This is a genomic window from Rubellimicrobium rubrum (genome assembly GCF_006152115.1).
GTDB lineage: Bacteria > Pseudomonadota > Alphaproteobacteria > Rhodobacterales > Rhodobacteraceae > Rubellimicrobium > Rubellimicrobium rubrum.
The window spans coordinates 1-55,608 of the sequence record NZ_VDFU01000023.1 but is presented as its reverse complement, the minus strand read 5'-3'; the positions used below and the strand labels follow the sequence as shown (position 1 = coordinate 55,608).

The window sequence follows — 55,608 nt, the reverse complement described above, 5'->3', positions numbered from 1 at the left end:
CGCGCAGAATGACCTGGTCCGTGAGGGTGTCGATGACGTCTGTCGAGTTGAGCTTCCGGTTGACCCGGATGGCCAGGCCCTCGCGCCTGAACTCGTCGATGAGGTTGAGCATACGGAACGTCCTTCCGTCGTGGGGTCGGGCCTCGACGAAGTCGTGAGGTGAAGACGTGGTTCGGGCGCTCGAGTGGCAGACGGATGCACGACCCGTCATCGAGCCAAAGCCGGCCCGTCTTGGGTTGCGTCGCGGGACCTTCCGCTTCGTCGGGGATACGCCCCACTGGGGCCTTTCCTGATCCTCCTCAGTCCCCCCGCCAGATCCGCTCGACGCGCTTCACGTTCACCGCCCAGCCGGCCTCCCGAAGGAGCGCGGTGATGCGCCGGGTGCCGCAGCGGCCGTACTGGGAAGCGAGCGCGACAATGCCGGCGGTCAGCGCCTCCTCGTCGGCACGCCCACGCGGCGCCTTGCGGCTCGTGTCGAGCGATGCTGCCCCAGAACGCGACAGGCGAAGCGCTCCGGGATCTGGAACGTCTGCCTGACATGCTCGAGGCAGCGACGGCGGGCGGGGCTTAGATGGGGTATTCGGGGCGCGTTCCGCTGCGGCAATGGCGGCATACTGGCGGCCCGAACCCAACCTGGAGCCGTCCCATGTCCCAGCAGCACTTTGTCGGCCTCGATGTCTCCGTAAAGGAGACGTCCATCTGCATCCTCGATCCGCAGGGCCGGGTCGTTCACCGCGCCTCTGTCGAGAGCGATCCCAAGGTGATCCGCGAGCACCTGCTCGGCCTTGGGCTTGTCTTCGCTCGGATCGGCCTGGAGGCGGGTCCGCTCTCGCCGTGGCTTTACGCGGGCCTGGTCGAGGCCGAACTTCCGGCCATCTGCGTCGAGACCCGTCACATGCACGCGGCCTTGTCGGCGCGGATCAACGAGACCGACCGCAACGACGCGCAAGGCATTGCCAGATGATGCGGGTGGGACTGTTCAAGCCCGTGCATGTGAAGACGCCCGCGATCCAGCAGCGCCGCCTTCTGCTGACCTCGCGCAAGCTCCTCCAGCGCAAGGTCTACGACATCGAGAACGACCTCCGAGGCCAGCTGCGCAACTTCGGCCTGAAGGTCGGCCTTATAGGGGCCGCGGGCTTTGACGCGCGCGTGCGAGGGCTTGTTGACGACCTGCCAGGCGTGGCGGCCGTGGTGATCCCGCTCCTAGTCGCGCGTGAAGCCTTGAGGGAGCAGCTGGGCAAGCTCCACAAGATGCTCCTCGACACCGTGCGCGAAGATCCTGTCTGCCGGCGGCTCATGACGGCTCCCGGCGTGGGCCCGATCGTGGCGCTCACCTATCGCGCCTGTGTCGACAACCCCGCCCGCTTCAGCCGATCGAGTTGCGTGGGCGCGCACTATGGGCTCACGCCACGGCTCTACCAGTCGGGAGAGACCACCCGCGTGGGACGGGTCTCCCGATGCGGCGACGCCATGATGCGAGCCGCCCTTTACGAGGCCGCGCTCGTGCTTCTCACCAGCCCCCATGGTCGGTGGAGCACGCTCAAGGCCTGGGGCATGGGCGTGGCCAAGCGCCGGGGCATGCAGAAGGCCGTGGTGGCGGTCGCCCGCAAGCTGGCCATCGTGCTCCATCGCATGTGGCGGGACGGCACTGACTTCCGCTGGTCCGCAGCCCAGACGGTATGATGTCGGAAGGGCAGCAATAGACCAAGCCCTCGAGCTCCTCCGGCGTGGAGGAGGTCCCTGCGGGGACGACGGGAGCGGGTGAGACCGGGGAAACTCGAGCAACAGTGTCAGCTGATCGCGCGGCTCAGATGGCTCCGCCCACTCCCTATGATCCCATCATGGGGCAGCCCAAGCGGCTGACCCCGGAGAGAAGCGAGAGCTCCGCAGGACCAACCACGCGCCGAGCCCAAGGCTCGCTTAACGGAGTTGACCCATGAGCCCCGAATAGAGAAGTAGTTTCCCGAGGCGTTCGGCCGATGGGCCTCACCCCGGAGGATCAGCTTCTCCAGCGTGAGGTCCGACACGGCTTTCCGCAGGCGCTCGTTCTCCTTCTCGAGCTCCTTCAGCCGCTTCACCTGGTCGGTCTTCAGCCCGCCGAACTCCTTGCGCCAGCAGTAGTACGTGAACGGCGTCACGCCGATCGAGCGGATCGCCTCGGCCACCCACTGGCCCTGCGACACCAGCACGTCGACCGGCCAGAGCTTGGCCACGATCTCCTCCGGCTTGTGCTTCTTCTGGGGCATTCTCTCGTCCTCCATCCGGCTCGAAAGCCTACTTCAGGAAGGACCACTCTTCAGGGGGTAGGCCAAAGAAAACCGGCACCCAGCGCGAAGGCCGGTCGGAGATCGACCTGCTCGTGCAGTCCCTCCGTTCCGGCGACAGCCTGGTCATCACCCGCATTAACCGGTTGGCGCGCTCGCTCAAGGACCTGCAGAACCTCGTGCTTAAGCTGAAGAGCAAGGATGTGACGCTCAAGGCTACCGAGCAGCCCGTCGACACTTCCACCGCCGCCAGCAAAACCTTCCTCGACATGCTGTGCGTCTTTGCCGAGTTCGAGACCAACCTGCGTCGCGAGCGGCAGATGGAGGGGATCGCAGCCGCGAAGGCGCGCGACGTCTACAGGGGGCGAAAGCCCAAGATCGACCCGGACGAGGTTCGCCGCCTGCACAAGGAGAAGCTCAGCCCCTCGGCCATCGCAAAACGGCTCGGCAGTGCGCGCTCCTCGGTGTACCGCTTCCTTCCTACAACCGATCAGGCAAGCTCATAGGCGTTTCCAACAGCCCGCCGTCCGGACATGACAGAGCTGGTCAGGAGACGGCGCGATCCCCGAGGGCGGCGAGGCTCGCCACGAGTTCGTCCTTGCGGAAGGGCTTCTTGAGCCGCGGCAAGTCGGGCTCTAGGCCTTCGCTCTCGGCGTACCCCGAGATGGTCAGGACCGGAACACCGGGGCGCAGCTGCCGTACGGTGCAGGCCAGGTCGGAGACGGTCATTTCCGGCATGAGGTGATCGGTTATCACGAACTCAAGCGGCAAACCGTTCCGCACCACGCCCAGAGCCTCCGCCGAGGAGGCCTCCACCACCTCATACCCCAGCTCGCCCAAGCCCTTGCCCACTGCCAAGGGCGACAGAACCCTCGTCTTTCAGGCTCGGGCTTGTGGCTCAGTGCATCAGTCAGTGCAGCTTCAGACAACAACGAGGTAACTAGCCGAAGGCAGTACACGGCGACCAGAGCATCCCAAGATGTGGCGCAGAATCGTCCGCCGCCATGCATGTGAAAGGGCCATCAGTCCCAACCAAGGTCTCGCCCGAGCGCCCCTAGGATCAACTTCTCGTTGCTCTTCTTACAACCTCTGGCCTACGTTCGAGTCGGCTCTGCGGCGATTAAGCAAAAAGCTTCATGAACATCCTGATCTGCGAAGACGACCCGGTCATCGCGATGGACTTGGCTTGGACCTTGGAAGAGTTGGGGCACGTCGTCATGGGAACGGTCGCCAGCGCAGTTCAGTGCTTGACGCGATGCACCATCACCCGACCCGATCTCGTGACGGTCGACCTCACCCTCACGGATGGCCGCACCGGTCTCGGGCTGGTGGACACCCTGGCCCAGCTTGGGATCCCGTCGATCATCGTGTCCGGAGAGGCGCGCTTGGTGCCGCAGCCCACACGCGCTCGCGCTGTGGTGGAGAAACCCTTCAACGAGCGCCTGGTCGCCTGGGCTCTTGCAACGGTGGACGCAGGGCCAAAGGATACAACAAGCGCCGATCAGGGGTAAGAGGCGCCGCTCGCAGGCCGAGACGCAGTTTCCGCCGTCGCGAATAGAGGTGGAAAGCTTGCCCGATCGGCATCGATTGGAAGAAGCTTATAACGCATTCCACCAAGTGGGATGTGCTGTTCCGTGACCCCCAATTCACTCGATGGCAGCCCGATATTGAGCTTGGACTGGCACGACGAGACCGAGCCAAACGCGGAACGAAGGACGAGCACCTCAACCGGTCTGGAGGCCTTCAGCAGGAAGACCGCTCCTGCGACACACCGAGGGGCGAGGCAGATGGAGATCGTGGCTGCTCTTTGCGGCCGGGCCCGGAGGCAGTCCACAATCGTTTGCCTAACAAGAGGCGAGATCTGAGCTCCAGGTGGCGGTGGCGTGAGCAGGCGGCCATACTGGCTGCCTGCCCGGCCACACCCCACTCGTCACCGCCAACCCGCGCCAAGCGCGACTACACAGGAACGGTTACACGAGTCGCCCCAAAGAACAATGAACGACGCGCGTGCCGCCCACCCAAGGCATGGATCCCATCCTCACTACGCCTCGGTTGACCCATGGCCTGCCTCAGCCGGCCCGTACGGTTCCCACGAGCTGCCAGGCCGCTTCGCGCAGACACGCCGGGCAGGCGCAGCCCACGACCGCGTAACGCAGCGCCTCCGGAGACATGAGCGCGGAGATCGGGCCTGCTCCAAGGGGGGTTGAGGGGGCGGAACTCAGCGGGCGGGTGTCGAGGGACATGCTCGGGGGCTCTTGGGCTCGTGGCCTGTGGTGGTTCGGATGTGGCTTGGGGGCTGCCTGCTCCTGCGGCCCCCGTCATGATGGTGGCGACTAGGCGACCCAGATGAAGATCTGATGACCAGCGATCCATCTTGCGCCAAGTTGTGGCCTTGCGCCACAAGGACAGCCAATCTCGGCCACGGTTCCGCCCCAGGTCCGACCGAGCCTGCGCCAGCAATGCGGAGGCCCGTCCATGAACTCGACTTATGCCGATCTGATCGACACGCTTCACGGCACACAAGCGGCGTTCGACCAGGCGCGCACGCGGGCAGCCAGTCGCTTCCTTGACTTGGCCACGGTAGAGCGGCTTTACGAGTTGACCTCCCTGCACGCCCGCATGGCCCGCACGATCCAGCAGGCGATGGCCGATGACCGCACCCCCGAGACGCTCCGGGCCGAGATCGAGGACTTGGCCCAGTCCTTCGAAGCTCGTGACGCCGAGTTCGCGCTCCGGCTCGAGGTGCTGCGGCAAGGAACACACCCCTCTCCGCTTGGCATCGCGGCCGAGTGGGCGGTGGCATCGTCCGGCTGCCAGACCGCCCCCTGATCCCTTTCGCATCAGGTCGCTTTCCACTCCGGAGGGCAGCCTGCCGGCCCCGGGGGCGCGTTCGCCCCAATGTTCCTGCTCCCGGGGCTGTCCCATGCGGTCTAAGGGTCGGCCCAGCCGTTTAGGTGTACACAATGCTACACCTTACTCCGGGCACCTTAGCCCCTTGCGCCGAAGACACAGTCTGCGACACACATCCCGCTTGGGGGGAGACGTCAGGGTCCCTGCCCCGCCTGCCCCTGACAGGACGTCAGCCGGGCCGCCTGGCTGTCCGAGGTCCTAATTGTCCGGCGATCCTCGATGATGAAGCCGGTTGTGCCCAACACCAGGGCCAAAGCCTACACTGCAGCCGCCGCCCAGGAAGGATGGCCCAGGGTATAAGCGAGCCTGGACCACTGGCCAGCAGCAAAGGCGCCGAACCCGGAGACCTTAACCAGACGCAAACCGTCGTGCCCCAAACTAGCGAGGAGTCGTGGCATCCCTTTGTCCAACAGCACAACCGCCAACTTGCGGGGTCTGAGCCGGGAAGGCCAGGACCTGTGCCGACGGGGTCAGGCTAGGCTGCGGCAGAGCAGCATAGAACTTGGCCTGCGTGTCACGGCGCATCTCGGCCAAGCGCTCCTCCACATGAGTCCAACAGTGCGAGCCGCGCTCCGCATCCTGCGCGGCCAAGTTCCTGATCAGGCCTTCGCTCCACTGGCACAGGTTCATGATCCACCCGTCAACCCCGCGTTCACCAAAGCGAAGCACGACCAAGGTTAACCAACGCCCAACAACAGCTCTGTTCAGCGCAGCTTTCTCCAGTGCGCCACGCTGGCCGTCCAAGTTCTGCTTACTCGTTGACCCCCGTGCATCGCCCAGGATCACGGACATAGCCTCCCAAAACCTTGGCGGTTTTAGCCTAGGGTTCTGTCTCATTTGAGCCTTTGTAGCTGATGGGCTAACTCAGTCAGGACGCAAACGACTCTTGATGGCCACGGCACGCCGAAGGAGGCAGGGGCCCAGGTCATGGGAGCGGCAGACGGGGTAGACAGGACCGCCGTCGTGTCCAAGACCGACGCGAGCCCATGAGGCGGCGAGCCTCAGGCGTGAATGGAAAGTCCAGCAGCGACCCGTATCCCTGAAGGTACGTCCTTCGGACAGGATACAGGAACCTACACGGGAGTGGCTGCCCTCAGCGGCTCTTCGACACCTCAATCAGAGCCTGTGCCGTCTCGGCGTCGGCGGGGAAGAACGACTCGATGGCGAGTTCGGACAGACCCACGTCCAGCGCGGTTCCGAACACCGTCGTGGTCGAGATGAGCCGAAGCGGGCGCTTCTGCTCCGTCTGAAGCTCCAGCAGGACGGCGAACCCACCATAAAGGTCGGCCGTGGGCGTGGGTGGGCGAGCACCCGTGGGCGCCGGGTAGCTCCGCAGTTCCTCCAGGAGCGCCAGCAGGACCGGGTCCGGCATGCTCTCGACCTGCTTGGTGACGCGCGCGAGGACATGGGCACGCCAATCGCGCCAGTTGCGGATGCGAGACCCCAAGCCATCGGGGTGAAGACTGATCCGCAGGACATTCGCCGCAGGCGCCAGGAGCGAGGGGGCCACGCCGGCCAGCAAGGGCGCCACGGCCGTGTTGGTTGCAACCATTGTCCAGTGCCGGTCAACGGCGAGCGCCGGATAGGGTTCATGGCCCCTCAGGATCGCATCAACCGCGCGCCGCGCGGGCGCGAGATCCGGGTGGTCGTGACCGCGTTCCTTCAGCACAGGCGCGAAACCGGCCGCGAGCAGGAGCGCGTTGCGCTCGCGGGCCGGAACGCCAAGATGATCGGCCAAATGGAGCACCATGTCCCGGCTCGGGGAGGCCCGACCCGTTTCCACGAAGCTCAGATGGCGCTGGGAGACACCGGCCGCCGTGGCCAGATCGAGCTGGCTAAACCGCCGACGGTGCCGCCAGGACTGGAGAAGCGCGCCGAAGCTGGAATGGTGTAGGGCTGTTGTCATGAGCCTGAGACTGCACCGGCGGGCCTCGTGCCTCAACGACCTGCAAGGTAATCGTCTCGCCTTTGCGTTCGCTCCACCTTGGGGTCGTGGCGGCCCGCAAGGGGCTGCACAACCAAGGAGACCTGCCATGTCCAGCCGATCGCTCCCCACTCTTTCGACCATCCTCGTTCTCGATGCCGTCGCATGCTTGGCAATGGGCCTCGGGCTCGCCAGCGTCGCTCCGGCGATCGCCGGGTTCACGGACCTGCCGTCGGCGTTCGTCCGCGCCGCCGGTGTTGTCCTGCTACCGATCGGAGTGTTCATCCTGATGGTGGCCTCACGCTCCGAGATCCGGGCCTGGGCTGTGCCGCTCATTGTCACCGGCAACCTGGCTTGGGTCCTCCTCAGCGTGTCGCTGCCGCTGGCCGGCCTTGTTCAACCGAATGCCTTGGGATGGGCGTTCCTGCTGGGACAGGCGCTGGCTGTCGCCACGCTCACGGCTCTCGAGCACACGCAAGCGCGCCGTATAGGACGTCGTGCTCAGGCGGTGTGACCGCAGAGCAGAGCATGCAGGGCGTCCGCAGCCCTGCATCACCGCAGCAGCACGCCGCCGTCCTCTTGCCGCCCAGATGTCTCTCAGCCCTGGATGAGGCGCACGGGATCGAGGTTCGCCGCCCGTTGCAGACCAGGGGGGAACCGCAGCACCGGAAATGACCGCAAGTCCAACTGCACACCCCAGCCGCCAGGGCCGGGCTTTGGGAGCGCCGAAAGGGGATCATTCACCAAGTCCCCTGCCTTGGCCTAGCTCAGGCTCATCCCCTTCGGCCTCAGATCCGCGATGGCCGCTGCGATCCAGTCTTCGATCTCCATGACGCCTCCCCGGGCCAAGTTGGGACAGGACAGGGGAGACATGCTGAAGGATCCCCTAACGATCCAGCCCGGAGCCACGGGGTTGCCGCGATAAGCCTCGTTTTGTGGCCGGCGTTCAGCGTTCAGGACTTCTTCGGGGATTCTCGCCCAATGTGGGGCCTCTCACCGAAGTGGAGCGCCAGCATGGACGCAGCCGCCCTTCTTGTGCTTCTTTGGGGCTTGCCCGTGTCAGGCCTGATGGCTCCGTCGCTGATCGCCTGTGAGGAGGCTGCAGCCTCCGTGCGGGCCGACATGGCTGCTGCACTTCGGGTGCGTCCCGGCACGATCAAAGCCAACGACGCTCTGCAACAGATCCAAGACTGGTCGGTGGAGTGCCGTCTTCTCTCCGCCGTGCCCGCCGAGGTTTTCGATGCTCGGTTCTGAGCGGGAGACTCAAGTCAGGAGTGCATCGCTTCGCTCGCAGGGCAGGAGTGAGCTGCTCTAATCGCCAAAGTGTCTCTATAGCCGCCCGTGACTGAGACGATCACCGTACCAGCACTGGGAGACAGCGTTTCGCCTGCTTTGGTAAGGGGTAATTGACTCGGCCCAGATCATCCACTGGCCAATCCCCTAACGCACACGCTGAGCCGATTGCCCCGCCCGGTGGTGCGGGTCCGCCCGATCCGCCCCAGACCAGCGCGCAGACTGGTGTGAGCCGGCGAGTGCAGGGCGCGGCCATCGCGGGCCCTGTCTTGGCCTGTGGCCGGTCGGACTCGACTGACGCGCCGGTGCTACAGGTCCTGTTCATGACTGGGCGCTTTCTCAGCACTGCAGGGACGTCCTCTGGACAGGTCGCCCGAGAAGCGTTGCAGTATGGGAGCCCTGACCCCCTTCGGACCCCAACTACCGGGAGAGACCACCATGGCCAACCAGATGACCAAGGCGCAACTCGTCGCCGCCCTCGCCGATGCGACTGGGGGCGACAAGAAGGCTGCCGGCGCCATGCTCGATGCGCTGACCGGCATCATCACCCAGACCGTCTCCGAAGGCGGCGCGGTGACGCTGCCCGGCGTCGGCAAGATCTTCCTCCGCGAGCGGCCCGAGCGCATGGCGCGCAATCCTTCGACGGGCGAGCAGATCAAGAAGGAGGCCGATCGGGTGGTCAAGGTCACCGTCGCCAAGGCGCTCAAGGACAGCATCAACGCCTGAGGCCAGGTTCCGAAGACCAGCAGGCCGCTCTGCATCCCTCGCCCACAAAGCGACGTCCGGGCATCGGCCTGCCGCTCTATTCTTCTTCTAACCGTAATGCGCGTCGTAGGCATGAGGTCACGACGTGATGTGGGGTGGATACCGAATGCCAAACAGTCCCGTTTCAGGGCTAAGATACACACAAACACGAAGCAATCCACTGATCCGCTTTGGTTGAGAAATCTGTGGATCTTACAAGATTGCCGCACATCCGCGGCGCGCCTGTCGTTAGCCGCTGCTCCGGAGGCGGCACCCAGGCTGACGTTTAGCCTGCAATAGCTCGGCCGCTTGCTGTCGAATCCTGATCACTGACAGCGTCCAGCCTCTCAGGGCTTCGGGGCGTTCTTTCGTGCCAGCGCAGATGCCTTGAATGGGTCAGCAGTGCCTACGGTACAGGGAGGATCGTAGTCGACCCTTCAAGTGCAGCAGGTGCTGGTGTAGCTGGGTCAGGAAGCCTGATCAGAAAGGGGAGGACGCCACATTCTCGCCCTTCCTGGTCAGGTACCCTCTGAACGGCTGGACGTTCACCAAGGAGGCAAGCCCCCATGTTGCAGAGGCTCTTGCCCGTTGTGGGTGTCCTCCTGCTGGTCGCCATGGCGGCTTTCGCCCAGACCTGCCAGTTCACCGGCAACCAGATGGTCTGCGACAACGGCCTGAGGGCGCAGCAGTTCGGCAACCAGACCTTTTACAGCGACGGAAGAGTCGAGCAGCAGTTCGGCAGCATGACGTTCGGGTCTGACGGACTGAGTTCACAGCGGGTCGGCAACCAGACCTTCTATAGCGACGGAACCAGCACCCAACGGATCGGCAACCAGACCTTCCACAGCGACGGAACTATCTGCCAGCAGGTCGGCAGCCAAGTCACCTGCAACTGACCCTGTTTTGCCGTCGTCTTAAGACAGGCGCCGGCTAGGGCGGTATCTTGCCCCACGCCGGTGCCTGAAGGTTGGCCACGCAGGAGCTGGAACCCGGCCAGCCTCATCGCCGTCCACGCCCGGATCACCGCCGCGCCTGTCCAAACAAGCAGATGGTCGCATGAAACGGTACGGTCCTCACCAAGACCGCCGCAAAAACGTTGGGAACAACGATCGAAGGGGGCCATCATCCAGTTGACGGGCGAGGCTGGCTGACTCACCGCGAGAGGCAGAGGTCTGAGCCCATGGCTCCAACGACGGATCAACGTGGTCGACGCCTTCCGACCCGCCTTACTCTTCTCAGACCAGTTTCCCTCGCATTTGAGGAGCGCCCGCGACCCTGTTCTCGACCAGCCGATCTCACCGGCACAGTTGCAGGCCATGCGGCGGGCCTTCCTAGAGTTGGTGGAACATGGGCGCTTGCAGGCCCCGAAGCGCTGAAGCTTTTCAGTGAACCGCCAGAGAACGAGCCGGCACGAAAAGCGCGCCTGAGCGGACCCATGGGCGTCGGACGCTCTTTGCTCCTCGTTCTACCTGACGGTGACTGCTGTCTGTCCTACCTGCGCCGGCCTTGTCCGGCCCTCGGAAGCGCATCCGTGCTACAGATCATGCTAGTAGAAGGGCTTGGCGACGTCGTTCGCGTGCGCGAGTTCCTGGCCGGGGAAGCCCAGACGCTCTGCCCATCGACGGGGCGCTGAACGGACTGCAGACCTTAGAAGGTCGGACCGTTACCCTGGCCGACCCGCAAAAGAACGTTGTAGGCCGATAGCATCCCGGGGTTCCTTCTACCTCTCGGGAGGGCCTCTTCGATCCGCGGACATGGGCTTGGCGGACTGGTCACGTCTCACTCTTGCATGAGAACTTCCAAGATCTGGTTCTGTGTCTGACTGGTGATCGGCAGGCCGGACGCAATGGCGTCGCGAAGATAGGTCAGAGCTTCGCGCCGATCCATGCTTTGCCCGATCGCGACGGCGAAGGGCTCGACGAGGTCCTTCTGAGCCAAGGTCCGGTAGAAGTCTTCGAGTGGCAGAGTTGACATGAAGCACGCCCTGAACCCGTCTGGGTCGGCGCCGTTCTGGACGCATTCTGCATTCGCTTTGGCGATGACCGCGCGAAGGATCTGATCGGTTGCCGTGGATTCGGCCGTCTCAGCCTCACGGGCTTGGGTCACCACCTCGTAGATCCGGGTTGTGCAGTCGAGGGAGACTGGCGCAGCCTCAACGGCCGCCAGGAGCTCGTCCTTGATCGCCTCGGTTTGGCCATAGACCACCGAAGAGGTGAGGAGGCCTTCGGCCTCCAAGGCGGTCAGTTCGGCATAGTCCGGAAGATAGCTCGTGAACAGATCGGCGACAGCGCAGCCGGTTGAAGGCGCAGCGGCGGCTGCAGCCGTGGCCGCATCGGCATCGGGCGTGTAGGACTTGCTCGTCTGCTGGCCGGCTGCCTCAAGGTCGATGCGGCGCAGGGTGCCATCGGCAGGCAAGGACGAGGTGTAGGTCACGGCATACTGGCCGCTGAGTTGACTGCCGATGATGGCATAAACCTCGCCTAGCTCACTGGCATCGGCGGCCGTCAAGAAGCGCCCACCGGAGGCTGAGGCAATGCGGGTGAGCCCCTCGACGTCGAGCTCATCGCCCAGACCCACAACAAAGATCGGCACATTGACGGCCGCTGCATCGGACAGGACGCTGTCTGCGGTCGCCTCCGAAAGGGGGCTGCCTGCGCCATCATCGTCGACGCCGTCGCTGAGAAGAACGATCGCCTTGCGCCCCTGCTCCTCGTCCACGAGCTCAACCGAGCGCGCCAATGCATCGTAAAGTGCGGTGTCGCCGCGTGCGCTCAGTGCGTCGATGGACGTCGACAGGGCGGCACGGTCGGTCGACATGCCGGTGTACTCGGTGATCTCACGCGCAAAGCCGAGGAGCTGGGCGTTGTCCTGAGGCGTCAAGGTGTTCAGAAAATCCCGCGCGGCTGCCTTCGCGTCCGCGATGGCCGGAGCCATCGAGCCAGAGGTGTCGATGGCCAACACCACGGACAAAGGAGGCAGCTGCGCCTCGACCGTGAGAGGGGTTTGGTCGACCTCGTCCTCGCGAACCCGGAAGTCCGAGGCCACAAGGCCGTCGACCGGCTCGCCATCCCGCAGCACGGTCACGAAGAGCCGGACCTCGGGATAAGCGTCGGTGTTGATCTCGTTCAGGATGACCTCGGCCACGCCCGCCTCATCGACCGCGTCGACCCGGGGCGCTTCGGCCAGCGGAGCGCTGGATGCGTTCGCGTCGTCGGCTTCCTGCGACCAAGCCGCCATGGGGAGGGAAAACGCGACAGCCGCTACAACACCGACCCGACAAGACTTCATTGCTAGCTCCAACCAATGGATCGAAGAGGTCCGTATGGCTCGTGATCGCCAGGCAGGACCTCATCTGACTTCGGCAAACCTAGCGCAGCAAGCGGCAGGTCTAGGCAAGAGCCACAGGTCGGGCGAATGTCCGTCAGATAGGGTATACCCCAGCAGAGCAGCAACGTCGGACAGCTTTGCGCGTCTGAGTAGGCTTGTTCTGCCCCTGTCGAGTGCAGCGTAAGCGGGTTCAGACCCCAAGGGGACAGAATGGCCGTCTCATGACATCGACCATCCACTGGTTGGCCCAGCTTAGCCGGACAGCAGGTTCTCTGTGCCTGTGGGTCGCCTGGAAGTGTTCTCCGTCTCGTCCTTAAACCAGTCCCCAAAGGTCGGGGTGATGGAACCACGCTTCCTCGGACAGCGTGTCAAACCCGGCCCGACCTGTGACCACCCTGATGTCCTCAATGCCCCGGATTTCGATCCCCAGGTCCCCAAGGGCCTCCTGTGGATCAGGTCCGGCTAGAGCATCCCCGAGCGCCTCCACCTTGGCCGCGCTGAGTGCGAGCCAGAGCGTGTCGACACCCCTGCCCCCAACGAAGACGTCGTTGTCATGGCCCGTGGTCCCGCCGATGAGTTCGGCCTGCGTGAAGAGGAATTGGTCCGCCCCCCGTCCGCCGTAGCATCGATCGCTGCCCAGCCCTTCGATGAGGACATCATTCCCACGTCCGCCCACAAGCCGGTCCGAGCCCTCGTCCCCGTCCAGGACGTCACGGCCACTCTGACCCTCCAGGAGGTCGGTCTGAGACCCACCCGAGACGAGGTCGTTGCCCTCGCCCGCCCGGATCATGTCCTTGCCGCTTCCTCCGAAGCCGAGGTCATCACCCGCCCCAAGGCGGATCACGTCGTGCCCCCCTAGCCCCAAGACGAGATCGGTTCCGCTCCCCGTGGCCACCCTGTCCAACCCCGCGGTCAGGCCTATGGGGTCATGCTCCAAAGCAAAGGCCGTGTAGGCTCCGAGGATCCCGTGTGTGGCGGCCGAGGGGTGCAGCGGGTTCCAGAAGGCCACCTGATCTTGGTCGTACGGAGCCAACTGGTCTGGGTCGCCTCCCTTGATGGTTAGATCGTAGGGGGCAATCAACCCAAAGCCGGACGGGTCGTCGGCAAGGGCTTCCGAGATTGGCCGCAGGTCGAGGAGGCGGACATCCTGGCCCAGGGCCTGCAGCGCCTCGACCCCTTGTGTCAGGGCGGCGGTGTAGGCCTCATAGACGGCGCCGGCTTGCCCCTGCTGCTCCGGGCTCAGACGGCTCAAGTAGGGGAAGAAGAGAGGCACGGGCAATGTGGAGATCACGACCTCACCGAGCCCGGTCCCAAGGAGCTCGACTGCTCCAAACAGCGTGGCTCCCACGGCGCGGGCCACAACGACCGCCGGATTGGCGCCGCCTAGGACATTCAGATAGTCGTTGGCGCCAATCAGGATGAAGCCTGTGGCATCCCCGAGTGAGGCACCTGCAGTGTCAGTCGCAAAGCGATCGATCTGAGCGCCCAGGTCGATGTCGAAGTCGAGCCGGGTGTCGGTCTCTAGTACCAGAAGCGCGCCTCCGCCGCTGAACTCGTCGATGAAGTCCCCCAGCCGCTGGCTGCCCGCCGCCTCGGCCCCGGCGAAGGCATAGTTGCCGCCTTCAGGACGGCCGAGAAGGTCGTCCACGTACTCGGCGCAAGTCGGCCCATCACTGATCCGGCCGCCCGCGCCAACATAGGCCAGGAGAGCCTGTTCGGTGACGAGCCCTTGCGCTGCGGCGAACAGGTTGCCGCTGTCGGTCGCTGTCGCCGAAGAAGTAAACAGGCCCCGTCAGATCAGAAGTGGCTGAGACACTCATCGCTGCTGCTCCTTGAACCAGGCATGGTCACCTGAGCCAGGGCGCATCGCGGAGCGGGGTCCGCGGATGACCAAGGTGACGAGGAGGTGCCCCTCACAGACGAGAGTGCTCATCGTCGTTCCTTTGCGCCCTGACTGGTGCCCGAGAAGCTTACACCATCCCACCCATGTTGAGACATCACATCATGGCCGAGCCACTTGGACCGGAGGACCCGGCCGATCCCGCTGCAATCCACCCTTCGCTGCTCCGATCCTCGTTGGCCTACCCTATGCCAGCAGACGCCTGTCTGCTGAACGGAACTGGCGAGGGTACGTCAGGCACCACCTTTGTGCTCGATGACCCATTGGGGTTGCAGTGCTCGGCAGAGCGGACCAAAGGCACCTTTCCGCACAGCTCGGGGCACCGAGCGGACCGGCAAGATCTCCTCAAACGATCTGACCGGCTCAGTTCCGCAGCACGATGCACGCGGCCCCGCCGGCCCTGATCTGCCCGCACAGCGCTTCCGCCGCTTCCCGCGTCTCGCGGCCCACCTGCGCCACGTGCCGCCTTTGCGCCGAGCCCGGCACGCGCATCCGCACATGGTCGATACGCTCCCCCGGGATAAGCCCGGCGAGGCTCGCTACCTGCCGCTCCGCCGTCTCTCGGGACCCCTGCGCGGCCAGGATCACGCCCCAGGGCAGCAACTCCGGCTCGGGCTCGGCCGCGGGCGCGAAGGAAGGAAAGTCGCGTACGACGGCCTTCTGGAGGCAGGCCTCGCGGAAGGGAGCGCTGGGGTCGAGCGCCAGGTCGAGGGCGAGAGCGGGGCTGTCGTCGCGGACGGCCTTACGCCATTTCTCGCCCGAATGGCCCGTGATCGCCGCCACATAGGCCCGCGTCTCACGCGGAATACCCGTCTCGCCCGCCAGGAACCGCGCCGCGCGCTGCTCGCCCGCGTTGTAGGCCACCGCGGCCATGCCGAGGTTGCCGAACTCCCGCTCGAGATTCTTGAGGTAGTCGGCCGAGGCCAGGATCGCCTCTGCCGGGTTGAAGGGGTCCTGAAGGCCCCGAAGCCGCGCCGTCCCCGGCATGAACTGCGCGATCCCCTGCGCGCCTGCATGGCTCACGGCCGAGGCGTCGAACAGGCTCTCGCGCCATAGAAGCCGCGCAAAGAAGACCGCGTCGAGCTCCTCGGCCTCGGCTGCCTCCTCGATCACGCGGCACACGTCCTCGGCGTAGCTCGCCTCGCGGATACAGACCCGTCCGTCGGCCGTACAGCGCTGCTCCTCCGCCGGCCGCGTCTGGGGCGCACGGCCGGGGCGGCCGCGACCGGCTCCACCAAGGACAAACCCGACAGCGCTCCCGTCTGCGCCAGGGCGGGAGAGTCGAGCGCGAGGAGAAGAAGGAGGGGGAAGCGCATGGCGCACCAACCTAGCCTCTCCGAGCCGTGCTACCAGCAAAACCCACGACCTCCGCACTGTCTGTTGAAGCCGAACCTCCTGTGCGGCGCTTAGAAGGCCGGCCCTCTCTCTCGCAAGGAAGGCGGACGAAAGAACTAGGCACCGCCTCACGTGGCTGGAAGCGAGTCGGATACCAGCAGAACAGCTCGATGTCCTTTGGTGTCAAACATACGAACGAGGCTGTTGAAGAAGTCGGCTGCATGGCCCAAGGGCGGCTATCTCGGCCATAGATGTCTGGGTCTTCGTGGAATGACGCGCCTGCCGTGCGAGGTCTTCTGACGGGCGGTGGCCCGTCTGGGCCGGATCAGCCGCTTATCGGTTCAGCCCTCGTGAGCGCCATGGCCATGTGCTTGAGGTTGCGCGCCGTGGCGGCCAGCAGGAACTGCTCGCCGGCACCGCGCAGGCCACGCAGTCGCAGTCTGTGCAGCCCGTCATTGTGCTTGATGCAGGCGAACAGGCGCTCGATCCGGCGGCGCAGGCGCAAGGAGGCCTGGAAGGTTGGGGTTGCCTCGCGAGCCAGCACCTCCTGGCGCACGTCCTCGTATCGCGAACGGTTCACTTTCCGACGCAGGCCGGACGTGCAGCCGGCCCTGATCGGACAGGGCCGGCAGTCCTTCACGCTCGAGACATACTGAACAATCGAGCCGTCGCCCTTCGTGGCCGCGAGCCGGGCACCTTGCGGGCAGATGGTGCTGTCGAAGACCGCGTCGTAGGTGAAGGCGCTGCGAGGCAGCTGGCCCGCCGTTTGCCGGCGGCGCTCATGGCGCTCCAGGTGCTCGATCACCCGGATGTGGGCCTCAATGCCCCTGTCCCGGAGCCACGCGAGATGGGGCCCCGAGCCGTAGGCCTTGTCGGCCGTCAGAACCCGCGGCGCGAGGCCGTGCCGCTTGCGCAGCCGCTCGACCATGATCCGCGACGCCTTGGGCTCGTCGCCCAGCCGGGCGGGCGCGGCCTCCACATCCAGGATGATGCCTGAGGCGGTGTCAACCACCGCGTTGAGCCCGTAGGCGAAGCGGCCTGGGCCGTGCTTGATGCTCCAGGCCGCGGCGGGGTCGGTCATCGACACGTGCTTTGGGGCGGTGCGCTCGACGCCCTCTAGGTCAGGAGCCGTCTCGTCCAAGCCTTCCCAGTACTCCCGCACCGCCCGGGATGCAGCTTCTCGGGGCAGCTCGTCCCTACGGGCGACGCGCCGATAGGGATCGGCCGAGGCCAGCACATGAGAGCCATCCACCGCGACGTGCTCGACCGAGGCGAGCCCGGCCCGGAGGCACTGCTCAACCAGCCGCTCGAACACTTCCCGCAACAGGCCGCTGTCGCGGAAGCGCCCGTGCCGGGCCTTGGTGAAGGTGGAGTGGTCCGGCACCCGACCTTCCAGCCCGAGGCGGCAAAACCAGCGGTAGGCCAGGTTGAGATCCACCTCCTCGCAGAGGCGCCGCTCGGACCGGAGACCGTAAAGGTAGCCCACAAGCAGCATGCGAACCATCAGCTCGGGACAGACCGATGGCCGGCCTATGGTGCTGTAGTGAGGCGCCATGTGCTCGCGCACGAAGCTGAGGTCGAGGATGGCGTCGACCCGACGGAGCAGATGGCCTTCAGGCACTCGCTCCTCAAGGCGGAACTCATAGAACAATGCCGCCTGCTCGACCTGTTGTCCCATCATGGCAGTGCCCCGTCACCACACCACGTCAGGAATAGTGAATCACGGCGCACCTCGCCGACACAGAGCCTTTTTCAACAGCCTCGTTCGTATTCCTGACATCCCAGCTCACGGCTGCTGTCATTAGGGGTACTTGGTTGGGTGATTGCAGGCCTAAGACGCTCCACGCAGGCAAGCCTGTGAGAGGCAAGCGGGAGCAGTTCATCAGGTATCCCGCATCTCGGCCGCCAGAAAGTCGATGAAGTGGCGCACGGCGGGCAGGAGGCCACGCCGGGACGGAAACACGGCATGAGTAATGCCTCTCGCGGCCGACCAGTTGGGCAGCAGCACCTCCAGCCCTCCGTCGGCGATGTCGTGCGCGACGATGTAGTCCGGCAACTGCACGATGCCGACACCCTCCAGCGCGGCTTGGCGCAAGGTTTCCATGTCATCGGTGGTCAGGCGCGGCTGGTGGGGCACGTCCTGCACCGTCCCATCCGGCCCAGTCAGCCGCCAGGCGTGCTCGCCGACGGTCAGGATCATGCCAAGGCTCTCAAAGCGCGAAAGGTCAGAGGGCGACTGGGGGCGACCCAGCCGGTTGAGCAGCACAGGGCTTCCGACCAGCACTGAGACACTCTCACCCAATACTTTCATGACCAGATCCGAGTTCTCCAGGGGTGGCGGACGGACCCGGATTGCCACGTCAAAGCCCTCCTCGATGACGTCCACCCGCCGGCCCGTCACCTCATAGTGGATGCGCACACCCGGATGCTGCGCGAGGAACCGCGCTACCAGGGGGGCCACGGTGGCCAGGCTGAGTGGGATGGGGCAGCTCACCCGAATAAGCCCCCGCGGCTCGGCCTGAACGCGCTCGACCGCCTCCTGGGCCGCCTCGGCTTCGGCCACCATGGCCAGGCAGTGCTGGACGAAGTCCTGTCCGACTTCCGTGACGGTGAAGCGGCGCGTCGAGCGCTGGAGGAGCCGCACGCCTAGCCTCTCCTCCAGCAGGGACACGCGCCGGCTCAGGGTGGACTTGGGCATGCCGAGCGCCCGGCCTGCGGGCGAGAAGCCCCTGTGCTCCACCACCTTGGCAAAGAGGTAAAGGTCATTGAGGTCCTGCATAGCCGTCGCATCATCGTCCCATGAATGGAACACACATGCTCACTGAGGCCCACTAAAGGCAACATTGTTCGGCCTGTATATCCACCGGGACAGCAACGACGACCCCTTGGGTCAGCCCGGAGATCCCCAATGACCAAGACGCTTCTTCACATCGACTCCAGCGTGCTCGGTGAGGTCTCGACCTCGCGCAAGCTGACCGCCGCCATTGTCGACGCTTTGCAGCAGAACCATCCGGAGGGGCTGGTCACCTATCGCGACCTGGCCGATGCGCCGCCCGCCCACCTGACCGGGCGCGTGATGATGGCCATGCGCTCGGGCGACCTCACCGGCCTGAGCGAAGAGGAGCGGGCGCAGGTCGCACTCTCCGAGGAACTGCTGGAAGAGTTCCTGGCCGCTGACACCGTCGTGATCGGGGCGCCCATGTACAACTTCAGCCTTCCCACGCAACTGAAAGCCTGGGTCGACCGCCTCTCCCAAGCGGGCCGCACCTTCCAGTACACCGAGACAGGTCCGGTCGGTCTGGCCGGGGGCAAGCGCGTCGTGATCGCCTCCTCGCGGGGCGGGATGTATGCCGGCACGCCGCTGGAGGCCATGGTCGACCACCAGGAGTCCTACCTGCGCGGCGTGCTCGGCTTTTGGGGCATCACCAAGGTGGAGATCGTTCGCGCCGAGGGCACCAGCATGGGGCCGCAGGCGGTGGAACAGGCGATGGTTTCGGCGCAGGAGCAGATCGACCGCTTGCGGATCCAACTGCTCGCCGCGTAACGCTCACGGCCCGCTTCCATCGGGTGGACGACGAGGGTTGCGGACGCATCAGGGTCGCCAAAGGCGACCCGTCGCATGTCGTCGAAACCGGAGACCGCTCAGCGGAGCATCTCCACGGCCACTCCGGCGCGGTCAGCCACGCCCGTCCAGGCCTCGTCCGTGCTCAGAACCGTGGCGCCCCGGCTCGCGCCTAAGGCTAGGCAGGCGCGGTCGCCCAAGGACAAGCCCTGGCCCCGTGTCGCGGTCCGCAGCGCGCCCGTGGCAAAGGCCACGACCTCGTCAAAGGGCACTACGACCAGGTGGAGCGGCGCGAGAAGGGCGCGGGCGGTGGCGACATCGGCGCCGAGCTCGTTCAGCTTGGTGGCCACCTCGGCCAAGTTCACGGCCGAGATGACGGCCTGGGACAGCACGCCAGCCACGCGATCGGCGCCAGGCTCACCGTTGATGAGGCACAGGAGCGCAGAGGCGTCGAGGACGTAAGCGCCCTGCCCGCCTGGTCTGGCCACGTCACCCGTCTCAGCTCCGATCACGTCACTCACGAGCCGCCTCCGCCCGCCTGTCTGCGATCAGCTCATCGGACAGGAGCCGCCCCTCGGGGTTGAGCTCCCGCATCCGGGCCTGCACCTGCCGGATGGCAGATGACAGCGAACGCACCCGGAGCTCGCCTGCGTCCAGCTCGACCACGACGGTATCGCCCGGGGCAATGCCCATCTCTCGCCGGAACGCGGCCGGGATCACCAGCTTGCCCCCTTCCACGATCTTGACCCGCTGCGATGGCATGGCTCGACGCTCCGGCTGACCTACTTAGCACACTTTAACTGAGTCGTTGCTTAGGTATCAACCTGTGCTTCAGGCACTATGTTCATGGTAGGTCTGATCCGGCGTCAGCGTTGAACCTGCTTGGCGGTCATCATGGTCCGATGTGATCCGGATGGGCGGAATGAGACTCAGCAGCCTTGCAGGTCGGAGCGGCCTCATTTAAACCGGCAGGTCCGTGTCGTCGGTTCATCCCCGCTCAGAAAACGACCGTTTGCAGGCGCTCCGGCAACATGGCCGCGCAAGGGCTTGCCTTCCACTCGGAAACCCGTTCCGGTTACTGTGCGCGATTAAATGGTCTCAGCGCGTGTTTTCGAGCGACTCAGGTCAGGGTCAGGCAACCGGACCGCATCGCAGTGAGGGAGGGATCGGGATGACAGATTTGCTGCTGGGCTACATGCGGGTGTCCAAGGCGGACGGCAGCCAGACGCTGGACCCTCAGCGCGACGCCTTGCTCGCGGCCGGTGTGCAAGGGGACCGTGTGTACGAGGACCTCGCCTCGGGGCGGCATGACGCCCGCCCCGGGCTCCTGGCCTGCCTCAAGGCGCTCCAGCCCGGCAACACGCTCGTGGTCTGGAAGCTCGACCGGCTGGGACGCGACCTCAAGCACCTGGTGACCACCGTGGACGACCTTCGCACGCGCGGGGTGGGCTTCAAGGTCCTCATCGGGGCTGGCGCGCAGATCGACACCACCACCGCCAACGGGCGGCTGTTCTTTGGCGTCTTCGCCGCCTTTGCCGAGTTCGAGCGCGAGCTCATTGCCGAGCGCACGCGGGCGGGTCTGGCCGCCGCCCGGGCCCGGGGGCGCAAGGGCGGCCGGCCTCGTAAGATGGACAGGGCTACGCTCAAGGCCGCGCAGGCGCTCCTGGCCAACACCGACGAGACGGCACAAGCCATCGCCAAGCGGTTCGGCATCGGCACGGGCACGCTCTACACGTACCTCAACGGCGACGGCACGCTGAAGGAAGCGGGGGCCAAGGTCATGGGTGGGGCGGACGGGACAGCAGCTGTCATACCTCAGCCAGAGCGGGATCGATGACTGCCACAGCGTCCGCAAGCGTTCCCGCCCGTTCTGCTGCTCGTGCCGCTTGGCGCGCGCCCCCGGGTAGCTTCGCCGCCGTATCAGCACCATGGAGGGATCGGGGCCTCCGCCAAGTCGAGCGTCCAAGCCGCCCGTTCCGCCAGCACCGGACGGCGCCGGGCCTCGAAGCGGTCGAGCAAGCGATAAAGCAGGTTGCCAGGATTGTCGCAGGTGGGCACCAGCGGGCCTCCCTTATGGCGTGTCCCGTGCGAAAATCATCGCGGAACAGCGACAATGGGAAGGGGGCGGCGCTTCGTCACCCGCGCCCGCTCCCGACGTCCTTCAAAGCAGCACGTCCTGAGCCTCCAGGACCGACACGCCTCGCAGGAGCACCTCCATGTCGGCTTGCGTATTGCCCGTGACATCGGCCCGAAGGACCACTCCCTCCGACGTTCGCGACCACCAGACCGAGTGGGCGGCGGCCGTTGTGTTCGACCACAGGAAGGCGTCGTTGGCCGACGAGGCAATCCGGGCGTCGATAGAACGCAGGTCGATTTGGTCCGCTTCGGGCGTGAAGCCGCGGATGACATCCCGCGCTGCCCCCGGCGCGCTGTGGCTGTGATGGCTGAAGACAAAATGATCGCCCGCAGCGTCTGTGCCGCCCTGGAGATTGTCCGCGCCCGCGCCGCCATCGAGCACGTCCGCCCCCGCGCCGGCCAGGAGCCGATCCCGCCCGGCCGCGCCGCTCAGGTGGTCGTTGCCCGCGCCGCCCTCCAGGACATCATCGCCCGCGCCGCCTAGAAGGCGGTCATGCCCATCCTCGCCCCAGAGCCGGTTTGCCGCGTCGGATCCGGTCAGGCGGTCGTGGCCCGAGCCTCCGCTGGCGTTCTCGATGCTCACCAGCCGATCCCGGTCGATGCCACGCCCAGAGGCGGTCCCCTGGGCCAGGTCGGCCGTCACGCCCGCCGTCGTGCTCACATAAAGGACCGTGTCACGGCCGCGCCCGCCATCGTAGATATCGCTCCCCGCGCCGCTGCCCCCGATAACCAAATCGTCCCCGTCGCGCCCGTAGGCGGTGTCATTTCCGCCCTTGAGGTACAGGATGTCCGGGGCGCCTGTGCCCGAACGCGTCTCGTTCGCGCCCGTCCCCACGCGGATGCCTTCAAGCGCCTTGACCACCGGATCGAGGGTCAGGCGAACGACCGCCACAACGCCCGCCCAAGCGGTCTGGCCCAAAAGCGCCGTCGTGTTGGCGAAAGGGTTGAAGGTGTCGTTGATCAGGTCGGCCCATTGCGCGACACGGGATGCGGAAGGAACATCGCCGGACTCCTGGGCCAGGTGCAGGCCAACGGCACCGGCTGCGAACTTCGCGTCGTCGACGGGCGCCTTGATGCCGAGTTTGGCTACCAGGTCCAGAAGCGGATCCTTGACCGTGTTGCTCATCTCCTTTTGCAGGGACAAGCCGAAGAACTTCAGGGCGCGCTTGCCTACGAACGACTCCAGAAAGCTGATGCCGTCGGCTACGGAGGCGGCGGCGTAGGCGTCCACCCAGTCCATGATGACACGTTCCAGATCGACCTCCGCCTGGACGGGATCGATGGTCAGCAGGTTCAAGGGGCCGCTGTCGGGGAGGGGTCTGCGGGTGACCTCGATAAGGGTCGAGCCGCCAAACCCCGAGCGCTGGGCCACTTCGAGAAGGTAGGTGCTGACCCCTGTCTCGATGATCACCCATTCCTGGCTTTGGAAGGTCGCGTTGTAGGTGTAAAGAGACGTCCGCTGCCCATCGTAGATGAATACGGCGTTGTCGATGGACCAGTTGCTCAGGAATTGAAGCCGGTCGCCGACCTCCAGATCAGCCACGACATCCCGATGGTCGACCTGGATGAGGTCACGGCCGCGCCCCCCCACGACGCTGTCTCCGGCTCCCCGCTCGGCTCCGTCATCCAGGGCCATCAAGAGATCGTTCCCGCTCTGCCCGGTCAGGGTGTCCCGGCCGGCGCCGCCCCGAAGCTCGTCGTTGCCCGCCCCGCCGACGAGGAAATCGTCCCCCTGTTCCCCCCAAAGGCGATCATGGCCGGAGGCGACGTCGCCGAACAGGCCATGGGCGAACAGCCGGTCGTTGCCTTGGCCGCCCCGGAGCGCGTCGTTGCCCTGACCACCCAGCAGGATATCGGCGTTGTCGCTTCCGTAGAGTTCGTCGTTCGCGGCACCCCCCTCCAGCCGGTCCAGGCCTAGGCCGCCATGGAGCGTGTCCTGGCCGTCACCGCCGTCGATCAAGTCATCGCCAGCCTCGCCCCTGAGGATATCCTGCCCCACGTCTCCTTGAAGGTCGTCGTTGCCGCCACCACCGTTGAGCGTGTCGGCCCCGGCGCCACCTCCGAGGCGATCTCCTTGGCCATAGCCGCGCAAGGTGTCGTTGCCGCCATCGCCGTGAATGTTGTCGGCAAGTTGGCCGCCGGTGATCGTGTCGTTCCCGTCCCCGGCGCTGAACGCCCGCCCCGGGTCCCAGGTCCGAGTCACCCCTGAAATCGAGCGGGTGCCGGGCAGGACCACGGTGTCATTGCCGGCCAATGCGCCATAAAGATCCGCGCCGTCGTTGACGGCCAGCCTCTGGTCCGAGGTCAGGCTGTTGAAGTTGACACGGTCGGACCCGTCCGTGAATAGGAACGCCGGCACCCACATCTCGACCCAGTCATAGTCCGGGAAGGTCCAAGAGTAGTCGGTGTAGAGCGATCGATCAGGCGTGATGTAGCTCCGCGCCGATCGTTCAATGATCGGTTCCTCGTTGTAAGTGTCCGGCCGGGTATATGAGACGCTCTCATAGCGGGCATAGTAGGTCCATGCACGCTGCCCGTACTGCCCATCCGTGTTGATGCCCATGAACAACAAGCCATTGTTGCCGCCCAGGACGGGATACAATGAGACGCCATTGAGGGCGAAGGTGAACGGTCCCAGCGCCGATGAGGACAGGTAGACATCCCGCTCCTGCCCTAAGAAGGTCTGGGTGATCTCGTCTCTGTAGTAGCCGGTGAAGTTGGGATCCGTCTCGGAGCTCCAGTTGCTCACCTCCTCGACGATGTCGAACTTCACATACACTGTCGGCATACTCGTCCTCCACAAACCTTCCCCCAGGGAAGCCTAACAGAGCCGCTCCATGTGACAAGCGCACCAAAGGCTCGGGCCTGCCTCCCTGCTGGCGCGTGGCGGCCAGCAGGGAGGGCGATCCCCGATTAGGTGTATCGTCCCGGAGAGAGGTGTTACGGCTGATGCTTCTTGGAGGGAGGAGCTATGGGGCGCTGCTGACCAGACAGGCGACTTCTCATACACCCTCTTAGACTGGCCGGCCGCGCAGCCGGCCAGCCCGCCTGCGGCCGCGCTCGCCATTGGTCCTGTCGCCTCGACCGAACGCGCTGATGCCGTCCTCCTTACCCGCGTGGACCTGTCCTGCAACATGCGGCGGTTCTACAGCGTGGCGCTGACCGTCAGCCTGTTTGGGGAGCCCGGGGTCATCGCAACTGGGGGCGGATCGGAGCCTCAGGCCAGGTTCGAACGGACTGGTATGAAGATCCGAGCAAGGCGGCCAGCGCCCTTCAGGGTTTGCTCCGGGCCAAGCGGAGACGCGGCTACACGGCCTGACGTTCACGAGGCGGGATGTCGGCCAGGAGCAAGGTGAACGGCTTTCGCACCTGAGATACGCACCAGCCAACCGCTTGCGATGCTTGAGGTCGGCTGTCGCGCCTATTCTAGGAATGACGCACACTGTCTCACCTGCATCGCGGGCTGCGTGCGTTCCAGCCGTTCCGTAGTGGCTCGCCAAAGATCACAGGGCAGCGTGATGCTAGAAGGCACCCTGCCAGCGTTTTCCCGGCCCTAGGAAGGAGCAGCTTGCACGAGTTCGGACTCCAGCAATGCAGCCCCGCCTTGCTCCGTGTAACAGTTCTGTAAAATGCTATGGCATGTAGGAGATGTGCAGTGACAAGTGTCCTGGTCGGCTTGGATGCGGCCGTGTTGCGAGAGCTCAACAGCTTGGTCGGCGGGAGCTGGTCGCTCGATCAAGTCATCCTGGAGGTCAGAACCAACCCGATCTTCAAGGGTATTGTGCCCATGATGATGCTGTGGGGGCTTTGGTTTGGTGGAGCGGCGGAGGGAATGGCGCGCAACTGCCTCCGTGCCCAGCTTCTCGCCACGGTTCTTGTTGCCTGCGCGGCGATCGCAATCGGTCGGGCCTTGGCGCTTTGGCTGCCGTTCCGGCTCCGCCCCATCCACACCGAGGGGCTCGCCCTCAAGACGCCGCAGGGCTTTGACGCCGCCGGGACCCTTGACGGCTGGAGCTCGATGCCGAGCGACCACGCAGTTCTCTTCTTCGCCCTCGCCACTGGCATCTTTGCGGTTCATCGCACCCTGGGGAGCCTCGCCTTTCTCCATGCGGCGATGGTGGTGAGCCTGCCTCGCGTGGTCGTGGGCGTGCACTACCCAAGCGACATTCTGGTGGGTGCGCTGGCTGGGGTGACGGTGGCTGCCCTGCTGGGGCCGGTCTTTGTGGCGCTGACCTTGCGCTGGGGCCTCCTCGCACAGGAACGGGCACGGCCCGGGCTCTTCTACGCTCTGATGTTGGCCGTCACGTTCCAGGTCGCCTCGATCTTTGACAGCTTGCGCGCCCTCCTCGGCACAGTTGCCGAGATCCTTCTGGCGTAGCTCCCTGGTCTGCTGTGCCTCGCATGGTGCAAGTCGCCTGCCGACAACCAAAGGACCTTCGCAAGCAGAGCGCTTAAGCCGTTTGCCACGAAGAGCCCCGTCGGCCAGCGTCCGTGAAGCTTGATCACCGTGCGGCAATCATGAATACTGTTGAAAAACTCGGCCGAGGGCTCTTTCGGGCGCCTTTCGGCCAGCGTGGTCAAACGGGGCTCCTCATAAATTGTTGATTTTGTTACGGGCAGTTTGGCCTGAAAGTCCGTTCCGGAGCCTTCGTCGGCTCGCTACCGAGTTCTTCAACAGTATTCACGAATGACGCACACGACCCACGCTAAGCCACTTTGCGCTTTCCCTCGCCTTCTCACTAAGGCGGTCATCAGGAAGTGGCAGGAGCATGTCATCCTGCCTTGGCTGAAGGCAAAACTCACCCGCACCAAGCTCGAGGCGCTAATTGCTTCACAGGCAGATCGCGGCTAGTGCGCGAACGCGGTTGCCACCCGTTCAGTCTGACAGTCGGCTCCTCACGAACAACGAGTCATCATGAACCTCATCGTCCGCATGCCTCATTCTAACATTCAGCGGATGCGTTGGGTTCTGGTCATTGCGGCCGGTACGCTTCTTCTTTGCGTGCCGGCCCTGCTCAACGGTGCGCCATTCGTCTACTTTGACTCCGCCGACTACCTGGGCATGGTCAGCCAAATGGCAAATCTGCTGGCGCAGAAGCTCGACGGAGCCGGCGCTCTGCCAGTCGACGCTGCCCTAGTCGCCTCTGGCGACGAGGACTACCTCGTCTACACGGGCCGCTCTGTCTATTATAGCGGCTTTGTCTGGTTCGCGAGAAAGCTTTTGGGGCTCAATGGCGTGGTCATCCTGCACGCATTGGCCCTGGCCGCGCTACTCGTCCCGATCACGCGGTTGGCTCGGCCTGCGGCCGGACCGGCGTTCACGCAAATGGCGGTCTTGATCCTGTGTGCCGGCCTGGGGCTCCTGAGCTCAGCCGGGCTCTTCGTCTCTCTGGTCATGCCTGACATCTGGGCCGGACTGCTGATCCTCGCCATAGGTCTTATCGTCGCCGTAGGAGCCCGCCTTGGATGGCCTGCCCGTTTGGCTCTTGGGGCGGTCATAGCCTTGGCGGCCCTGTTCCACACCAGCCATCTACTACTCCTCGCAACCCTTACGGGTCTCCTGGCGCTGCTCATGCTTCGGCCGAGTTGGCGCCGGCACCTAGGAGCCTGGAGCGTCGGAGTGCCAGCCCTTGCTGTTATCATTGGGTTGGCCGGGTCAGCCGCCTTCTCGCTATTCGTGACGTGGACAACAGGAAGACCGCCCGTATCCCGGCCGCATGTGACTGCACACCTCGTGGACATGGGGCCAGGAACCCAGTTCATGCAAGATACTTGCCCCGAGAGCGGCTTCGTTCTCTGCGCCTATGCCGACCGGCTTCCAACCAATTGGATGGATTTCCTCTTCGCCGACGACACAGAGACGGGCGTCTTCGATACGGTGCCCAACCACATCAAAAGGGCCTTGGCTGACGAGCAAGCGCGCTTCACCCTCGCCACGCTGGCTGCGGAGCCTTGGGAAACGGTCAACGGCCTCCTCTACGACGGTGTGTCTCAGCTCTGGTCCCTTTCAGTGGACGATGTGCCGTTCACGCGAAACAATGCCGACTACTTGGCAGGAGCCTTCTGGGAAGAGATCGTCGAGGTGACGCAGGCGTCGGCGATTTGGGATCGTCCTTGGATGGCCCCAGCCTTTACCAGACTGACCCAGGTCAGCACGGCGCTGGCGGCGGCAGGTCTCCTGGTCTTGGCCCTTGCTGGGCGGCTTCCACGCACTGGGCCCTTGGCCGTGCTGATCTTGGTTTGCCTGGGCGGCCTCATTCTCAATGCGTTCATCTGCGGCATGCTCGCGTCGCCATACGGCCGGTTCCAAGCTCGGATTGTCTGGCTGCTGCCACTTCTCCTAGGCTTGGCGATCCTCTCCACGTTCGGCCCCGCAACCTCCAAGGGAGACGCTCATGAGCGTGACTGATATGACGCCACCCGGTGTTTCTGGCGGGGGGCGGCTCCGGGCCGGTCCAGCCGACTACATTCGGATTGCGCGCCTCGACCATATGACCAAGCACGTCTTCATCCTGCCCGGGATCGTACTCGCCCTCATGCTGCGCGGTTTGCACGAACCTGCCAGCGTACTCGTATGGAACGTCGTGCTAGGGTTCGCCTCGGCGGTCCTCGTCGCTTCTGCGAACTACGTAATCAACGAGTACCTCGACCGCGACTTCGACCGCTTCCACCCTGAGAAGTCACAGCGCGCCGCAGTCCAGCGCGAGATGTCTGGTCTTGTGATCCTGGCTGAATGGATCATCCTGCTGGCCATCGGGCTGGGCATCGCCGCGCTCGTCAATGGCGTGTTCCTCGCTGCGGCGGCGCTCTTGGCGGTCTCGGGGGTGACCTACAACGTTCAGCCCCTGCGGTCCAAGGACCGGATCTACCTGGACGTGCTGTCGGAGTCGCTCAACAACCCGATCCGACTTTTGATGGGTTGGGCTATGGTGGACGGCACCAGCCTACCGCCAGTGTCGCTGGTAATGGCCTTTTGGTTCGGCGGCGCTTTCCTCATGAACTCTAAGCGCTTGGCAGAGTACCGCGACATCGTCGCTTCCGATGGTGCTGAGATCCTGGGCCGCTATCGACGTTCCTTTCGGTTCTACACGGAGAACAAGCTGTCCGTTGCCAACCTCATCTACGCGCTGCTCTGCTCGTTTTTCATCGCCATCTTTCTGATCAAGTACCGCATTGAGTACGTGCTGCTGTTCCCGTGCCTTGTGGCCCTCTTCGCCGTCTACTACGCCCTGGCCCTGACCCCAGACTCCGTCGCCCGTAAGCCTGAGAAGCTTTACCGGGCCAAGCCGGTCATTGTTACGACGGTGCTCGGCTGCGTAGTTTTTGCGCTGTCAACCCTGGTCGATTTGCCTAACCTAGACGCCCTGACCAGCCAACGCTTCATCGAGATAGGGGCGCGGGACGCGGCGCCATGACATTGAGGTCCAGTTCCGGCGGCCGGCGGCCCGCTCCCGACCTCCGACGCTATGGCCTCGTAGTTTTTGACTTGGACGGCACCCTCTACCGCCAAAGTCCGGTGCGGCTCGGCATGATGGGAGAGCTCTTGGCCACGCCTCCGTCCAACGACGGAATTGGCCGGCTGGCGCGTCTGCGGATCCTGCGGCGCTTCCGGCAACTGCGCGAGGAGTTCGCCCTGACCCTGCCCACAGGCTTCGAGAGACCTTTAATCGAGCGCCTTTCGGCCGAAACCGGTATCGGCGAGGTCGCCTTGCGTACGCTCGTCGACGACTGGATGGAGCGGCGCCCACTCGGACGCCTGCGTGCGGCTCGGGTAGCCGGCGCTGCGGAGCTCTTCGCGGCCTTACGTGCGCGAGGTCAGCAGATCGCGGTTTGGTCCGACTACGCCGTGCGCGACAAGCTAGCCGTGCTGGATCTCGCGGCCGATCACGTGCTCTCCGCGAGGGATCCAGAACTGGCGACGCTCAAGCCTGATCCGGCCGGTCTGCTTATGCTGCTCCGTCGCACCGGCTTCCCAGCCGACGCCACCCTGATGATTGGTGACCGAGACAGCCATGACGGAGCGGCGGCACGAGCCGCCGGTGTTGCCTTCCTGCTGAGAGCTCGGCGAGGCCCACCAGGGCTCCCGCGCGTGCGTGACTTCCGTGACCTCGCAAAACAATTGGTGGAGCCGTCGCCCTGACACGTCCTCGTCCGGCTTGGCTGCGTAAGTTTGGAGCCTACCTCATGACAGGGGGGTTGGCTGCTGCGGTCGACCTTGGTGTCTTCTCTTTTTTGATCACGTTGGAGGAAGTGCCGCTTGCTATGGCCGCGGTGCTGTCCTTTCTGACGGCGACCGTAGTCAATTATCTTCTCAGCGCACGCTTCGCGTTCGGGGCGGCCATCTCGTTGCGCGGGTATCTACGCTTCCTTGCGGCGGCCTCTCTGGGACTCGCGATCAATGTCGGAACGACGGTGTTGGCGAATCGTCTGGGGGCTGCTTTACTGCTAGCCAAGCTCTTGGGGATCGCGGTTGCGTTCGTGATCAACTTCGCCATCAACCTGACACTTGTGTTTCCGGGCGCCGAGTTCCTCAGAAAGAGGTGAGGCGAACCGATCTATCTGGTGGTCGCCAAGCTAAAAAAGTCGTGCAGTGATTTGGAGGTGCTAGCGCTCCACTCAAGGCTTATCGCCAAGCACAGGCGGAAGAACTATGCTGCCACTTCTTCGACGGTCCAGGTCCAAACAGCATGACTATAACTGTCGCGGTGAAACAGGTTGCTCTGCTGAAACGGAGACAGAAGAGACAAGCCGAAAAGAGCCTAACCTAGGACTCGTCTCCCAGAGAAGCGTAACCTGTAGCAGCTCTCTCGGGACAGATCGACCCATGTGGCACCCTATGCTGAGCTCTGTCCCAATTGCGCCGTCCACTTGCGGCGCTGCGCCGAGAGCCAACGAAGGACAGGTTCATCAACCCAGAGCGTAAAGGCCCAAGCCATCAACAGCACGCCCACGAAGTACAGCGCGGCCAGGAGCGGGAACGGGATCGCGCCAGTGACGTAGGCCCAAGCCACGATCGTATAGAGGGGCGGCACATGCACGAGGTAGAGACTGAACGAGATGCGCCCTAGCCCGAGTGGTACCCGCGCAGCCAACAGATCGGCTAGCCTTGGGATCATGAGCGCGGCGTAAATCAGCAGAACCGCTGCGAAGATCGAGACCAAACCCCGCTCGGTCCCGATCTGCCACCGCTCGGGAACATAAGGCAATCCCCAGGTCTCATGGCTGCCGGGCCCTACTCCTCCCAGCACGAGGCCAACAAGTAGGGCCGCTAGGGGAAAAGCTGACGGCAGCCGTTCCAGCACCCCAGATCTGTGCGCCTCATACAGCCCTGCTCCCAGCACAAACGCCAAGTACGCATCAGGCAACACCAGCAGCACTGCGACCCCGGCGAGCAGCAGGGCGCCGATGCGCAGCAGCTTGGTCGAAAGCCTGTACAGGACAAAGATCCCAAGTGACCCGATCAACTCAACCTGCATCGTCCACAGTACGTTGTTGAAGAGGGAGCTGCCTTTCACGAAACTGCTGATCAAGCCGTCCGCGATAGGATGATAAATCGGTCCGATCTCACCTTGGCGCGTGTAGCCGAGCCATCGCGAGGGCTCCTCAAGAGACGCCCCCATGATTTGGGTCGCGTCCGAAAAGGTCTGGAGCCAGAGCCAGGCCACGAGGCAGCTAGCCGTGGCTGGAAGCGCGAGCCGCAGGTAGCGGGCGGCGGAGCTGACCAGCAGCCCCTGGCCTCGTCGATCGGCAGCCGCAGCCATAACAAAGCCCGACAAGGCAAAGAAGATCGCGACGGCGAACGCGCCGTTCCACAGGACATAGATCGGTGTCTGAGTCAGCGCCGCCGACGTGCTCGTCATGGTCGGCACGTAGGTGGGCCGGAGCAGGCACAGGAAGTGGAAGATGACCACAGCCAAGGCTGCGACCCCTCGCAGCCCGTCGAAGGCCAGAATACGTTTCGCGGGATGCTTGGCTGGATCTCCGACGGAGCCTGTTGTCGTTAATAAATCCATGAGCTGAGAAAGATCCGACACAGGGCCTGCCATCTATACCGGGTAATTGGGGTCCGGCAGGGCAGAGCCTAGCTGGTTGTCCGGCGGATCAGCGGCCGGAAGAGCCACCCGGGGTTTCACCGGGTCCTGATGACTTGAGGTGCTGCATCGCAGAAGGTCGGGCAGATGGCAACGGTAAGGTTTCTCAGCGCAGGCGAGCCAAGGCGGTGTCAGCAACGCGTGTTGGTGCGCTTTCGTCGCGAGACAACAATGCCAATGTTCCCGGTCCTGATCGCCGGAGGACACCGCCATGCCCACCATCCAGAGCCTGCCCGCGCTCCTCGCCGCCATCCGGGCGCTCGCGCCTGCCCAGTTCGCCGAGGTCGAGGCGGCGCTGCGCGACGCACGGCATCGCGCCGAGCTTCTGGTCGGCTGGACGAGGCCGGGAGGGAGCGGGGCTGTCCCCGGTGCGGCGGATTGGACCGGCAGCGCTGGGGGCGGACCCGGACAGACGTCCAGCGCTATCGCTGCAAAGGGTGCGGCCGCACTTGGTCGGGGCTGACCGGCACGGCCGTCGAGCGGATCCACCTTCGGGGCCAGTTCCTCGATACGCTCAAGGACATGATGGGCGACGCGCCGAGGTCGTGCCGCAAGCTCGCCAAGGCGCTCGGCGTCTCCCGCCATACGGCGTGGCGCTGGCGCATGCGGGTGTTGGCAAGCCTGCCGGGTGACTCGCGCGAGATCTTGGGCGGGCTCGTCGAGGCCGACGAGACGTTCCAGCGGGAAAGCCGCAAGGGCAGCCGGGAATGGGTCCGCCACCTGAGGGCGCCGCAGATCCACCCCGCGCCGCCTCGCCTGCGGTGGCAGGACTACGGCCGCAAGGGTCCTCCCCAGGCAGTCGTGCGTCAGTACCAGATGCCTCTGTTGGGCATCGCCGACCGGGAGGGAAGGACCGCTCTCCTGCGTATGCCTGACACGAAGCAGCCCAGCATCGAGGCGGCGCTCCTGCCGCGGATCGCGCCGGACGTGTTCCTCCTGTCGGACGGAGCGCCGCAGTATGGTGCCATCGCGAAGGCTGCAGGGCTGGGCTACTGGATGCTGGTGGCCGGACGGCGGAGCCGCATCACGCCCGCAACCTACCACCTCAACACCGTCAACGGCCTGCATGCCCGTTGGAAGACGTTCCGACGGCCGTTCTGCGGGCCGGCGACCAAGAATCTCGATGGATACGCCCGGTGGATGCTGGCCCGTGCGGAGGGTTACCTGCCAGCGTTTCGGCGACTGCTCGGCTGAGAGGGACGCGCGACTGATCGGTCGAGATCCGCACCTGACTTCAGAAAGAAGTGAGCCCACGAGCCTGTACCGAGGGCTCGAACCTTACTGGACGAGACCTGCGCAGGTACTTTTTGCAATAATGACTGAGTTGACGCCTCAGTGAGGAACTGGCCTTGTTCCGCCGATTGACGATGACACTCCCGCTTCAGCGTGGATCGGGTTGCATCGGTGTTATCGACGGTGGTCGAGACCTCAAACTGCCCGAGGGCCGCGTGGCGAGCATGACAGAACTTCCCAATATTGGTAGCCGGCAGGACCTCGCGAGGTGGCGTGCCGATCCCTACCTTTGGCGCGCGGTAGTTCAGGACTTGGCCAGAGCCGAGAATGTTCAGACCACTGTGCTCGCCTCTTACAAGACCGGGACAAACCTCGTGGTCGACCTCGACGGCCGACTCATCCTGAAGCTCTTCCCACCTCTCCACCGCAGCCAGTTCGAGTCCGAGCGAGCCACGCTCCGTCTGTTAGAGGGAGCGCTCTCGGTTCCGACCCCCCGGATCATCGCCGAAGGGGAGCGCGACGGCTGGCCTTACCTCATCATGACCCGGTTGAACGGCGTTTTGGGGTCGGAGGCTTGGCCGACCTTGAGCGAGGCCGAGAAGTGTCAGGTTCTCCTGGATGTCGGGCGGACGATTGCGGAGGTGCAATCGGTGCCACCCGGTCCGCTTCTGGCAATTGAGCCTACATGGCCGGAGTTCATCACAAGGCAGATCGCCGGCTGCAAGGCACGGCATGCCAGTCAAGGGCTAGCGCCTAAGTTGCTGGACGACCTTGATGGGCTTCTCGCGCAGACGACCACCATCATTCCCCTGGATGCGCCACCGGTGATCCTGACAGGGGAGTGGATCCCGGAGAACTTGCTCCTGGCCGAGATGGATGACCGGTGGCACCTCGCGGCCTTGATTGACTTCGGCGATGTGATGACGGGATGGCCCGAATACGATCTTCTGGGTCCCAGCGCCTTCATGTGCGCGGGACAGGTCAACCGGGTCGAGAGCCTGCTGGACGGGTATGGAATCGAACCGCGGGACGTAGACCGCGCGATGCGCCGCCGGCTGCTGACGCTCATGGTCCTTCATCGCGCAAGCGACCTGCGCAACGTCCGCATCGAGGGTTGGGAAGCGCGGATCAGCAAATTGACCGAGCTGGAGGACGTCATCTGGCCGCACGAAGGACCTGGTTGAACCAGATCCGCTTCCTGGGCCCATCGGCAGGGATCGTCGTCCCCGAAAGCACGCGCCACCGCTTCGACCTTGTGACCTCCGATCTGCCTCGGATCGCCCGGAGTCAAGCCCACTCCTGAGGCCGACGACAGTCCGTCGGTCCTTTAAGAAAGCCGGTCAACGTGAGGCTGTTCAGAATGTGTCACAGTCACCAACACAGGATGCTGACACCTCCCGAGCCAACTTGTGCGCCAATCACGAAGCATAAGAAGCATAATGAGAGTAGCGTCGCCGGCGCTAAGCTATCGGCACTGCTGAAAATCCGGTCCAGTCATCCGGCTCACTCCTTTCAAGGCATATCCGTCCGATAAGGCTCTAAGCCCGCTCGTGTCGGTATCCGGTATCGCTTGAAGTGACCCTGTTTGGACGGGCCAAGTGTCCGACAAAGCTGCTCTGCTGGGGTATATCTTATTAAGGTCACGCGCCTACGGACGCCCTCGCTTCGCCAAAAGCCCCTTTACATCTCGTTGCCCAAGTCACTCCTCTACCGCGGTTAACGGAACGAGGAGCAGTGATGACAGGCTCGAAGCAAACGGGGCACCTGCTTGCCCTGGATGGGGCCAGAGGTGTCGCAGCCCTGGCCGTGTTCGCCTACCACCTGACCAGCATGACGGTTGGCGCGCCGGTGCTCCCAGGCGCGTTCCTGGCCGTGGACCTGTTCTTTCTGATGAGCGGGTTCGTCGTGGCCTTGTCCTACGAGAGCCGCCTGCGGTCCGGAGCCCTGTCGTTCCTGAGCTTCGTCAGGGTTCGCATCATCCGCCTCTATCCCCTGTATCTCGCGGCCTGCGGCGTGGGTCTGGCCTACCATGTGAGCAAGCTCGTCCTCGGGACGCCGGACGCCCCATCGCTTGGGACACTCCTGCAGCCCCTGCCACAGGCGGTGCTGCTGCTGCCCAACCCGGCCTCAGCCGACTGGGCGTCGAGCGAGTATCCCTTTGCGCCCTCCGCATGGTCGCTGACGCTGGAGCTTTGGGGAACGATCCTTTACGCGGCCGTCGCGCCCAAGCTGCGCACATGGCACTTGGCGGCACTCGCGGTCGTCGCTGCCGCTGTCCTGGTCCAGCAGGCGCTCGCGTTCAGCACAGTCGATCTTGGCTTCAATCTGCGGACCTTCGCTGGTGGCGCGGCGCGGTTCGGGCTGTCCTTTTCGATGGGCGTTCTTCTGTTCCGGCTGCGGGATCGGATCATGCCCAAGCAGCCGGTGCCGCTCTGGGCGGCGTTGCCTGCCTTTGGCTTCGTGCTGCTGCCTCACGAGGCGATCTGGCTGTCGCTCCTCTGGGTGATGCTGGTGTTCCCGCTAGCACTGATCGCGCTCGCCTCCGCCTCCTATCCGGCGGCGGCGGCCAAGCCCCTGGATCATCTGGGCCGGCTGTCGTTCGGGGTCTACATCCTGCACGCCCCGGCGATGCTGTTCGTGGCAGCTGCCTTCAAGGTGGTCTTGGGCGAGGCTTGGGATGACAACGGGAGCCTGCTTGCGGCGGCGGCGGTGGTGGCGGTGCTCGGGCTCTCCGCAGCCACGACATACCTGTTCGACGAGCCGGTGCGCGCCCGCCTGCGCCCGCGTCGCATCGCGCCTGCAGCGCTGACCAGTGGACTCTCGAGCTCTTAACTGGCCCGGCTTGGCCAGAAAGATGCGGGCGTGGCCGGGCGAATAGTCGGGGATGCGCCCGACCTCCTCATAGCCCAGCCGGGCGTAGAAGCCGGGGGCCTGGAAGCTGTAGGTGTCGAGCCAGACCCTGAGGCAGCTGCGGGCGCGCGCTTCCTCCTCGATGGCCTGCATGAGGCGGGTCCCGACGCCTTGGCCCCGCGCCTCAGGCGCAACGCCCAGCAGGTGGAGGAACAGCCAGCGCTGGGTGATCCGGGCGGTGAGGCCGCCCTGCCAGCGGTCGCCGTCCCAGGCCTCCAACGCGATCTCCTCGGGCGTCTGCTCGGGCAGCATGGAAACGAACAGGCCGTCAGCCTCACCCCGCCGTCAGCGGCAATGGAGAGGTCGAGCGCGTTGCGGGACATGTCCAGCGGACACACGTCCGAGCAGCCTGCATAGCCCGCATAGACCAGCGTCGGCTTCCCACGGGCAGCGTCGCCGCATCTCCCGAGCAGGGGCGCGGCTACGCAGGCAGAATAGTTCGCTTGAGCCAAGACAAGGGTGGGGCAGCGCGCTAAGACTAGAACAAAAGCATAAAGCAAAGCGCATTGGGTGTCCTCTGCGCATAATGGGAGGACGACGATGACGATCAGCATGGACAGAATGTCCACCTGGAATGGCCGGGCCGTGATGCAGCGGCGTTGGGACCTCCTCAGGTCAATGCTGCATTGGCGCACCAAGCGGCGCACGCAGACGGGTACTCACATCGGTCGAACGATTTACGTGGACAGCACGCCCATGCGGGATGCGACACTGATCGGCTGCCGGTTCCAGAACTGCGAACTTGAGGTGTATGGCGAGACGGAGGATTGCCGCCAACTCCAGCACGAATGGTATCGGCCCTTTGCCGATGGTTCAGGCCGAACCTTCATTGCCCGAGGGGCGCACTACTCCCATTGATGGCGTCAGCCGGTCCCAGGCGCTGTTGGGGTCAGTCGAAGATACTGCCAGCCAGCACGCCCGGGAACCTGTGACCGACCCATGATATGAAGGAAGCATCGGCCTGCTTTTCGAGGGCGAACAGCTCATCCAGCTGCGCTTCATAGGTCCGATGCCATTAGCCCTTACGCCCGGGTGGGATGGAGTTCGCCATACCAGGTTCGCCTCCCATCGCATGCCGCAGCTTGTTGGCCCTTCGCAGGAGGCAGTCGTAAGGCTGCTCGGACCGGCTCTGATAAGACAGGCTGTAACAGTGGTAGCAGAGGAAGTAGCGTCCCGCCCCATAGAGCTTGGCCACGCGGCGATGGCAGGGTTTGCCATTTACTTGACCGGGGCAGCGGAAGTAGGGCCGGGCTCCACCCTTGGTGCACGATAACCAGGTGAGCGGAACCGTGTAGTCAGTCGACGCTTTCTCAGTCCTGCCTGGCTTGATGGATATGGATGATTTATACGAAGCTCCGTGACGCTACCCCCCGCGTTGCGGGTCTAGCTTGCTGGCCGCCGCGCGAGCAGCAGCCCCACACCTAGCAGGACCATCGCTCCGCCCGAGACCTCGCGCAGGCGGTGCACCAAATTGGGCCGGGCCGACAGGCCCGAGTGCACGCGCCCGGCGATGGCGGCCACGATCAGGTCGGCCCCGGTGTTCAACGTGACCGAGATCACGCCCAGGAGGATGAACTGAAGCGCCACATGGCCCTCGCCCACGTCCACGAACTGTGGCAGGAATGCGAGGGAGAACGCGGCCGTCTTGGGGTTCAGCGCCTCGACCACGATCCCCCCCGGAAGGCGCGCTGCGCGCCCACGGGTGGGTGGGCTCCAGGCCCCTGGCGATGGCCTGCGCGTCCCGGCGTGCGGCCATGATCGTGCGGACCCCCAACCACACGAGGTAGGCCGTGCCGATGAGCTTGAGAGCCGTGAACAGCTCCGCGCTGGCCAGCACCAGAGCCGACACGCCGACGGCTCCGGCCGTCACGTGCACAAGCCCGCCCAGGCCCGTGCCGAAGCTCGACGCGACGCCTTCGGCGCGCCCGCCCGAAAGGGTGCGGGCGACGACGTGGAAGATGCCCGGCTCCGGCGTGGCCGCGAGCAGGAGGGCGGCAGCGAAGAACAGGGCGAACTGGCCGGGGTCGATCATGGGGCACTATGAATGGAGGTTGGGAGTGAGAGCGTCGCGAGCCGGTCCAGCGCCTCGCCGAGGCGCGCCCGGACCTCCGGCCCGATTGGCAGGAGCGGACGCGGCGGCTCGAAGGCGCCTAGGCCCAAGACGTCGGCCAAGGCGTACATGACGCGGAAGCTGCCCCACTGGCGAAAGAGCGACCAGAGCGGCTGGAAAGCGTCGTCGACCCGGCGTGCGTCCTCGGCGTCCCCTGCCTGCGCGGCCCGCGCGAGCCGGAGCGCGGGCGCGGGCAGCAGCCCAGCCACCACGCTGAACCAGGCGTTGCTGCCCGCCAGGAGCGCGTTGGCCGCGCCCCAATCGCCGCTGTGGCCGATGGCAAAGCTCGCAGGCACCATGGCACGAATGCGGCCGAGCTCGCCCGCGTAGTCGCCGTCCGCAGGTAAGGGCATCTTCACCGCCGCGACGCCGGGCACCTGGGCCAGCTCGGCGATGAGGTTGGGGGAGAAGGTGAAGCGGGTCGTGGTCGGGTTGTTGTAGAGACACAAGGGCAGCCCTGTCGCCTCGGTAACGGCCAGGACGTGCTGGTAGACCTCGCCGTCCGTTAGCGGCTGGTAGGACATGGGGGCCAGGAGCAACCCGTCAGCCCCGGCCTCCTCGGCGTCTCGGGCCAGCTCCTGCGCCTCATCGGTGCGGAGCGCGCCCACGCCCACGACGACCGGGGTCTGCCCCCCGAGGCTCTCGACGGCAGCCTCGACAGTACGCCGCCGCTCGGACCGGGACAGGTAGGGGTAGGCCCCTGTGCTGCCCAAAAGGCCCACGGAGTCTGCGCCCGCCTTGCGGATGCGCTCCAGCAGGAGACAAAGGGCCTCGGTCTGCACCTGACCCGCGGCGCCGGCCGGCGTGAGAGGGAAGGCCGAGAGGCCGTGGAACAGGGTCATAGCCGGTGTCCTATGCTAATAGGCCCCTGCCTAAGCGGGACGAGGCCGCAACACCACAAGCGGGATGGACGCGCGCCAACTGTGACGCCTGTGAAGACTGCCCAACCCTGCCCCGCCAGCGAGATGGGCCGCGAGGCGCGGCGCTGGCCCTGAGTGTCTCGCTCGATGCCATCGAGGTACTCTCGCCGGGCGAGCGCTACCTCATGGCCAAACTGCTTGATTGCATCGCGTATCGCGAGCCGCCGCTGAAATAAGGCCGACCGTCATGCCAGCGCTGGCCGGTCCCTTTCGCGCAGAGCCGCCGTCGCCAGCGCAACCCCCAAGGCGAACTGCAGGACGGCCAGCGCCGCGAACGCCCCACGCAGGTCGAAGGCGGCGAGGAGCGATCCCGTGAGGAGCGGCGAAGCGAACTGGCCGCCGAACAGGGCTACCGTCATAAGAGCCGAGGCGCGTCCCCGCGACGCGGCTGGAACCGCGGCCATGAGAGTAGCCATGTGGTTGGGAATGGCGGGACCCATGCCGAGCCCCACCAGGGCCACGCCGAGCGCCATCACGGTCACACTTGGGGCCACAGCGAGGACCTCCATCCCGAGCCCCATCACACTCCAGGACAGCGCAAAGATCGTCATGGCCGAGACCTGCCGGCGCATCCGGCCATACGCCAACGCGCCAGGCAGCGCTGTCAGGGTCACGAGCGCGGAGACGACGCCGATCAGGAGCGGGTCGGTGAGCCCGACCTCGCCCAGCAGGAACGGCAGCCGCGTGGGAATGGCATAGAAGGTGGCGACGAGCAGAAAGGCCAGCGTGCCCACGAAGCTTGCCACGCGCCAGGGGAAGGGCTCGGCTCTGGAGTCCGCGACGTCCGCGTTGCCCGCGACTGCGCGGGCCGCAACGCCGCGGCTCCGGGCGTAAGGTGCGAGCGCCCAGAGCGCGAGCAGCGTCACCGGCACGACCAGCAGGTAAGTGGCAAACGCGCCGCGCCAGTGCAGAGCGGCGAGCGCGCCGCCAAGGAGGATGACCACGACGCCCCCGGCCGAGGTCGCCGCGCCTTGCCACCCCAGGAAGCGGGTGCGAGCCGCCCCTAGCCACAAGTCGGCGCTCCAGGTCGTGGCCAGCACCATGGTCCCGGCAAGGCCAACGCCTAAGACAAGGCGGCCGACCAAGAGACCCGTGAGGCCGTCGACCCAGAGCCCGGAGGTGCCGCCGATCGCGTAAAGCAGCCCCGAGGCCAGCAGAAGGCGTTGGCGGTCAGCCCGGTCGGCAAGCCAGCCCATCAGGGACGCCGTCAGCACCACCGCGAGGGAGGGCAGCGTCACGACGAGGCCCGCCAGCGTTTCTATGCCGGGCATACCTGCGTAATGGTTGCGCAGGCCCGGAAGGGACGGGGAGATGGTGGCATTGGCCATCACCGTCATGGCGGCCAGCAGGAGCACGGCCGCGGTGACGAGGGGCCCGGGGGGTGAGGCAGGCGAGCGGATAGAGTGGTCTGACATCAGAAGATCCTCGGAGGAGCGCCTTGGCGCCGTGGGGGGGCCTCGGGGACCCGCTCGGGCCCCTCGGCGTCTCATGCTGCAGCCGGGGCTAGCGCGCCGCAGGCTGCTGGGTCGGCTGAAGGCTCTCGCGGGGCAACTCCACGGCGGCTTTGGTGGCGCAGTCGGTGCCGATCAGCGGAAACGGCACGGGCCCTATGCTGCTCGACACGCCCAGGATGTGACCTTGGCCTTGCGCGTGCAGGCCGGGAAGCGCGGCTTGGATCACGCGGATCGTGCTAAACACATCGGCCTCGACGATCGCGCGCACCTCGTCGGATGGATCCTTGATGGTGCGCCGCTGCTGTGAGCTGCATGGAGGTCCAGATCTCAGCGAGGCCGTCCGGCGCAATCGCCGATAGCGCCATCCATGTTGCGGGACGTGCTAACGGTTCAACGGTGCGTCGTCCGGGCTTTCCGCCTCAGCGGCTTTCGACGCGGCCCTGCGCACTCGGATTGTCCCTCAAGGTCGACTGAAACGCGTCCCAGCTCCCGTCGTCGGCCTCGAGCGCCGTGCGAAGGTAAGCGACAGTCGCCTCGGCCACAAACAGCACGCGCTCGGGACTATCGTCAGTGGTCTCGTTGGTGTCGTAGCCGGAGATGCCGCCGAAGATGTGCTCGCCGTCGAACACGGTGAGCAGGGACTTCGGCCCGGGGCTCTTGTAGAAGGCGTCGGCGCGCCACTGGTCACGGTCCGAGAAGTTCGGGTTCTTGTCCTTATCGCCGTTCACCACCAGGGCATCCCGCGTCATCGTCGAGAAGTCAGTCCCCTTGAACACGGGGTAGTGCTGGGCGGCGAAGTCGGCGAGGTCGCCTTGCCCAGGGGCGCCGAACAGGACGAAGGCCTTGATGCGGGGCTCCTCCATCCTGACCACCGTGCCGTCGTCGGGGTCCGTCACGCTCATCCCCGCGAGCATGGCCGCCGTGTGCCCGCCCATCGAGTGGCCTACGACCGCGATGCGGTCTTTGGCGAGGCGCCCGGCCAAGCCCGGCACCGCTGCCTCGATCTCGTCGAGGTGGTCGATAATGAAGTGCATGTCGGCGGCGCGCGACCTCCAGAAGAGCTGCCGGTCGGAGCCGGTCACCTCGACGGCCAAGGCCTTCGAGTTCTGGTGCGTAGGCTGGATCACCACGAAGCCTTGGGCGGCGTAGTAGTCGACGAGCGGCCCGTAGCCCCGCATCGAGGACAAGAAGTTGGACCGTCCGTGGCCATGGGACAACAGGATGATGGGCAGGTGGTCGCCCTTGGCAGGGGCCGACACTCTCATCTGCAAGTCGACCTCGCGGCCAGGCACTGGGAGCGTCACCGGACCGTACGACGTGACCGGGTTGGACTGGAAGGCGAGCGTCGCCGCGGCGGTTTGCGTGTGCATTGGTCTCTCCTCGAAGCGGTTGGATCGTGGCATGCGTCGTCACTGGCCGCTCGCGGGCCGGTCTCGTCCTTCTGGGCGGGAACGATCCTTGAGCAGGCATCGGACGGGCCGCCTCTCAGGCGGCGTAGAGGAGAGATATCATCGCGCCCCTTCGGCGCCCTGGCGGAACGCGCCAATCAAGTGGCAGGTCGCGCCAAGCATATGCCACGTGGCGCGCTAATGCAGCAGCGCCGGGAACGTGTGACCCTGCGCCCCGACCCCGTTGATGGCCCGCCAGTGGCTCGGGGTCGTGCCCTCCCACTCCCGGAAGCCGCGGTGAAAGGAGCTGGTGTCCTGGTACCCCAGGAGGCACGCCACCTCGTCCAAGCCCATCGACGGGTCCGACAGAAGCTGGCGGCCCAGTTCTCCCCGGGCCTCCGCGAGGAGCGTCCGGAACGTCGTTCCCTCATCGGTGATGCGACGCTGGAGCGTGCGCTCGCTCAGACCCAGCTCGCGCGCGACCGCAGCCACCTCAGGGCGGCCGCTGGCCAGGGCCCGCTTGAGGACAACCTTAACCTGCTCAGCCAAAGTGCTACCGGCGCGCAGCTCGCCCAAGGCGGCTGCCAGCGCCGGCGTCAGGAGGTCAAGGAACTCCCGGTTGTGCCCCGGGAAAGGGCGGTCGAGGTCCGAGGAGCGCAGCACCAGCGTGTTGCGCGGCGCGTTCCAGCGGATCGGGCAGCCAAAATGGGTACGATGCGCGTGCCCCCCTGGGTCGGGCCGCTCGTAATCGATGCGCAGAGGCACGATAGGATGCCCAGTGCCGCGGCGGCCAAGCTCTAGAAGGTACGCAAAGCTCATGTCGATCAGGAGCGCGGGCTCAGGCTCGCTGGCGTGCGGCCAGTCTTTGGACACCGCGAACTCGCCGTGCCGCTCGTCGAACCGGAACAGCTCGCAGGCGCCCAGACCCTTGAAGCGGGCCACGCGTGAGACCGCGTCGCGGTAGTCCGCGGCGTAGCAGGCCGCCAGGAAGGCGGGCTGGTGGCCCGCCTCGTCGGAGGCCTCGAGCAACCGGAAGGCGAAGCCCAGGTCGCCTGAGAGCGCCTCCACAGCTTGCCAGATGGCAAACATCTGGGCCGTGGTGAGGAGGCCCGTGCCGCCGAGGTGCAGCGTCGCGGGCAGGCGCGCCTGACGCAGCACTGCCGCGGGCCGCAGGCCGAGGTGGTCGAGCGAGCGCCAGAACGCCTGAGGAACCTTGAGGCGGTCCACAGGGAGGCCAGCTGGCGCGGCCGTCTTTGCTGATCGTTCCGACATGGCATCCTCCCGTGTTGTGGAGGTGCCTTTAGCATCAGCGGTGGGACATTGCATTCGCACATGGCGCCAGTCGGCTCGCCAACGGCGCCAAACCTGATCCGCCCGGATTGAAGTGATCCGCCCTATATCGAAGCTCTTCGAGCTGAGGAGGACGGATCAGATGGCGAAGAGGCACAAGCCCGAGGAGATCGTCGCGAAGCTACGGCAGGTGGACGGGATGACCTCGCAAAGCATCATCGTAGGCGATGTTGTGAGATCCATGGAGTTACGGAAGTCACCTACTACCGCTGACAGCAGGAATACGGCGGACTGAAGTCCGACCAGGTGCGCCGATGAAAGCGCTGGAGCTCGGGAACCAGCGGCTGCGCAAGGCCCTGCCTGGTTGAGCGCCCGGCTCAGTGATGAACTTCTGAACAGGGAGATCTTCTACAGCCTGGGCCAACCCGGCCTTCGCGTCGCCCCCTTGCTCACCGCCGTTCTGCATCGTCTCCCGTGGACGGAGGGATGAGCGGGCAGTAAAACCAGTATCGACCACTGACCCTTAGCTAAGCCAGAAGCGCCTCGAGTTCTTTGACGAACGGCGCCAGCTCTTCACCAGAAGACACCAATGGCAGCGATGCAGGTTTAGATGATCGTTTGGCGCCCCAGATGCGGCTTCGATCCCTTCCCTGGTGCGTTCCGAGATCCGCTCTCGCTCGAACTGTGCGATGGAAGCGAAGACGTGGAACACGAGCCGGCCTGCAGGCGTGGTGGTGTCAATGTCTTCAGCCAGTGAGCGGAAGCCTGCGCCCTTGGTCTGGATGGCGTCTACGATCTCCAGGAGGTCCTTGAGCGAGCGTGCCAGGCGGTCGTACTTGGTGACCACCACCACGTCGCCTTCGCGGAGCTGGTCGAGGAGGCGGTCAAGCTCGGGGCGGTGCCGGTGACCGTGTCGGCGGAGGTGCGCTCGCAGCCGGCCACGGCCAGGGCGTCGCGCTACGCGTCGAGGTTCTGGTCGCACGTCGAGACACGCGCGTAGCCCAGGATCATGGGCAGAACCCTCCCACAACTCTTGAAGTTCTGGGCTAGAGTTAAGTCCTTGATCCGGCCTGGCACGCCAGCATGGGACGAAAACGACCGATACCGGTGAAAAAGGCCGCCCGTCACACCTGGTGAGCCCGTCGTTGATGACGGCCTCCTCCTGTGATTCACTTCCTCTAAGCAGATCGGAGGGCGGGCGATGATGGGTCGGCTGGCAGCTCAGGAGCAGCTCTTCTACTAGTTCCGCCTCGAGAACCACGTTCCGGCCGACCACCTGCTCAGGCGAATAGACGGGCTTCTCGACTTCGACCTCCTCCGGCCCCGATTTGCCGCGCTCTACAGCCCGATCGGTCGCCCCTCCATCGACCCCGAGCTGATGATCCGCATGCTTCTGGTGGGCTATCTGTACAGCATCCGCTCGGAGACGCGGCTCTGCGAGGAGGTCCACCTCAACCTGGCCTACCGCTGGTTTTGCCGACTGGGGCTGGAGGGCCGTGTGCCCGACCGGTCGAGCTTCTCGAAGAACCGGCATGGACGCTTCGCAAAGGGTGACGTGCTGCGGGCGGTGTTCGATATGGTGGTCCGCCGGTGCATGGAAGCGGGTCTCGTTGGGGGCGAAGGGGCCTTGGTCGACGGCAGCACCGTCGAGGCTGACGCCAGCCGGCACAGGCGGGCGGCGCCGGACGAGGTTGCGGAAGCCTGGGCTGAGCCTGGCGCGGTAACGCGACCGGTGCAGGCCTACCTTGATCAGCTTGAGGCGGAGGCCGCCGAGCCGCGCGAAGGACCGCAGCACAAGCCACCCAAGACTGTCTCCCTGACAGACCCTCAGGCCGCCTGGTCCGTAAAGGATGGACCCGGGCGTTTCGAGCCTCGAGACCAACTACCTCGTCGACGACCGCCATGCCATCATCGTGGATGTGGAGGCCACGCCGGCTCGGCTCAGCCAGGAGATCGTCGCCGCCAAAGCCATGCTGGAGCGCAGCCGCGGAGCCCTCGGGTTCGCGCCGCAAAGCTTGGCCGCCGACAAGAGCTATGGGACTGCTCCAGTCCTGTCCTGGCTGACCGATCGTCAGCTCACGCCCTATATTCCGGTCCTTGACCGCACGGCGCAGACGGACGGCAAGCTCGGTCGGGAGGCCTTCGCCTATGACGCCGAGCGCGACAGCTTCATCTGCGCTCAAGGCCACGAGCTCACCTTCCGAAGCGTGACCAAGGACACCGGGGTCAGGCGCTACAAGGCGGCAGCTTCAGCTTGCGGATCTTGCCCGAAGAAGCCGCTCTGCACCGACGCGCCGTTCCGCACGCTGGTGCGCCTCGAAGGCGAAGAAGTCCGGGATGGCGCGCTCTTGCAGGGACCGAGGCTTTCCAGGTCGCGCGGACCCGCCGGCGCAAGGTCGAGATGCTGTTTGCGCATCTCAAACGGCACCTGAAGATCCGTCGCATGCGCCTTCGAGGGCTCGCGGGTGCGGCCGAGGAGTTCCTCCTCGCCGCCACCGCCCAGAACCTCAGGCGCCTTGCCAAGCTCGCGCCGGCCTGAAGAGCCTTGGGTCGACGCAAGCTTCGGCAAACTACGACGGGGAACCTCAGCGAAGCGGATCGCCGTGGCTGACCAGGCCATCCGTAGAAAAGCCACAGCCTTCTTCACCGGTATCGGTCGTTTGTGGCTTGGGTCCTGGGTAGTGGCAGCAACTTCCGCCCCTCATTTCTGCAGACAGCTACGTGCTCGGCCGACGTCGGATGCTCACCGACCGAGCCACTGGGCCATGCCGATTGACGCTGGCGCGGTAGGCTCGAAGCCGTGCTGGGCATAGAGGCGGTCGGCCGGCCCGTCCGCGATGAGGCTGACGTAGGCCTCGGCAGGAGCCAGGCGCCGAAGCTGCTCCATGAGGCCGCCGACGATGGCGTGGCCCAGGCCACGGCCTTGGTGCTCGGGTTCTACGGCAACGTCCACGACTTGGTAGCAGAGCCCATCCCCGATCGCCCGTCCCATGCCGACGGCGCGACCATCATGCCTCACAACAATGGCGACGACAGTATTAGGAAGGCCGGCAGCGGCGGCGGCCGCACTTCGCGGGGTCAGGCCAGCCACGGCTCGCAGCCGGCAGTAGTCCTCAACGGGCGGCACCTCGATGTGCCGCGTGTAGCTCTCGTCCATGTCACGCCCCTCGTGCCGCGCCCTTTATCGATCAAGCGGATCGCGCATCACACATAAATTCAGCACGGCTAAGCCGCAAACGATCAGCCAGTTGCCCCTCCATGTATCCAGATAGCTGCGTGAGCCAAGACGACCGAAGAGTCGAGCTACCGGTTAGGGTTCCCTGCCCTACCCTCTTCGACGAAGGTCAAGAAGATCTTCGTCGGTCACAGTCAGTCCTCGTTCCTTGAGGGCGCTAAGAATGAAGGCCCGCATCGTCATGTCGGCATGCGCGGCCAAACGCTGTAGTTCCCGCCGCTGGCTCTTTCGAAGACCGAAAGAGAACTGGACAATTGGCTCGGCTGCTAGGATGTCTCAACCGGTATTGGTCGTGGTGATGTAGGCTGGAAGTTCTGCGTCGGCAGTGTTGTTGGATACTGGACCTGCCGGTGTTGCGCGTCCTTGGGCAGGCGGCCTTCCTTATTCAGGGCTGCGATGGCCGGCCCGTAGCACCCGGCTTTGTCGGTGTTGATCACTCTGGGGCGCTCCGAGGCTCTCAGCCCACGCAGCACCTTGCTCAGGAAACGCTTAGCTGCCTTCGTGTTGCGTGTCGGCGAGAGATGGAAGTCGATGGTGTTCCCGCGCGTGTTAAATGCTGCGGTAGAGGTAGACCCGGCGGCCTCGCACCTTCACGTTTGTCTCGTCCACGCGCCAGCTGGTCGAGCGTGGCCGGCGCCAGGACCACCGAAGGCGCTTCTCGATCTCGGGCGCGTAGCGCTGCGTCCATCTGGTGATCGTCGTGTGGTCGACCGCGACGCCGCGCTCTTCGAGCATCTCCTCCGGTTCGCGGGTGCTCACCCCTTACTTGCAGTACCCTCGCACGGCCCACAGGATGATCTGTCCCTCGAAGTGCCGTCCCTTGAAGTCGGTTATCGGCCTGCCATCGCCCTCTTCCTCTAGGCCCGATCACCTAGTCCGCTGAGGTTTGCAACGGAGCCGCCGCGTGAGACGGTTGAACCTACGCAAGCTGCTCCTGCAGCGACCGCGTCCGGTCCGTGTGGACGTCGCCCGTGTGCTTTGTCGTAACCGTCTCGATAAGGACGATCCAGCACTCCTCGTCGGCGACGGGGTTGTGCCTAACGCCACGAGGGACTGTCAGGAAGTCGCCTTCGCCGAGTTCGACCGCATGGTCCTCGAACTCGATGCGCAGCCTGCCGCGCATGACAAGGAACAGCTCGTCCTCATCGGCGTGCGCGTGCCAGGCAAGCTGGCCCTTCAGCTTGGCCACCTTGATGTACTGATCGTTCACGCGGCCGACCACCTTGGGCGACCAAAGGCTCGGTGATCTGATCGAACGAGGACAGCAGGTGCGTAGAAGTCAGCATCAAGGGGGCATCTCCTCTGGTTTAACCCATTTGTCGTCTGAAGCCTGGTCCCGTCAACAAAGCCAACCCTTTGGCGGCTGACCCACTCATCCCTGTGGCGGTGCCCTCCATCGCCGGGAGCGTCCTGCGGGTCCGCTGCTGGCGCCCTTTGCTGAGGCTCATCCCCACATGCGCCTGGATGTCATGGTCACCGACGAGGAACTCGACATCGTCGCCGAGGGCTACGACGCGGGCGTGCGGCTCGGCGAGGCGGTCGAACGCGACATGATCGCCGTGCGGGCGTCAGGGGCCCGCCAGCTGGCCGCTGCCAAGCCCGATCCTGAGGACGCGCAGCCGTGGAACGCCGCGGCACCCAAAGCAACAGGCCAAGCCAATCGCAGGCCAATCCTTCTGTTCTCGTCGCCTCGAACAACGCCAACCCGAACCTCTGAAGAAAGTACTGAACGACCGGTCTATTATCCGTCATACGACGCCCATGAGCCAGTCAGCCTCGCAAGACACGCTCGATGTTCGTCAAAGTATCCTTGGAACTGGGCAGCGCATCATGGCCGGCAAGAGCTTCTCCGCGGTTGGCCTCAACGAGATCCTAGCAGGGGCCGGGGTGCCGAAGGGATCGTTCTACCATTGCTTCGGCTCCAAGGACGCATTTGCCGATGCGATGCTCGCGGCCTCCTTCGAAGACTACCTGGCCGACCTTGACGAGACGCTGCGCCGGCACGGCCTAACCATGGCGCAGCGCCTAATGACCTACTTCGTAGCTTGGCAGGAGACCCAGTCCCTCCTTGAGCGCCAAGGCAAGTGTCTCGCCGTGAAGCTGGGCGCCGAGGTCGTAGACCTGTCCGAAGCTATGCGCGTGGCCCTGAAGCAAGGCATATCCGGGATCATCCAACGCTTGAGGGCGGCCATCGAGACTGGCGTCGCAGAAGGGTCCCTGTCGATCGATGGGGATCCAGACCAAGTAGCCCATAGCCTCTATCAACTGGCGCCGCACAGAGCGCCGGCTCTCAGGGTGGACAACATGGATGATGCAATCCTCGCAAGCCAGGGCTCGTCCGAGGCCTCGCCTTAGCGCTTCAGGCCTATTGGAGAGAGCGACCTCGCGCTGTTAGCCTGCTGGCGCGCCGCTCCGCACGTGGTCGAGTGGTGGGGCGTCGCGGACGGGCCGGAGGAGCTTGCCGAGGACGGCGTGGTCAAGTGGATTGTAGAGTTCGACGGTCGGCCCTTCGCGTTCGCGCAAGACTACGACCCGCACGCTTGGGACGGCCATCACTTCGCCCACCTTCCGCCGGGCTCGCGCGGCCTCGACCAGTTCATCGGCGAGGCAGACATGCTGGGCCGCGGCCATGGTTCGGCGTTCGGCGCCAGCACGTCGGGTGCTTGTTCGCTGCCGGTGCACCGGCTGTGGGCACGGACCCACATCCCCGGAATGCGCGAGCCATCCGCGCCTATGAGAAGGCGGGCTTCCGGGTCGTCGGTGGCCCGGTGACGACGCCATGGGGCGAGGCGATCCTGATGGAGTGCTGCCGCCCGAAGAGCGATGGCACCCCGTCTCAGCGCACCCAAGGAGAGGTGCGCCAATCGTGATCGGCGCACGGGTAAGCGCCTCGGCGGCTTGCCTTCAGGCTTACGTCTCTCGCCTGAGCGCGAGGACGGTGTCCTTGACCGTCGCCACTTGCCCGCCCGGGCCGGTGGCCTCGCGTTCGGTACCGCCCACGAACACCCGCTTCCAGGCGCCCTCATCAAGGGCGAGTTCGGCCAGGGCTTCCTCGGGCGAGAGGTAGGCCAATCGGGCGGGGCGCTCGACCAGGGCGAGCGTGAGCCGTGGGTCGCAATCAGGAGAAGGCCCCCAGGTGCCACCGCCTCAGCTGCGCGCCGCAGGATCATGGGCCGCGCGAAGCCCTCGACGGGCGACTCCAGGAACATGGCTGAGACGAGGTCGAAGCGGCCTGAGGGGAAGCTCTGCCCGAGATCGTGAGGCTCGACGCGCACGCGCCCAGCCACACCCGCGGCTTGGGCGTTCGCCTCAACGATGGCCAGCGCCGAGGCGGAGATGTCCACCGCCAACAACTTCCAGCCCCGATGTGCGAGCCAGACCGAGTCGTCGCCCTTGCCACAGCCCAGGTCCAGCGCACGCCCGGGGGTCAGCCCTTCTGCGAAGCATGCAAGTGCTGCGCTGGGGCGTCCAGACGTGACAGGCGAGGCGTTCCGGTAGCGATCTTCCCAGAACCGCTCCGATGGAGATGGATCGTCCATGCTGGTCTTCCTGCTCGTGCCTGTGTTCATGCCTGCGTCCGCACGGGCCGCCTCGTCGCGAGAAGCCCCAGGGCCAAGACGGCGTAGATCGCCGCAGGATAGGCCGCGGCAGCGGCTCCCGCGGCGGCGTAGGCGTCAGACCCACTCTCCTCCCCAAGCCGAGCGAAGAAGATCTGCCCCACAAGCGCGATACCCAAGACGGATCCCAACTGCTGCATGGCCTGGAGCGCGCCCGACCCTGCCCCCGCGCTCTCGGCCGGCACCGTGGCCAACACGGCCCCAAAGAGAGCGGACGCTGCCAAGCCCATGCCGACTCCTGCGGCGAAAAGGGAAGGCAGGAGTCCCAAGGGCGCGATGGCCCCGCCCGCGACGCGCAGGCTGACGAGGAGCGTGCCCATGCCGCCTGCAAGGAGGAGCGCACCCAAGACAACGCGGCCCGTGGACTCGCCTGTCACCCACCGCGCCAGCACCACCGACGCCATCACACCCAAAGGAAAGGGTAATGTCGTCAAGCCCGAGGCGAGCGGCGTGAGCCCCAGCCCCGACTGGAGGAGAAGCGCCAAAACGAGGAACAGCCCCGGGATGCCGCTGAAGAAGAGGGTCACGAGGGCGAGGCCGCGCAGGAAGCTCGGGCGCCCGAGCAGCGCGGCTGGGAGGAGTTGCGCGAACCCCCGGGACGCCTGCCGGCGCTCCCACAACGCGAAGATCACGGCAAGGACGAGGGCCAGGACCATCATGACCCAGCCCCACCACGGCCATCCCCAGCTGCGCCCCTCCACCAGCGGTAACACCAGCAGAACCATGACCGCGCCGGACAGGGCTACGCCCAGGCCGTCCACGCTTCGGCCGCCTATCCCGCCGCGCGCACCGTCCCCAGGCAGGAGCCGCGCGCCTGCAAGGAGTGCCACGAGGCCAAGGGGAACATTGATCAGGAATACACTCCGCCAGCCGGTGCTCCAGGCATCAAGGCCGAGCAGGAGCCCGCCCGCGAGTGGGCCCGCGACCGACGCGGCCGAGCCCACCACAAAGGTGAGCTGGAGCGCTTGCGCCTTTTCCTCGGGCGGGAAGATCACGTGGATGATGGCCAGCACCTGCGGCACCATCATAGCCGCCGCCGCACCCTGGAGGGCGCGGGCGGCGATGAGCGCCTCTGCGGAAGGGGCCAACCCGCAAAGGAGCGAGGCGCCCGTGAAACCTGCAAGGCCCAGGAGGAACACGCGCCGCCGCCCAAGCGTGTCTCCAAAGCGGCCAAAGGGCAAAAGAAGCGCGGCGAAGGGGAGGAGGTAGGCAGCCGACACCCACTGGAGCTGCGTCGAGGTGGCCCCGAGCCCCACTTGGATCGAGGGCAGTGCCACGTTCACGATGGTGACGTCGGCGATGTTCATGAAGAAGGCCACAAGCAGCACCGAGGCCACGGCCCAGCGGCGGGGATGGACACCTGCCGAGACGGCAGGGATGGAAGCCGAGGGGGCAGGCAGGGCGGCGCTGGACATGGCGGACTCCAGATTGCTCGAAAGAGGTCAACCAAACTCATGTTGCACTATATGCAACGTGACATCAGCGACGTCAACAGTCATGTGTCACCAAAGCGCACGTGAGCGTCCCGTGCGTAGCCGATGGAGAGTTCATGCGCCGCGACAGCCGCCTCCCTCGCGTGCTCCACGCCCTTCTCCATCTTGGCCAAGCGGCAGGTCCGCTCACCTCCGAGGTGTTGGCGGGGATGCTGGGCACCGACTCGGCCGTGGTGCGGCGCACCATGGCTGGCCTCAGGGAGGGGGGTCTGGTCATCTCCGCCAAGGGGCATGGGGGCGGCTGGCAACTCGCCCGGCCGCTCAGAGAGATCACGCTGCTGCGGGTCTACGAGGCCCTGGGCACGCCGCCTCTCCTAGCGCTTGAGTTGCCCTCCGGCGATCCGACCTGCCTGCTGGAGCGCGCCGCCAACGGGGCCGCGCGCGCAGCCATGGCCGACGCACAGGCCGCCTTCACCGCCCGCCTTGACACGACAACGCTGGCCGACCTCGCCCGGGATGCGGAGGTGGCCGCCTAAGGAAAGCCAGTTGACGTTGTTGAGCTTAAGAATCGGGAGAGTGCAGTAATCGTGCAGACTGTGTGAAAAGCCACCGCATCTCAAAGGAAAGCAACGGGCCTTTGAAGAGGCCGTGTTCCTTCAGCGGAACAGGTCCTTCGCACAGCGTGCGCGATCAACCGGCTTCTCGCAAAACGGGATGTCGGCGTAGCGCTCGGGGATGGCGCTGCGGTCGTAGCCGGACGCGAAGATGACCGGCACGCCACGCGCCTGCAAGGCATCGACGACCGCGTAGACCAGATCGCCTTGTAGGTTGATGTCCAGCATAGCCCCGTCCAGCCGCTCGGTTTGTTTGATCAGCTCCAAGGCTTTCCGAGGGGTCGCCGCGGGCCCGACGACCTCCGCCCCCGCGGACCCGAAGGCGGCCGCGACGTCATCGGCGATGATGAAGTCGTCCTCCACGAGGAGGATGCGCCGGCCGGCGAGGGCCTGATCTGGGTTCATCCAGCGTGTCTCCCGTCCTGGCCTGGTCGGTCGAGCGGCAGGTCTATGGTGCAGCGGATCTCCGTCGGCTCCACCACATAGGTGGTCTGGGCGTCGAGCGTGAACGGCAACGCGCGTTCGATGAGCCGCCGCCCATAGCCGCCGCCCTGTCGGATCGTCGAGGCGCCTTGGGCTGAGGGGAGCAGATCCTCTTCCCGCCATTCGATCAGGAGCCACCGCCCGCCTTTGTCCTGCCGCACCTGCCACTCGACACCGAGCCGGCCACCGCCGTCTGACAAGGCCCCATACTTGCGGGCGTTGGTCGTCAGCTCATGCAGCACCAGCGCGAGGATCTGCACAATGGTGGGCCGGATGCGGACGGTCGGTCCGTCGAGCCGGATCCCGTCGCCCTTGGTCGCGCCCATGGCGTCGAGCTCGAGCTGGAGGAGTGCGCGCAGGGTGACGGGCTCCTGCTCCGCGCGGGACAGCAGGTCCTGAACCCGCGACAGGGCGGCCAGGCGTTGGTGGAATTCTTCGCGAAACGCGTCGGTCGGCCCCGTATGCGCCATGATCTGGGTCGCGATCGAGCTCACCACCCCGATGAGGTTGCGCGTGCGGTGCTGAAGCTCGTTCACCATCACGGCCTGGCGCTCCTGAAGCTCCTTCAGGACATGCACCTCGTTGGTGGTTCCGAGCCACTCGACGTGGCCGTTTCCGCTGTCGAGCATGGGATGGGCGCGGGTCTGGTGCCACAGCCAGGCGCCATCCTTCGCGCGTCGGACCCTGAATTCGACGTCGAGACCGCCATGCTCGCGGGCCTCGAACCAGGCCACCCGCGCGCGAGCGCGGTCGTCGGGGTGGACCACGTCCAGCCACCCCTGGCCGCGGCTCTGCTCCTGGCTCTGTCCGGTGAAGTCCAGCCACTGCGGGCTGGCCCAGATCCAGTCACCGGTGTCTCGGGCCCGCCAGATGAGTTGCGGGATGTTCTGCATGAGCGTGCGCAGCCGCTCGTCAGCCTCCCGCCGCTCGGTCACGTCCTGGCCGATCTTGAGGAACCCCCGGGGCTCCCCCTGGGCATCATGCAAGCGCCAGACCGAGCCTTCGATGAAGACGCGCGCGCCGTCCTTGCGCAAGTGCCAGCGCACGTTGGGAGCATGGCCCTCGCGCCGCGCCGTCTCGTTCTCCCATTCGGGCCGGCCGGCCTCCCGGTCCTCCGGCGTGAAGAGGATGGCGGCCGGTTGTCCGATCGCTTCCTGCGCGCTCCAGCCGAACACGGCCTCGGCCCCGGGCAGCCAGTCGATGATGCGGTCCTCGTTGTCGGTGGTCAGGATGGCGTAGTCGGTCGCGGTCTCCACCGTGAGCCGGAAGCGCTCCTCGCTGGTCCGTAGTGCTGCGACCTTGTGCAGGCGGTCGATCACCGGGCCGAGGATGATGGCGTAGGTGCGCAGGAACTCGATGTCGTGCTGGTCAAAGTCGCGGGGCACGGTGTCGTCGAGCTGGAGAAGGCCATAGGCCCGCTGCCCCGGCAAGACGATGGGCACGTTCACGAGGGCCACCACGCCCGCGTCCGTCAGGAAGTCGGGCAGGCCGAAGCGCGTCTCCGTGCGGATGTCTTGCGTGATGACGGGCTCGCCCGCCTTGATGGCGTAGGTTTCGGAGGAGTGCTCGTCCATGGGCAGGTGAACATGACCCACGACGTCCGGCGCCCAGCCCACGCCGGCGCGCACCAGCAGGCTCTGGCCTCCGGCCTCGATCTCCAGCACCTTGGCCCGCTCGGTGCCGAGCGCCTCGCCCACCAGACGGCAGGCCTCGGTCAGCACCGCGTCGAGGTCCTCGGATTGCAACGCGACGCTGCCGAAGTCGGCCAGCACCTTCTGCTGCTTGAGCAGGACGTCCGCGGGGTCGTCGCTGGGCATCCGCCGTCACTCTCCGAGCTACCGCCCTGACGGGCCGATCCCATAACGGACAGGGCGAACTCTGGGTCCACGCGATCCATCTCACCGCAACGATCCCCGGATCTTGCCGAACCTGACGTCCTTTGCGGACCTCTTGTTTTGACCGCGAGGCGCGGCGCGGCTTCAGCTTTGCAGGCTCATGGGCCGTTCGCCCCCGGGCGGCAGGCCAAAGCAGGAGCGCACCCAGTCGAGCCACAGGCCGTAAGGCCGACCCGAGACCAGCATGATGACGGTCACCCCGAGGCAGCCTTGGACGACCTCGGCGCCCTCGGCTCCGCCGGCCACCAGGATGGCGGCATAGATCGGCACCTGGAAGCTGACCAAGGCAATCGTGTCCCAAACGAGTTGCGAGCGCCGGCCCTCCCCAGCGAACCGGCCCAGCACCCAGCCCCGCCATAGCCCGTAGGGCCGTGCGGTGAGCACCATGAGGGCGGCGCCAATGCCGCGCGACCGTGCCACCTCGTCCCAGTCCATGCCTGCGACGAAGCGCTCGTTCAGCACCCCTGTGCTCGTGAAGAATACGAGAAGGGCTAAGGTGTCGGCGAGGAAAGAGCGCATCCCGCCACGCTCAACTCGATCAGCCGTCCAGTCAACAAGCGTGGCACTGGAAGCGGCGGTGCGCTAATCGAGGACTGGTGCGTATATCAAGAATTCTGTTCTCTAATGGGGCAAGATCTGATGGCTCAGTTCTGAGCGGGCCTATGCCCTTGGGCGCCTGCGTTCTCTGCGTGCTTGAGTGGCACTTGATGGGGTCAGCTGGGTGCAGGGCGGCTTGGTTGAAGACGCAGTCGGCCGACGAGATTGGCCGCATGCTACAGAATTCGCGCCGTCGTCTGCTCCCTCCCTCGGGCGTTGCTCCCGCTCGGGAGCTCGGTGCGGCCTCCTGTCTGGGGTACGGGCGAAGATCGAAGGTCAGGTTGGCTGGAACTCGGTGCCGTGCCGAAGCATGGCATGCATGATGATGGCGAGCCGGCGCGCGAGCGCGACCCTCGCCTTGCGCATGTTCGATCGCTTGGCGATGGCGAAGGCCCACGTCTTCAGCTTCAGCTCGCCCTTGTGTATCGGGTCAGCATGACGTTGGCGGCCTCGTAAAGCAGGGTTCGTACGCGCCGGTCGCCAGCCTTGGAGATGCTGCCGGTGTAGTCGAACTCGCCTGACTGGTATCGGCGCGGCACCAAGCCAAGGGTGGCGCCGAGATCGCGTGAGCGGCGAAAGGACTCGGATCGTCAATGGCGGCGGTGAAGGCGAGCGCGGTCAGCTGGCCCACGCCCGGAATGGTCATGAGGCGGCGGCAGGCATCAGAGGCGCGCACGAGCCGCTTCATGTCGGCGTCGATGGCCGCGACCGCCCCGAGCACCGCGTCTCGCGCCGCGAGGAGGCCGCGCATGGCGGCAGACAGACCAATGATGCCGTTGCTCATGGTGATCACCTGGTGGACGAACGCGGAGCTCAGTCCGCGAGGCAGTCGGACGCCAAACGCCACGGCCAGCCCGCGGATCTGGTTCTCGATCTGGCCTGCCCCAATCGGGTGGTCCGGGTTCAGACTTAGTGCATGACCGGCTTGGGCGCTACGACTGGG

Annotated in this window: 50 protein-coding genes, 11 pseudogenes and 1 other annotated feature (1 of these 62 only partly in view); of the genes and pseudogenes, 27 read left to right on the top strand and 34 right to left on the bottom strand. The window is 65.5% G+C overall.

The features are described 5' to 3' along the window. Window positions 1-571 (bottom strand): annotated as a pseudogene (locus FHG66_RS16105) (IS3 family transposase) (its annotated part extends 377 nt beyond the left edge of the window); the annotation flags it as partial. Window positions 572-646: 75 nt separating this feature from the next. Here FHG66_RS16105 and FHG66_RS16100 point away from each other — a divergent pair. Continuing rightward, window positions 647-1,683, top strand: a pseudogene (locus FHG66_RS16100) (IS110 family RNA-guided transposase). Window positions 1,684-1,975: 292 nt separating this feature from the next. On the opposite strand, the pseudogene FHG66_RS16095 reads toward FHG66_RS16100, so the two are convergent. After that, window positions 1,976-2,246: pseudogene (locus FHG66_RS16095) on the bottom strand (transposase); the annotation flags it as partial. An 80-nt stretch (window positions 2,247-2,326) separates the two neighbouring features. On the opposite strand from FHG66_RS16095, the pseudogene FHG66_RS22650 reads away from it, so the two are divergent. After that, window positions 2,327-2,608: pseudogene (locus FHG66_RS22650) on the top strand (recombinase family protein); the annotation flags it as partial. After that, window positions 2,585-2,770, top strand: a complete 186-nt coding sequence (locus FHG66_RS22645) for a helix-turn-helix domain-containing protein (RefSeq protein WP_281282952.1) — start codon at window positions 2,585-2,587, stop codon at window positions 2,768-2,770. The pseudogene FHG66_RS22650 and the gene FHG66_RS22645, both read left to right, overlap by 24 nt. A 40-nt stretch (window positions 2,771-2,810) precedes the next feature. Here the strand turns inward: FHG66_RS22645 and FHG66_RS16085 are convergent, their stop codons facing one another. Both FHG66_RS16085 and FHG66_RS22975 read right to left on the bottom strand, forming a co-directional pair. Then, window positions 2,811-3,122, bottom strand: a complete 312-nt coding sequence (locus tag FHG66_RS16085; RefSeq protein WP_176556287.1) for a response regulator — start codon at window positions 3,120-3,122, stop codon at window positions 2,811-2,813. 63 nt (window positions 3,123-3,185) lie between these two features. Further along, window positions 3,186-3,287 (bottom strand): TilS substrate-binding domain-containing protein, encoded by a 102-nt coding sequence (locus tag FHG66_RS22975; RefSeq protein ID WP_425471750.1) that lies wholly within the window; start codon window positions 3,285-3,287, stop codon window positions 3,186-3,188. A 113-nt stretch (window positions 3,288-3,400) separates the two neighbouring features. Between FHG66_RS22975 and FHG66_RS16080 the strand changes: the two genes are divergently transcribed. Beyond that, a complete protein-coding gene (locus FHG66_RS16080) occupies window positions 3,401-3,775 on the top strand; it encodes a response regulator (protein ID WP_139078078.1) in 375 nt (124 codons plus the stop codon). A gap of 964 nt (window positions 3,776-4,739) precedes the next feature. Then, window positions 4,740-5,093, top strand: a complete 354-nt coding sequence (locus FHG66_RS16075; RefSeq protein WP_139078077.1) for a hypothetical protein — start codon at window positions 4,740-4,742, stop codon at window positions 5,091-5,093. 1,174 nt (window positions 5,094-6,267) lie between these two features. On the opposite strand, the gene FHG66_RS16070 is transcribed toward FHG66_RS16075, so the two are convergent. After that, the gene (locus FHG66_RS16070; protein ID WP_139078076.1) at window positions 6,268-7,080 is read right to left on the bottom strand and encodes a helix-turn-helix domain-containing protein; all 813 of its coding nucleotides are present in this window, start codon (window positions 7,078-7,080) and stop codon (window positions 6,268-6,270) included. Between the two features lie 127 nt (window positions 7,081-7,207). Between FHG66_RS16070 and FHG66_RS16065 the strand changes: the two genes are divergently transcribed. The 4 genes from FHG66_RS16065 (at window position 7,208) to FHG66_RS16050 (ending at window position 10,031) form a co-directional block, all read left to right on the top strand. Then, window positions 7,208-7,612, top strand: a complete 405-nt coding sequence (locus FHG66_RS16065; protein WP_139078075.1) for a hypothetical protein — start codon at window positions 7,208-7,210, stop codon at window positions 7,610-7,612. A 500-nt stretch (window positions 7,613-8,112) separates the two neighbouring features. Next, window positions 8,113-8,352, top strand: coding sequence for a hypothetical protein (locus FHG66_RS16060; protein WP_139078074.1), 240 nt, complete (start codon window positions 8,113-8,115; stop codon window positions 8,350-8,352). 477 nt (window positions 8,353-8,829) lie between these two features. Further along, entirely contained in the window at window positions 8,830-9,117 is a 288-nt protein-coding gene (locus tag FHG66_RS16055; protein WP_139078073.1) for an HU family DNA-binding protein, read from the top strand. Between the two features lie 584 nt (window positions 9,118-9,701). After that, window positions 9,702-10,031 carry a hypothetical protein gene (locus FHG66_RS16050; RefSeq protein ID WP_218013872.1) on the top strand — a complete coding sequence of 110 codons (330 nt, stop codon included), beginning with the start codon at window positions 9,702-9,704 and terminating at the stop codon, window positions 10,029-10,031. A gap of 883 nt (window positions 10,032-10,914) precedes the next feature. Here FHG66_RS16050 and FHG66_RS16045 read toward each other — a convergent pair. The 5 genes from FHG66_RS16045 to FHG66_RS16025 all read right to left on the bottom strand — a co-directional run bounded on the left by FHG66_RS16045 (window position 10,915) and on the right by FHG66_RS16025 (window position 18,476). Next, entirely contained in the window at window positions 10,915-12,423 is a 1,509-nt protein-coding gene (locus FHG66_RS16045; protein ID WP_139078072.1) for a vWA domain-containing protein, read from the bottom strand. A gap of 352 nt (window positions 12,424-12,775) precedes the next feature. Beyond that, window positions 12,776-14,209 (bottom strand): hypothetical protein, encoded by a 1,434-nt coding sequence (locus FHG66_RS16040; protein WP_342777493.1) that lies wholly within the window; start codon window positions 14,207-14,209, stop codon window positions 12,776-12,778. Between the two features lie 516 nt (window positions 14,210-14,725). Next, the gene (locus FHG66_RS16035) at window positions 14,726-15,475 is read right to left on the bottom strand and encodes a lytic transglycosylase domain-containing protein (RefSeq protein ID WP_139078070.1); all 750 of its coding nucleotides are present in this window, start codon (window positions 15,473-15,475) and stop codon (window positions 14,726-14,728) included. 547 nt (window positions 15,476-16,022) lie between these two features. After that, window positions 16,023-17,378, bottom strand: a complete 1,356-nt coding sequence (locus tag FHG66_RS16030) for a transposase (protein ID WP_139078069.1) — start codon at window positions 17,376-17,378, stop codon at window positions 16,023-16,025. A 201-nt stretch (window positions 17,379-17,579) separates the two neighbouring features. Then, complete coding sequence (locus FHG66_RS16025) at window positions 17,580-18,476, bottom strand: LysR substrate-binding domain-containing protein (RefSeq protein ID WP_139078068.1); 897 nt, start codon at window positions 18,474-18,476, stop codon at window positions 17,580-17,582. Between the two features lie 129 nt (window positions 18,477-18,605). On the opposite strand from FHG66_RS16025, the gene FHG66_RS16020 reads away from it, so the two are divergent. After that, entirely contained in the window at window positions 18,606-19,241 is a 636-nt protein-coding gene (locus tag FHG66_RS16020; protein ID WP_139078067.1) for an FMN-dependent NADH-azoreductase, read from the top strand. 98 nt (window positions 19,242-19,339) lie between these two features. Here FHG66_RS16020 and FHG66_RS16015 read toward each other — a convergent pair whose 3' ends face one another. Then, window positions 19,340-19,780, bottom strand: coding sequence for a type II toxin-antitoxin system VapC family toxin (locus FHG66_RS16015; RefSeq protein WP_218013871.1), 441 nt, complete (start codon window positions 19,778-19,780; stop codon window positions 19,340-19,342). Then, on the bottom strand, window positions 19,773-20,021 hold the full coding sequence (locus FHG66_RS16010; protein WP_139078066.1) for an AbrB/MazE/SpoVT family DNA-binding domain-containing protein: 249 nt from the start codon (window positions 20,019-20,021) through the stop codon (window positions 19,773-19,775). The genes FHG66_RS16015 and FHG66_RS16010 overlap by 8 nt, the downstream gene beginning before the upstream one ends. Before the next feature lie 409 nt (window positions 20,022-20,430). On the opposite strand from FHG66_RS16010, the gene FHG66_RS16005 reads away from it, so the two are divergent. Beyond that, window positions 20,431-21,096, top strand: a complete 666-nt coding sequence (locus FHG66_RS16005; protein ID WP_176556286.1) for a recombinase family protein — start codon at window positions 20,431-20,433, stop codon at window positions 21,094-21,096. A gap of 83 nt (window positions 21,097-21,179) precedes the next feature. On the opposite strand, the gene FHG66_RS21670 is transcribed toward FHG66_RS16005, so the two are convergent. Beyond that, the gene (locus FHG66_RS21670) at window positions 21,180-21,317 is read right to left on the bottom strand and encodes a hypothetical protein (RefSeq protein WP_176556285.1); all 138 of its coding nucleotides are present in this window, start codon (window positions 21,315-21,317) and stop codon (window positions 21,180-21,182) included. 103 nt (window positions 21,318-21,420) lie between these two features. Continuing rightward, a complete protein-coding gene (locus FHG66_RS22640) occupies window positions 21,421-24,183 on the bottom strand; it encodes a calcium-binding protein (protein ID WP_139078065.1) in 2,763 nt (920 codons plus the stop codon). Window positions 24,184-24,522: 339 nt separating this feature from the next. Here FHG66_RS22640 and FHG66_RS22970 point away from each other — a divergent pair, with 339 nt between their 5' ends. The 6 genes from FHG66_RS22970 to FHG66_RS15970 all read left to right on the top strand — a co-directional run bounded on the left by FHG66_RS22970 (window position 24,523) and on the right by FHG66_RS15970 (window position 29,939). Continuing rightward, a complete protein-coding gene (locus FHG66_RS22970) occupies window positions 24,523-24,714 on the top strand; it encodes a WGR domain-containing protein (RefSeq protein WP_425471751.1) in 192 nt (63 codons plus the stop codon). 336 nt (window positions 24,715-25,050) lie between these two features. Further along, window positions 25,051-25,773, top strand: coding sequence for a phosphatase PAP2 family protein (locus FHG66_RS15990; RefSeq protein WP_176556284.1), 723 nt, complete (start codon window positions 25,051-25,053; stop codon window positions 25,771-25,773). Between the two features lie 537 nt (window positions 25,774-26,310). Next, window positions 26,311-27,804: a hypothetical protein gene (locus FHG66_RS15985; RefSeq protein WP_139078063.1), complete on the top strand. Its 1,494-nt coding sequence runs from the start codon at window positions 26,311-26,313 to the stop codon at window positions 27,802-27,804. Beyond that, window positions 27,791-28,810, top strand: a complete 1,020-nt coding sequence (locus FHG66_RS15980) for a UbiA family prenyltransferase (RefSeq protein ID WP_218013870.1) — start codon at window positions 27,791-27,793, stop codon at window positions 28,808-28,810. Before FHG66_RS15985 ends, FHG66_RS15980 begins: the two co-directional genes overlap by 14 nt. Continuing rightward, window positions 28,807-29,535, top strand: a complete 729-nt coding sequence (locus FHG66_RS15975) for an HAD family hydrolase (protein WP_139078062.1) — start codon at window positions 28,807-28,809, stop codon at window positions 29,533-29,535. The genes FHG66_RS15980 and FHG66_RS15975 overlap by 4 nt, the downstream gene beginning before the upstream one ends. Before the next feature lie 44 nt (window positions 29,536-29,579). Next, the gene (locus FHG66_RS15970) at window positions 29,580-29,939 is read left to right on the top strand and encodes a GtrA family protein (protein WP_139078061.1); all 360 of its coding nucleotides are present in this window, start codon (window positions 29,580-29,582) and stop codon (window positions 29,937-29,939) included. Between the two features lie 290 nt (window positions 29,940-30,229). Here the strand turns inward: FHG66_RS15970 and FHG66_RS15965 are convergent, their stop codons facing one another. Continuing rightward, complete coding sequence (locus FHG66_RS15965; RefSeq protein WP_139078060.1) at window positions 30,230-31,408, bottom strand: acyltransferase family protein; 1,179 nt, start codon at window positions 31,406-31,408, stop codon at window positions 30,230-30,232. Window positions 31,409-31,482: 74 nt separating this feature from the next. After that, window positions 31,483-31,538: a sequence feature (sul1 is cis-regulatory element that is thought to sense ions involved in sulfur or methionine metabolism; They are found in Alphaproteobacteria), on the bottom strand. Between the two features lie 159 nt (window positions 31,539-31,697). Between FHG66_RS15965 and FHG66_RS21665 the strand changes: the two genes are divergently transcribed. The 4 genes from FHG66_RS21665 (at window position 31,698) to FHG66_RS15950 (ending at window position 35,551) form a co-directional block, all read left to right on the top strand. Beyond that, window positions 31,698-31,949 carry a hypothetical protein gene (locus FHG66_RS21665; protein WP_176556283.1) on the top strand — a complete coding sequence of 84 codons (252 nt, stop codon included), beginning with the start codon at window positions 31,698-31,700 and terminating at the stop codon, window positions 31,947-31,949. Continuing rightward, window positions 31,865-32,680, top strand: coding sequence for an IS1595 family transposase (locus FHG66_RS15960; RefSeq protein ID WP_176556282.1), 816 nt, complete (start codon window positions 31,865-31,867; stop codon window positions 32,678-32,680). The genes FHG66_RS21665 and FHG66_RS15960 overlap by 85 nt, the downstream gene beginning before the upstream one ends. Before the next feature lie 263 nt (window positions 32,681-32,943). Beyond that, window positions 32,944-33,903: an aminoglycoside phosphotransferase family protein gene (locus FHG66_RS15955; protein WP_139078058.1), complete on the top strand. Its 960-nt coding sequence runs from the start codon at window positions 32,944-32,946 to the stop codon at window positions 33,901-33,903. Between the two features lie 553 nt (window positions 33,904-34,456). After that, window positions 34,457-35,551 (top strand): acyltransferase family protein, encoded by a 1,095-nt coding sequence (locus FHG66_RS15950; RefSeq protein ID WP_139078057.1) that lies wholly within the window; start codon window positions 34,457-34,459, stop codon window positions 35,549-35,551. Between the two features lie 117 nt (window positions 35,552-35,668). Here the strand turns inward: FHG66_RS15950 and FHG66_RS21950 are convergent. Continuing rightward, a pseudogene (locus tag FHG66_RS21950) lies at window positions 35,669-35,881 on the bottom strand (GNAT family N-acetyltransferase); the annotation flags it as partial. 288 nt (window positions 35,882-36,169) lie between these two features. Between FHG66_RS21950 and FHG66_RS15940 the strand changes: the two are divergent. Further along, complete coding sequence (locus FHG66_RS15940) at window positions 36,170-36,487, top strand: hypothetical protein (RefSeq protein WP_139078055.1); 318 nt, start codon at window positions 36,170-36,172, stop codon at window positions 36,485-36,487. A 525-nt stretch (window positions 36,488-37,012) separates the two neighbouring features. Here the strand turns inward: FHG66_RS15940 and FHG66_RS22635 are convergent. The 7 genes and pseudogenes from FHG66_RS22635 to FHG66_RS15910 form a co-directional block, all read right to left on the bottom strand. Further along, entirely contained in the window at window positions 37,013-37,297 is a 285-nt protein-coding gene (locus FHG66_RS22635) for a hypothetical protein (protein ID WP_218013869.1), read from the bottom strand. Window positions 37,298-37,424: 127 nt separating this feature from the next. After that, window positions 37,425-37,661: pseudogene (locus tag FHG66_RS22965) on the bottom strand (LysE family transporter); the annotation flags it as partial. After that, a complete protein-coding gene (locus tag FHG66_RS15930; protein WP_139078054.1) occupies window positions 37,658-38,581 on the bottom strand; it encodes a dihydrodipicolinate synthase family protein in 924 nt (307 codons plus the stop codon). The gene FHG66_RS15930 and the pseudogene FHG66_RS22965, both read right to left, overlap by 4 nt. A 263-nt stretch (window positions 38,582-38,844) precedes the next feature. Next, on the bottom strand, window positions 38,845-40,074 hold the full coding sequence (locus FHG66_RS15925) for an MFS transporter (protein ID WP_176556281.1): 1,230 nt from the start codon (window positions 40,072-40,074) through the stop codon (window positions 38,845-38,847). Window positions 40,075-40,162: 88 nt separating this feature from the next. After that, a complete protein-coding gene (locus FHG66_RS15920; RefSeq protein WP_139078052.1) occupies window positions 40,163-40,462 on the bottom strand; it encodes an SDR family NAD(P)-dependent oxidoreductase in 300 nt (99 codons plus the stop codon). A gap of 70 nt (window positions 40,463-40,532) precedes the next feature. Beyond that, complete coding sequence (locus FHG66_RS15915; RefSeq protein ID WP_139078051.1) at window positions 40,533-41,483, bottom strand: alpha/beta hydrolase family protein; 951 nt, start codon at window positions 41,481-41,483, stop codon at window positions 40,533-40,535. A gap of 216 nt (window positions 41,484-41,699) precedes the next feature. After that, entirely contained in the window at window positions 41,700-42,773 is a 1,074-nt protein-coding gene (locus tag FHG66_RS15910) for an AraC family transcriptional regulator (protein WP_139078050.1), read from the bottom strand. A 160-nt stretch (window positions 42,774-42,933) separates the two neighbouring features. Between FHG66_RS15910 and FHG66_RS22960 the strand changes: the two are divergent. Further along, a pseudogene (locus tag FHG66_RS22960) lies at window positions 42,934-43,150 on the top strand (transposase); the annotation flags it as partial. A 164-nt stretch (window positions 43,151-43,314) separates the two neighbouring features. On the opposite strand, the gene FHG66_RS15900 reads toward FHG66_RS22960, so the two are convergent. Continuing rightward, complete coding sequence (locus tag FHG66_RS15900) at window positions 43,315-43,644, bottom strand: recombinase family protein (protein WP_246082645.1); 330 nt, start codon at window positions 43,642-43,644, stop codon at window positions 43,315-43,317. A 348-nt stretch (window positions 43,645-43,992) separates the two neighbouring features. Here FHG66_RS15900 and FHG66_RS15895 point away from each other — a divergent pair. Then, window positions 43,993-45,330, top strand: a pseudogene (locus tag FHG66_RS15895) (IS1182 family transposase). Between the two features lie 204 nt (window positions 45,331-45,534). On the opposite strand, the gene FHG66_RS15890 reads toward FHG66_RS15895, so the two are convergent. From FHG66_RS15890 to FHG66_RS15875, 3 genes and pseudogenes are all read right to left on the bottom strand, one after another. Next, window positions 45,535-45,948, bottom strand: a complete 414-nt coding sequence (locus FHG66_RS15890; RefSeq protein ID WP_139078049.1) for a GNAT family N-acetyltransferase — start codon at window positions 45,946-45,948, stop codon at window positions 45,535-45,537. A 413-nt stretch (window positions 45,949-46,361) separates the two neighbouring features. Next, window positions 46,362-46,860, bottom strand: a pseudogene (locus tag FHG66_RS22355) (IS6 family transposase); the annotation flags it as partial. 85 nt (window positions 46,861-46,945) lie between these two features. Continuing rightward, window positions 46,946-47,236 carry a cupin domain-containing protein gene (locus FHG66_RS15875; RefSeq protein ID WP_246082644.1) on the bottom strand — a complete coding sequence of 97 codons (291 nt, stop codon included), beginning with the start codon at window positions 47,234-47,236 and terminating at the stop codon, window positions 46,946-46,948. A gap of 551 nt (window positions 47,237-47,787) precedes the next feature. Between FHG66_RS15875 and FHG66_RS15865 the strand changes: the two genes are divergently transcribed. Next, window positions 47,788-48,381, top strand: coding sequence for a TetR/AcrR family transcriptional regulator (locus FHG66_RS15865; RefSeq protein WP_139078047.1), 594 nt, complete (start codon window positions 47,788-47,790; stop codon window positions 48,379-48,381). Window positions 48,382-48,444: 63 nt separating this feature from the next. Beyond that, a complete protein-coding gene (locus FHG66_RS22955) occupies window positions 48,445-48,798 on the top strand; it encodes a GNAT family N-acetyltransferase (protein ID WP_425471749.1) in 354 nt (117 codons plus the stop codon). 138 nt (window positions 48,799-48,936) lie between these two features. On the opposite strand, the gene FHG66_RS22350 is transcribed toward FHG66_RS22955, so the two are convergent. From FHG66_RS22350 to FHG66_RS15850, 3 genes and pseudogenes are all read right to left on the bottom strand, one after another. Continuing rightward, a complete protein-coding gene (locus tag FHG66_RS22350) occupies window positions 48,937-49,098 on the bottom strand; it encodes a hypothetical protein (protein ID WP_246082642.1) in 162 nt (53 codons plus the stop codon). A gap of 26 nt (window positions 49,099-49,124) precedes the next feature. Beyond that, window positions 49,125-49,565, bottom strand: a pseudogene (locus tag FHG66_RS22950) (SAM-dependent methyltransferase); the annotation flags it as partial. Window positions 49,566-49,591: 26 nt separating this feature from the next. After that, window positions 49,592-51,058: an MFS transporter gene (locus FHG66_RS15850; RefSeq protein WP_139078046.1), complete on the bottom strand. Its 1,467-nt coding sequence runs from the start codon at window positions 51,056-51,058 to the stop codon at window positions 49,592-49,594. A gap of 134 nt (window positions 51,059-51,192) precedes the next feature. Here FHG66_RS15850 and FHG66_RS15845 point away from each other — a divergent pair, with 134 nt between their 5' ends. Then, window positions 51,193-51,612 carry an RrF2 family transcriptional regulator gene (locus FHG66_RS15845; RefSeq protein WP_139078045.1) on the top strand — a complete coding sequence of 140 codons (420 nt, stop codon included), beginning with the start codon at window positions 51,193-51,195 and terminating at the stop codon, window positions 51,610-51,612. Window positions 51,613-51,732: 120 nt separating this feature from the next. Here the strand turns inward: FHG66_RS15845 and FHG66_RS15840 are convergent, their stop codons facing one another. The 4 genes and pseudogenes from FHG66_RS15840 to FHG66_RS15825 all read right to left on the bottom strand — a co-directional run. Then, entirely contained in the window at window positions 51,733-52,095 is a 363-nt protein-coding gene (locus FHG66_RS15840; protein WP_139078044.1) for a response regulator, read from the bottom strand. Further along, complete coding sequence (locus FHG66_RS15835; RefSeq protein WP_139078043.1) at window positions 52,092-53,990, bottom strand: PAS domain S-box protein; 1,899 nt, start codon at window positions 53,988-53,990, stop codon at window positions 52,092-52,094. Before FHG66_RS15835 ends, FHG66_RS15840 begins: the two co-directional genes overlap by 4 nt. A 162-nt stretch (window positions 53,991-54,152) precedes the next feature. After that, window positions 54,153-54,587 carry an L-alanine exporter AlaE gene (gene alaE / locus FHG66_RS15830; RefSeq protein ID WP_139078042.1) on the bottom strand — a complete coding sequence of 145 codons (435 nt, stop codon included), beginning with the start codon at window positions 54,585-54,587 and terminating at the stop codon, window positions 54,153-54,155. A gap of 354 nt (window positions 54,588-54,941) precedes the next feature. Then, a pseudogene (locus FHG66_RS15825) lies at window positions 54,942-55,539 on the bottom strand (IS110 family RNA-guided transposase); the annotation flags it as partial. Between the last annotated feature and the right edge of the window lie 69 nt (window positions 55,540-55,608).

Excerpts from the sequence above, each read along its gene's own strand:
- FHG66_RS15940 (WP_139078055.1), top strand. The coding sequence starts at position 36,170 with ATGACGATCAGCATGGACAGAATGTCCACCTGGAATGGCCGGGCCGTG.
- FHG66_RS15865 (WP_139078047.1), top strand. The coding sequence starts at position 47,788 with ATGAGCCAGTCAGCCTCGCAAGACACGCTCGATGTTCGTCAAAGTATC.
- FHG66_RS22645 (WP_281282952.1), top strand. The coding sequence starts at position 2,585 with ATGGAGGGGATCGCAGCCGCGAAGGCGCGCGACGTCTACAGGGGGCGA.
- FHG66_RS15890 (WP_139078049.1), bottom strand. The coding sequence starts at position 45,948 with ATGGACGAGAGCTACACGCGGCACATCGAGGTGCCGCCCGTTGAGGAC.
- FHG66_RS15930 (WP_139078054.1), bottom strand. The coding sequence starts at position 38,581 with ATGACCCTGTTCCACGGCCTCTCGGCCTTCCCTCTCACGCCGGCCGGC.
- FHG66_RS15955 (WP_139078058.1), top strand. The coding sequence starts at position 32,944 with ATGACAGAACTTCCCAATATTGGTAGCCGGCAGGACCTCGCGAGGTGG.
- alaE (WP_139078042.1), bottom strand. The coding sequence starts at position 54,587 with ATGCGCTCTTTCCTCGCCGACACCTTAGCCCTTCTCGTATTCTTCACG.
- FHG66_RS16045 (WP_139078072.1), bottom strand. The coding sequence starts at position 12,423 with ATGAAGTCTTGTCGGGTCGGTGTTGTAGCGGCTGTCGCGTTTTCCCTC.
- FHG66_RS15975 (WP_139078062.1), top strand. The coding sequence starts at position 28,807 with ATGACATTGAGGTCCAGTTCCGGCGGCCGGCGGCCCGCTCCCGACCTC.
- FHG66_RS15845 (WP_139078045.1), top strand. The coding sequence starts at position 51,193 with ATGCGCCGCGACAGCCGCCTCCCTCGCGTGCTCCACGCCCTTCTCCAT.
- FHG66_RS16055 (WP_139078073.1), top strand. The coding sequence starts at position 8,830 with ATGGCCAACCAGATGACCAAGGCGCAACTCGTCGCCGCCCTCGCCGAT.
- FHG66_RS16020 (WP_139078067.1), top strand. The coding sequence starts at position 18,606 with ATGACCAAGACGCTTCTTCACATCGACTCCAGCGTGCTCGGTGAGGTC.
- FHG66_RS16065 (WP_139078075.1), top strand. The coding sequence starts at position 7,208 with ATGTCCAGCCGATCGCTCCCCACTCTTTCGACCATCCTCGTTCTCGAT.
- FHG66_RS16060 (WP_139078074.1), top strand. The coding sequence starts at position 8,113 with ATGGACGCAGCCGCCCTTCTTGTGCTTCTTTGGGGCTTGCCCGTGTCA.
- FHG66_RS16075 (WP_139078077.1), top strand. The coding sequence starts at position 4,740 with ATGAACTCGACTTATGCCGATCTGATCGACACGCTTCACGGCACACAA.
- FHG66_RS15850 (WP_139078046.1), bottom strand. The coding sequence starts at position 51,058 with ATGTCCAGCGCCGCCCTGCCTGCCCCCTCGGCTTCCATCCCTGCCGTC.
- FHG66_RS15980 (WP_218013870.1), top strand. The coding sequence starts at position 27,791 with ATGAGCGTGACTGATATGACGCCACCCGGTGTTTCTGGCGGGGGGCGG.
- FHG66_RS15840 (WP_139078044.1), bottom strand. The coding sequence starts at position 52,095 with ATGAACCCAGATCAGGCCCTCGCCGGCCGGCGCATCCTCCTCGTGGAG.
- FHG66_RS15965 (WP_139078060.1), bottom strand. The coding sequence starts at position 31,408 with ATGGATTTATTAACGACAACAGGCTCCGTCGGAGATCCAGCCAAGCAT.
- FHG66_RS16070 (WP_139078076.1), bottom strand. The coding sequence starts at position 7,080 with ATGACAACAGCCCTACACCATTCCAGCTTCGGCGCGCTTCTCCAGTCC.
- FHG66_RS15835 (WP_139078043.1), bottom strand. The coding sequence starts at position 53,990 with ATGCCCAGCGACGACCCCGCGGACGTCCTGCTCAAGCAGCAGAAGGTG.
- FHG66_RS16025 (WP_139078068.1), bottom strand. The coding sequence starts at position 18,476 with ATGCAGGACCTCAATGACCTTTACCTCTTTGCCAAGGTGGTGGAGCAC.
- FHG66_RS16010 (WP_139078066.1), bottom strand. The coding sequence starts at position 20,021 with ATGCCATCGCAGCGGGTCAAGATCGTGGAAGGGGGCAAGCTGGTGATC.
- FHG66_RS15950 (WP_139078057.1), top strand. The coding sequence starts at position 34,457 with ATGACAGGCTCGAAGCAAACGGGGCACCTGCTTGCCCTGGATGGGGCC.
- FHG66_RS16080 (WP_139078078.1), top strand. The coding sequence starts at position 3,401 with ATGAACATCCTGATCTGCGAAGACGACCCGGTCATCGCGATGGACTTG.
- FHG66_RS15915 (WP_139078051.1), bottom strand. The coding sequence starts at position 41,483 with ATGCACACGCAAACCGCCGCGGCGACGCTCGCCTTCCAGTCCAACCCG.
- FHG66_RS21665 (WP_176556283.1), top strand. The coding sequence starts at position 31,698 with ATGCCCACCATCCAGAGCCTGCCCGCGCTCCTCGCCGCCATCCGGGCG.
- FHG66_RS16050 (WP_218013872.1), top strand. The coding sequence starts at position 9,702 with ATGTTGCAGAGGCTCTTGCCCGTTGTGGGTGTCCTCCTGCTGGTCGCC.
- FHG66_RS15925 (WP_176556281.1), bottom strand. The coding sequence starts at position 40,074 with ATGTCAGACCACTCTATCCGCTCGCCTGCCTCACCCCCCGGGCCCCTC.
- FHG66_RS15910 (WP_139078050.1), bottom strand. The coding sequence starts at position 42,773 with ATGTCGGAACGATCAGCAAAGACGGCCGCGCCAGCTGGCCTCCCTGTG.
- FHG66_RS22975 (WP_425471750.1), bottom strand. The coding sequence starts at position 3,287 with ATGGCCCTTTCACATGCATGGCGGCGGACGATTCTGCGCCACATCTTG.
- FHG66_RS16030 (WP_139078069.1), bottom strand. The coding sequence starts at position 17,378 with ATGATGGGACAACAGGTCGAGCAGGCGGCATTGTTCTATGAGTTCCGC.
- FHG66_RS15985 (WP_139078063.1), top strand. The coding sequence starts at position 26,311 with ATGAACCTCATCGTCCGCATGCCTCATTCTAACATTCAGCGGATGCGT.
- FHG66_RS16005 (WP_176556286.1), top strand. The coding sequence starts at position 20,431 with ATGACAGATTTGCTGCTGGGCTACATGCGGGTGTCCAAGGCGGACGGC.
- FHG66_RS22640 (WP_139078065.1), bottom strand. The coding sequence starts at position 24,183 with ATGCCGACAGTGTATGTGAAGTTCGACATCGTCGAGGAGGTGAGCAAC.
- FHG66_RS15970 (WP_139078061.1), top strand. The coding sequence starts at position 29,580 with ATGACAGGGGGGTTGGCTGCTGCGGTCGACCTTGGTGTCTTCTCTTTT.